At 36.8% G+C, this 57671-nt stretch carries 51 protein-coding genes and 1 pseudogene (1 of these 52 only partly in view); 9 read left to right on the top strand and 43 right to left on the bottom strand.

The genetic code is table 11. The annotated features are described in order from the left end of the window. From ACZ11_RS19695 to ACZ11_RS19675, 5 genes are all read right to left on the bottom strand, one after another. A protein-coding gene (locus ACZ11_RS19695; RefSeq protein WP_049668232.1) for a Ppx/GppA phosphatase family protein crosses the window boundary here: on the bottom strand, positions 1-168 show its 5' end (the start). It extends 1386 nt beyond the left edge of the window; the window shows 168 of its 1554 coding nt (coding positions 1-168); the start codon lies at positions 166-168; the stop codon falls past the left edge of the window. Positions 169-490: 322 nt separating this feature from the next. Further along, a complete protein-coding gene (locus tag ACZ11_RS19690; RefSeq protein WP_049668231.1) occupies positions 491-1393 on the bottom strand; it encodes a chemotaxis protein in 903 nt (300 codons plus the stop codon). A 107-nt stretch (positions 1394-1500) separates the two neighbouring features. Then, positions 1501-1707: a hypothetical protein gene (locus ACZ11_RS26005; RefSeq protein WP_152911536.1), complete on the bottom strand. Its 207-nt coding sequence runs from the start codon at positions 1705-1707 to the stop codon at positions 1501-1503. A 162-nt stretch (positions 1708-1869) separates the two neighbouring features. Beyond that, complete coding sequence (locus tag ACZ11_RS19680) at positions 1870-3195, bottom strand: MFS transporter (protein ID WP_049668229.1); 1326 nt, start codon at positions 3193-3195, stop codon at positions 1870-1872. A 135-nt stretch (positions 3196-3330) separates the two neighbouring features. Further along, entirely contained in the window at positions 3331-3648 is a 318-nt protein-coding gene (locus ACZ11_RS19675; protein WP_049668228.1) for a winged helix-turn-helix transcriptional regulator, read from the bottom strand. Positions 3649-3819: 171 nt separating this feature from the next. On the opposite strand from ACZ11_RS19675, the gene ACZ11_RS19670 reads away from it, so the two are divergent. Beyond that, a complete protein-coding gene (locus ACZ11_RS19670) occupies positions 3820-4212 on the top strand; it encodes a DoxX family protein (protein ID WP_049668227.1) in 393 nt (130 codons plus the stop codon). A 430-nt stretch (positions 4213-4642) separates the two neighbouring features. Here ACZ11_RS19670 and ACZ11_RS19665 read toward each other — a convergent pair whose 3' ends face one another. From ACZ11_RS19665 to ACZ11_RS19660, 3 genes are all read right to left on the bottom strand, one after another. Beyond that, positions 4643-5509 carry an NAD(P)-dependent oxidoreductase gene (locus ACZ11_RS19665; protein ID WP_049668226.1) on the bottom strand — a complete coding sequence of 289 codons (867 nt, stop codon included), beginning with the start codon at positions 5507-5509 and terminating at the stop codon, positions 4643-4645. 318 nt (positions 5510-5827) lie between these two features. After that, positions 5828-6004 (bottom strand): aspartyl-phosphate phosphatase Spo0E family protein, encoded by a 177-nt coding sequence (locus ACZ11_RS25365; protein WP_082172849.1) that lies wholly within the window; start codon positions 6002-6004, stop codon positions 5828-5830. A 92-nt stretch (positions 6005-6096) separates the two neighbouring features. Further along, positions 6097-6285, bottom strand: coding sequence for a hypothetical protein (locus tag ACZ11_RS19660; RefSeq protein ID WP_049668225.1), 189 nt, complete (start codon positions 6283-6285; stop codon positions 6097-6099). 122 nt (positions 6286-6407) lie between these two features. Here ACZ11_RS19660 and ACZ11_RS19655 point away from each other — a divergent pair, with 122 nt between their 5' ends. From ACZ11_RS19655 to ACZ11_RS19645, 3 genes are all read left to right on the top strand, one after another. Then, a complete protein-coding gene (locus ACZ11_RS19655; protein ID WP_049668224.1) occupies positions 6408-6593 on the top strand; it encodes a YkvS family protein in 186 nt (61 codons plus the stop codon). A gap of 78 nt (positions 6594-6671) precedes the next feature. Further along, positions 6672-7286 (top strand): CPBP family intramembrane glutamic endopeptidase, encoded by a 615-nt coding sequence (locus tag ACZ11_RS19650; protein ID WP_049668223.1) that lies wholly within the window; start codon positions 6672-6674, stop codon positions 7284-7286. A gap of 64 nt (positions 7287-7350) precedes the next feature. Beyond that, a complete protein-coding gene (locus tag ACZ11_RS19645; protein ID WP_049668222.1) occupies positions 7351-8049 on the top strand; it encodes a hypothetical protein in 699 nt (232 codons plus the stop codon). A gap of 622 nt (positions 8050-8671) precedes the next feature. Here the strand turns inward: ACZ11_RS19645 and ACZ11_RS19635 are convergent. Then, positions 8672-9118 carry a MarR family winged helix-turn-helix transcriptional regulator gene (locus ACZ11_RS19635; protein ID WP_049668220.1) on the bottom strand — a complete coding sequence of 149 codons (447 nt, stop codon included), beginning with the start codon at positions 9116-9118 and terminating at the stop codon, positions 8672-8674. A gap of 122 nt (positions 9119-9240) precedes the next feature. Next, complete coding sequence (locus ACZ11_RS19630; RefSeq protein WP_236690927.1) at positions 9241-10602, bottom strand: ATP-binding protein; 1362 nt, start codon at positions 10600-10602, stop codon at positions 9241-9243. A 316-nt stretch (positions 10603-10918) separates the two neighbouring features. Between ACZ11_RS19630 and ACZ11_RS19625 the strand changes: the two genes are divergently transcribed. Then, a complete protein-coding gene (locus ACZ11_RS19625; protein WP_049668218.1) occupies positions 10919-12658 on the top strand; it encodes a B12-binding domain-containing radical SAM protein in 1740 nt (579 codons plus the stop codon). A gap of 453 nt (positions 12659-13111) precedes the next feature. On the opposite strand, the gene ACZ11_RS19620 is transcribed toward ACZ11_RS19625, so the two are convergent. From ACZ11_RS19620 to ACZ11_RS19580, 8 genes are all read right to left on the bottom strand, one after another. Continuing rightward, complete coding sequence (locus ACZ11_RS19620; protein WP_049668217.1) at positions 13112-14467, bottom strand: TrkH family potassium uptake protein; 1356 nt, start codon at positions 14465-14467, stop codon at positions 13112-13114. Positions 14468-14601: 134 nt separating this feature from the next. After that, a complete protein-coding gene (locus ACZ11_RS19615) occupies positions 14602-15366 on the bottom strand; it encodes a TerC family protein (RefSeq protein ID WP_049668216.1) in 765 nt (254 codons plus the stop codon). 561 nt (positions 15367-15927) lie between these two features. Then, on the bottom strand, positions 15928-17013 hold the full coding sequence (locus ACZ11_RS19610; protein WP_049668215.1) for an SDR family oxidoreductase: 1086 nt from the start codon (positions 17011-17013) through the stop codon (positions 15928-15930). An 18-nt stretch (positions 17014-17031) separates the two neighbouring features. After that, positions 17032-20085 carry an efflux RND transporter permease subunit gene (locus ACZ11_RS19605; RefSeq protein WP_049668214.1) on the bottom strand — a complete coding sequence of 1018 codons (3054 nt, stop codon included), beginning with the start codon at positions 20083-20085 and terminating at the stop codon, positions 17032-17034. 219 nt (positions 20086-20304) lie between these two features. Next, on the bottom strand, positions 20305-20487 hold the full coding sequence (locus ACZ11_RS19600) for a hypothetical protein (protein WP_049668213.1): 183 nt from the start codon (positions 20485-20487) through the stop codon (positions 20305-20307). 340 nt (positions 20488-20827) lie between these two features. Further along, positions 20828-22405, bottom strand: coding sequence for a peptide chain release factor 3 (locus ACZ11_RS19590; RefSeq protein WP_049668211.1), 1578 nt, complete (start codon positions 22403-22405; stop codon positions 20828-20830). Between the two features lie 309 nt (positions 22406-22714). Beyond that, the gene (locus ACZ11_RS19585; protein WP_049668210.1) at positions 22715-24181 is read right to left on the bottom strand and encodes a UDP-N-acetylmuramoyl-L-alanyl-D-glutamate--2,6-diaminopimelate ligase; all 1467 of its coding nucleotides are present in this window, start codon (positions 24179-24181) and stop codon (positions 22715-22717) included. 305 nt (positions 24182-24486) lie between these two features. Continuing rightward, positions 24487-25875 carry an aldehyde dehydrogenase gene (locus ACZ11_RS19580; protein ID WP_049668209.1) on the bottom strand — a complete coding sequence of 463 codons (1389 nt, stop codon included), beginning with the start codon at positions 25873-25875 and terminating at the stop codon, positions 24487-24489. 190 nt (positions 25876-26065) lie between these two features. On the opposite strand from ACZ11_RS19580, the gene ACZ11_RS26715 reads away from it, so the two are divergent. Together ACZ11_RS26715 and ACZ11_RS26000 are read left to right on the top strand one after the other, a co-directional pair. Continuing rightward, positions 26066-26221: a hypothetical protein gene (locus tag ACZ11_RS26715; RefSeq protein WP_169776092.1), complete on the top strand. Its 156-nt coding sequence runs from the start codon at positions 26066-26068 to the stop codon at positions 26219-26221. Positions 26222-26307: 86 nt separating this feature from the next. Beyond that, complete coding sequence (locus tag ACZ11_RS26000) at positions 26308-26550, top strand: hypothetical protein (RefSeq protein WP_152911535.1); 243 nt, start codon at positions 26308-26310, stop codon at positions 26548-26550. Here ACZ11_RS26000 and ssuE read toward each other — a convergent pair. The 5 genes from ssuE to ACZ11_RS19555 form a co-directional block, all read right to left on the bottom strand. Next, entirely contained in the window at positions 26515-27048 is a 534-nt protein-coding gene (gene ssuE, locus ACZ11_RS19575; protein WP_049668208.1) for an NADPH-dependent FMN reductase, read from the bottom strand. The two genes, ACZ11_RS26000 and ssuE, sit on opposite strands and share 36 nt — an antisense overlap. Positions 27049-27082: 34 nt before the next feature. Then, entirely contained in the window at positions 27083-28042 is a 960-nt protein-coding gene (locus ACZ11_RS19570; RefSeq protein WP_049668207.1) for an ATP-grasp domain-containing protein, read from the bottom strand. Between the two features lie 11 nt (positions 28043-28053). After that, on the bottom strand, positions 28054-29100 hold the full coding sequence (locus tag ACZ11_RS19565; RefSeq protein WP_049668206.1) for an LLM class flavin-dependent oxidoreductase: 1047 nt from the start codon (positions 29098-29100) through the stop codon (positions 28054-28056). Between the two features lie 507 nt (positions 29101-29607). After that, on the bottom strand, positions 29608-30945 hold the full coding sequence (gene lpdA / locus ACZ11_RS19560; protein WP_049668205.1) for a dihydrolipoyl dehydrogenase: 1338 nt from the start codon (positions 30943-30945) through the stop codon (positions 29608-29610). Between the two features lie 849 nt (positions 30946-31794). Further along, complete coding sequence (locus ACZ11_RS19555) at positions 31795-33876, bottom strand: catalase (protein ID WP_049668204.1); 2082 nt, start codon at positions 33874-33876, stop codon at positions 31795-31797. Positions 33877-34379: 503 nt separating this feature from the next. Between ACZ11_RS19555 and ACZ11_RS19550 the strand changes: the two genes are divergently transcribed. Further along, positions 34380-34943, top strand: a complete 564-nt coding sequence (locus ACZ11_RS19550) for a GNAT family N-acetyltransferase (RefSeq protein WP_049668203.1) — start codon at positions 34380-34382, stop codon at positions 34941-34943. Between the two features lie 188 nt (positions 34944-35131). Here ACZ11_RS19550 and glpK read toward each other — a convergent pair whose 3' ends face one another. The 9 genes from glpK to ACZ11_RS19505 form a co-directional block, all read right to left on the bottom strand. Then, on the bottom strand, positions 35132-36628 hold the full coding sequence (gene glpK / locus ACZ11_RS19545; RefSeq protein ID WP_049668202.1) for a glycerol kinase GlpK: 1497 nt from the start codon (positions 36626-36628) through the stop codon (positions 35132-35134). A 179-nt stretch (positions 36629-36807) separates the two neighbouring features. Beyond that, entirely contained in the window at positions 36808-37611 is an 804-nt protein-coding gene (locus ACZ11_RS19540; RefSeq protein WP_049668201.1) for an MIP/aquaporin family protein, read from the bottom strand. Between the two features lie 156 nt (positions 37612-37767). Continuing rightward, positions 37768-38331 carry a glycerol-3-phosphate responsive antiterminator gene (locus tag ACZ11_RS19535; protein WP_049668200.1) on the bottom strand — a complete coding sequence of 188 codons (564 nt, stop codon included), beginning with the start codon at positions 38329-38331 and terminating at the stop codon, positions 37768-37770. A gap of 394 nt (positions 38332-38725) precedes the next feature. Beyond that, positions 38726-40369: a glycerol-3-phosphate dehydrogenase/oxidase gene (locus tag ACZ11_RS19530; protein ID WP_049668199.1), complete on the bottom strand. Its 1644-nt coding sequence runs from the start codon at positions 40367-40369 to the stop codon at positions 38726-38728. Between the two features lie 391 nt (positions 40370-40760). After that, positions 40761-41336 (bottom strand): RloB family protein, encoded by a 576-nt coding sequence (locus ACZ11_RS19525; protein ID WP_049668198.1) that lies wholly within the window; start codon positions 41334-41336, stop codon positions 40761-40763. A 316-nt stretch (positions 41337-41652) separates the two neighbouring features. Continuing rightward, the gene (locus ACZ11_RS19520) at positions 41653-42936 is read right to left on the bottom strand and encodes an AAA family ATPase (RefSeq protein WP_049668197.1); all 1284 of its coding nucleotides are present in this window, start codon (positions 42934-42936) and stop codon (positions 41653-41655) included. A 360-nt stretch (positions 42937-43296) separates the two neighbouring features. After that, positions 43297-44469 carry an MFS transporter gene (locus ACZ11_RS19515; RefSeq protein WP_049668196.1) on the bottom strand — a complete coding sequence of 391 codons (1173 nt, stop codon included), beginning with the start codon at positions 44467-44469 and terminating at the stop codon, positions 43297-43299. Positions 44470-44622: 153 nt separating this feature from the next. Further along, entirely contained in the window at positions 44623-44934 is a 312-nt protein-coding gene (locus ACZ11_RS19510) for an ArsR/SmtB family transcription factor (protein ID WP_049668737.1), read from the bottom strand. Between the two features lie 123 nt (positions 44935-45057). After that, the gene (locus ACZ11_RS19505) at positions 45058-45984 is read right to left on the bottom strand and encodes an NAD-dependent epimerase/dehydratase family protein (RefSeq protein WP_049668195.1); all 927 of its coding nucleotides are present in this window, start codon (positions 45982-45984) and stop codon (positions 45058-45060) included. Between the two features lie 429 nt (positions 45985-46413). On the opposite strand from ACZ11_RS19505, the gene ACZ11_RS19500 reads away from it, so the two are divergent. After that, entirely contained in the window at positions 46414-47874 is a 1461-nt protein-coding gene (locus tag ACZ11_RS19500; RefSeq protein WP_049665626.1) for an IS1182 family transposase, read from the top strand. A gap of 135 nt (positions 47875-48009) precedes the next feature. Here ACZ11_RS19500 and ACZ11_RS19495 read toward each other — a convergent pair whose 3' ends face one another. From ACZ11_RS19495 to ACZ11_RS19450, 11 genes and pseudogenes are all read right to left on the bottom strand, one after another. Continuing rightward, positions 48010-48537, bottom strand: a complete 528-nt coding sequence (locus ACZ11_RS19495; RefSeq protein WP_049668194.1) for a YceI family protein — start codon at positions 48535-48537, stop codon at positions 48010-48012. Positions 48538-48833: 296 nt separating this feature from the next. After that, positions 48834-49595, bottom strand: coding sequence for a class B sortase (gene srtB / locus ACZ11_RS19490; RefSeq protein WP_236690910.1), 762 nt, complete (start codon positions 49593-49595; stop codon positions 48834-48836). Between the two features lie 9 nt (positions 49596-49604). After that, positions 49605-50375, bottom strand: a complete 771-nt coding sequence (locus tag ACZ11_RS19485; RefSeq protein ID WP_049668192.1) for an ABC transporter ATP-binding protein — start codon at positions 50373-50375, stop codon at positions 49605-49607. Further along, positions 50344-51347: pseudogene (locus tag ACZ11_RS19480) on the bottom strand (FecCD family ABC transporter permease). Before ACZ11_RS19480 ends, ACZ11_RS19485 begins: the two are co-directional and overlap by 32 nt. A gap of 134 nt (positions 51348-51481) precedes the next feature. After that, a complete protein-coding gene (isdE, locus tag ACZ11_RS19475) occupies positions 51482-52396 on the bottom strand; it encodes a heme ABC transporter substrate-binding protein IsdE (protein WP_049668190.1) in 915 nt (304 codons plus the stop codon). Positions 52397-52411: 15 nt separating this feature from the next. Next, complete coding sequence (locus ACZ11_RS19470; protein ID WP_049668189.1) at positions 52412-53692, bottom strand: NEAT domain-containing protein; 1281 nt, start codon at positions 53690-53692, stop codon at positions 52412-52414. A gap of 205 nt (positions 53693-53897) precedes the next feature. Continuing rightward, positions 53898-54035 (bottom strand): hypothetical protein, encoded by a 138-nt coding sequence (locus ACZ11_RS26440; RefSeq protein WP_161804482.1) that lies wholly within the window; start codon positions 54033-54035, stop codon positions 53898-53900. A gap of 307 nt (positions 54036-54342) precedes the next feature. Further along, a complete protein-coding gene (locus tag ACZ11_RS19465) occupies positions 54343-55803 on the bottom strand; it encodes an NEAT domain-containing protein (RefSeq protein WP_049668188.1) in 1461 nt (486 codons plus the stop codon). Then, positions 55803-56408: a heme uptake protein IsdC gene (isdC, locus tag ACZ11_RS19460; protein WP_049668187.1), complete on the bottom strand. Its 606-nt coding sequence runs from the start codon at positions 56406-56408 to the stop codon at positions 55803-55805. Before isdC ends, ACZ11_RS19465 begins: the two co-directional genes overlap by 1 nt. A 247-nt stretch (positions 56409-56655) precedes the next feature. Continuing rightward, positions 56656-57225, bottom strand: a complete 570-nt coding sequence (locus tag ACZ11_RS19455; RefSeq protein WP_049668186.1) for a manganese efflux pump — start codon at positions 57223-57225, stop codon at positions 56656-56658. Between the two features lie 202 nt (positions 57226-57427). Beyond that, the gene (locus ACZ11_RS19450) at positions 57428-57607 is read right to left on the bottom strand and encodes a hypothetical protein (RefSeq protein WP_134008738.1); all 180 of its coding nucleotides are present in this window, start codon (positions 57605-57607) and stop codon (positions 57428-57430) included. Positions 57608-57671 lie beyond the last annotated feature (64 nt).

The raw sequence follows: 57671 nt of genomic DNA, 5'->3' as shown, positions 1-57671 counted from the left end.
TATACCTTCTTCAGACATTTCACCAGAGGGCTGTAAATATGTACGTAAACGTGCAACCGTTTTAATATTTCCAATCTCACGAAGCCCCTCTTCCTTATCGTATTGATACAATACTAATCGAATGGTGTTTGAGCCTATATCGATGATAGCAGTTTTTAATTCATTCAAATTATCACTTCCTTAACGCGTACATTCATAGTATTTACTGATTGTTTTGTCTTACAAACCTGCGGTCTCTTAGCGCTTCCCATTTTTTCGGATAGACGTGTTAGAATACTCACTTTCAAGTCAAAGTTGAATACATACCCCAACAAATTGGCCCTTATTATTTTGTTCCTAGCATCATTTATCTATACAAAAAAGCCGGAGCCTAAAAGAGGCATCCGACTTTCTTTAAACTATTAATATACTTTCAGGATACCCATTATTAATATTGTGAAGTACCTTTTCCAACTATATTTCTATTGTTCAACCCCGATAAAACTAAATTTTATAAGATAAGTTGGTCTATTCGTAAAATAAGCTCCGCAATTTCAGGCTTACTAATTTGATCCTCTGCACCTACTTGGTCACCTTTATGACGAAGATCATCCGTAATTAAGCTTGAGAAAATAATGACAGGAAGCTTTTGGAGGTCTGGGTGCTCCTTTATTTTACGTGTCAAATGATGCCCATCCATTTGTGGCATTTCAATGTCCGTCACAACTAATTGAATATGCTCGGCTACTTCGCTACCACCCTTGATGATAGTTTCGAGGTATTCATAAGCATCACGGCCGTTTTCAAAGAATTCAACATTCTCATAACCTGCTTCTTTCATAGTATCGAATAAGAGCTTACGTAGTAATGGTGAATCTTCAGCAATTAAAATTCGTTTCTCAGAGCGATCACGTTTACCGAGCTTTTTAACGGATTCTACACTAATACCCGAATCCGGATTTATATCCACCATAATTCTTTCGAAATCGAGCAATAAAATCATCTGTTCATTTTGCTTAATAACACCTATTACTTGTGATGTTCCCCCTTGATACATATCAGAAGGTTTCTCGATTTGATTCCATGAAATACGGTGGATCTGCGTTACATTATCTACATGGAATACTACGCGCTGTTTATTAAACTCAGCTACAATATATTTTTGCTGAGGACTACGCTCTGCATTTTGAATACCTAATACTCGGAGCATATCAACTACTGGTAAAACCTCACCTCGTAATTGAATAATCCCTTCTACATGCGGGTGCGCGTGTGGAATAAATGTTACTGGAATCGGTTGAATAATTTCCTTTACTTTAATAACGTTAATACCAAATTTATTGTTCGCTACTTCAAATTCAACAATTTCTAGCTCATTTGTGCCACTTTCTAATAATATACCTTTATGTTCCAAAGCTACCCCGCTCCTTTCTTTTCAACTTCTATTTATAATTCAATTGTATCATAGGCAATACATTTCTCCTACTTGCTTTTTCCAAATTTATCATGAACTTGGCTCTATCATAACGTGTTGTTGATTTCCGTTCCGACTGGGCGCTTTGTAGCTGTCGCTTTGCTTTCGCTACAGTAAACATTTGTTGCTGTCGCTTTGCTTTCGCTACAGAAAACATTTGTAGCTGCCGCTTCGCTTTCGCACAGATAGAACATTTGTTGCTGCCGCGTCGCTTTCGCGCAGAGCAGAGCTTCCTGGGGGCGTCCAGTCTCCACTCCAATCAACTCTTATCAATTTCGCCTTGGCATTGCGTTCAGATGCTTAATTTCATTCAGTAGGTGTTTAGATATTTATTGAAAGAGAACCACATCCGCATTCATTTCACCACCTTCAGAGGTGGGAGTCTTAACTGAACGAAAATATAGGCATACGTTTTTTCAAATGGCATCTCTAACTTTTGAGCTATTAACTTTTAGATGCACCAATAGGCCAATAATCGTCATCACAATTAATGTAGATAAAGCAACACGACTTGCTAGCGTTCCGTAATCTTTCATCCATAATGTGACCGTTCCGTAGACTGCTGGCCCAATAATTGAGGACACTTTACCCGAAAATGCAAATAGGCCAAAGAACTGACCCCGTTTTTCTTCTGGAGACAATTCAATAATATATGTTCTCGATGTTACCCACATGGATCCTAGTGATACGCCAAACATACTACCTGCAAGCCAGAACATCCATTGCTCTGTCGCAAAGACGGCAAATGTTAAAGCAACAATCATTAATAGCGCCACCACGGTAATCGCACGTTTAGCTCCAATTGCTTTTGTAATATAACCAAATGCAAAAGAGCCAATAATAGTTGAAACGGTAGACACTAAATAAAGCACGATAAATTGTCCCGACGTAAAGCCGACAATCGTTGTTGCATATACGGCCATCATTGCAATGGTTGTAGCAATGGCATCATTTAAAAAGAAATAAGCAATCATAAAGGTGAAAATAGTTTTATATTGCTTCATGTCTTTAAAGGTTTGAACAATTTCCTTATAGCCATCTAGAAATTTAACAGGCTTGCGCTGAGACCTTGGAATTGGTGTATCTTTATTAATAAAAAATAAGGGCAAAGAAAATAAAAAATATAAAATTGCAGTTGGAATAAATGCTCGATGGAATCCACTGTTTCCTACATACAAATAAACAAGTAGTCCAAGAATTGTACCAAGATAACCAATCGCTACCCCATAGCCAGAAATAAGGGGCATTTCTTCTTTTGTCCCTAAATCACTCATCATTGAATCATAGAACACTAGACTTGAATTAAAGAAAAATTTTGCGACGATAAAACTAACTACAACTAAAAATAAACTAAGTGGCACACCTGAATAATTTGTTGACGTTTGTAAATTCGCAAAAACACCCATCATAAAAGTGAAGAAGATGGAAATAGATGCAAACCACACTATAAATCTCTTTTTATAGCCCGTATTATCAATCCATACACCAAAGAGTGGCGAAAAAACGACAAGAAAGAAGCTAGCAATGGCATTCGCATAGGAAATAAACGTGCTTGCCACCTGCTGCATTACCTCATTCGTCCCTAAAACTTCGTCCATATAAAACGGGAAAAATATAGTATTAATATTTGAAGAAAATATTGTATTCGCAAAATCATAAAATGCCCACGATAAAATTGGCAGTGATAAATAAAGAGCTAATTGACTTCGATGCTGTCCGTCTATTACTGAATTTCTCTTCATAAAACCCTCCTCCCCATTCTCTATAATATTAATTAAATTCCCCCATGTAATAAAAAATACCTTTTATTTAAAGAAAATTAACACTATTTACAATAAAAAAGATATCCAAGCCCCCTCGCTTGGATATCTTTTTTACTATTCTTCTATATTCACCCACATAGAAGACCATTGTTCAATTGCTTTTAGGATCGGCGCAAGTGCATGTCCTTTTTCTGTTAGCTCGTATTCAATCACTACTGGTGTCGATGGAATAACAGTGCGTTTCACAATGTTCTCAATCTCTAATTCTTTTAATCTCTCCGTTAACACGCGACTGCTGATACCCACCTGATTTTTAATTGTTGAGTATCGTTGAGAACCTTCTAATAACTGATATATAAGCAGGGTGTTCCAGCTATGATTTAATATTTTTAACGCCTTTTCAAATCGTGGACAAATTTTTTTTTGATCCAACTTTAACTGCCTCCTAAGTACTTCGTTCTTATATAAGAGTATATCATTTTTTTCGAGAATCATTTTCTAAAATAAAATTTAGTTACTTGACAAAAGTTGTTTTTAAAAATAAACTAAGTTACGAAATGTAAGTACAAAAAAAAAAAAAACACAAAAGGAGTTTATTAAACTATGCAAAATATTGGTTCAACTATTTTACGTGCAGTGCTTGGCTTTATCTTTGCAGCTCACGGATATCAAAAATTTCAAGGTGGTATTGGCTTAACAGCTGATTATTTTGATGCCATTGGTATTCCAGGCTTTATGGCTTATATTGTTGCCATTATAGAACTAGTCGGTGGTATAGCAATTATTCTAGGGTTAGGCACAAGACTTATTGGCGCATTATTGACAGTGACAATGATTGTTGCCATTTTTACGGCGAAGCTTAGTGTTGGCTTTATCGGCGAAAACGGCTTAGCTGGATATGAATTAGATTTAGCTTTAGCTGCAATAGCTTTATACTTTGCACTTGCAGGGGCATCTAGTTTTTCTTTAGACGCAAAACTTTTCGATAAAGAGTAATGCTTCCGTAGTTTTTCTCAAGTGTGTTGATTAAATATTTCTTCCACTTGAGTTAATTAGAAAAGACTGATTTCCGCTACGGGCTACTCACTTTCCTGCGGGCGAGCGTCGACCCCCTTCGTGTAGGGTCTCGTATGTCTCGCTTTTCCCGGGGGAAGCTTTTCTCTGCGACAGGAGCACTCGAGTAACCTTCCGCTACAATCAGTTAGGGTTTACGCTAGCAAATATCAACATATCAGCTAATAATAAGCCTTTATTTTTCTAATCAACAAGCATGCTATTTTCTGTGTGTTAATGAGCTGCTATATATATGAAAACCCAAAGTATCATCCTTCTAAAAGATGATGCTTCGGGTTTTCTAAAATTAAAATTCTTCGGTTTTCTATAGTCAGAGTTTTTCTATGATGAAATCTCACAATTAAATAGAAATTTATTGATAAGCCTTTAAAAGTGCTTGTGTACCGTTTTCACCGTAGCCCTCTTCTATTAGCTTCTCATACATATCATAAGCAAGTGCTAGACCTGGTAATGTAATCCCCATTTTTTTAGATTCGTCTAATGCAATTTTCATATCTTTTACAAAATGCTTTATATAAAAACCTGGTGCGAAATCTTCTTTGATCATACGGGGCGCTAAGTTACTTAACGACCAAGAGCCAGCTGCACCAGACGAAATGGATTGCAATACTGTTGATAAATCAAGTCCAGCCTTTAATCCGTAAGCAAGTGACTCACACACACCAATCATTCCAGAAGCAATGACTATCTGATTACACATTTTAGCATGCTGTCCTGCACCAGCTTCACCTTGATAAACAATATTTTCACCAAAATGTTTCATGACTGATAAAACTTTATTAAATGTAGCTTGGCTACCTCCAACCATAATTGATAATGTCCCATTTTGGGCACCGATATCTCCCCCAGAAACAGGTGCATCTAGCGCTTCTACTCCAAGCTTTTGGGCATGCTCAAAAATTTGCTTTGCCAATGTTGGCTCGGAAGTGGTCATATCAATGACGATATTGCCGGATTCAGCTGTTTGAAATAAACCGTTATCTCCAAAATAAACTTCCTCTACATCTGCAGGGTATCCAACCATTGTAAAGGCAATTTCCTTATTTTTAAATGCTTCTGCTGGCGTACTTGCCCAAGTTGCACCTAACGCCAAAAGCGGCCCCGCTTTCTCCTGTGTGCGTGTATAAACTGTTACCTCATGACCATTTTTTAATAAATGCTTTACAATACTAGCGCCCATAACGCCAGTGCCGATAAACGCAATACTCTCTTTTCCCATATGTACATACTCCTTTGTATCAAGGCTATCTATCCATTATTATTTACCAATAGCACCTATTTTATCTTTCAGTGTAGTTGAATAAGTACGATAATTCAAACTCTTCTTATTAACTTGTACTAAAAGCCTTATGTGCTGCATATATACGAGTAAATCAATTTAGCCTTAATAAAGATAAAAAAAGAGAGCAGGTGATGGGGTATCACTGCTCTAAAGGGGGAAATGAGAATGTTGCTATGTTCATAATAAGTATTCCCCAACAAATGCTTTTTAAACATTTTATTTAAAAAGTTTCACTTTGAATACTGGAACATTCTTTCATTCTTCTTGATCTTCTTCTTCTTCAAATGCCGTCTGTCTATAATAAGTATTCATTAACTGATCTAATCTGCGACTCAGTTGAATGGTTTTCGCATTTTGTAATCCGTTCTCTACACCAGAGCGTATCATCATCTCACGAGTTTGCTCCATTTGTTCCAAGAGTAGATTGACCATTCATACAACCCTCCACACACAAATAATCATACCATTATTATACATTTATATTTCATTTCTTACAGCATTAACTTACGACAATGTTCGACAAATTAGCTTCTTGCAACTTCTTGATAAGTATAGATTACGCGCCCATTTTGTTTGGCCTCACCTCTAAAATGTTTAAATAAAGGATGTTTTACAAGTACTTCTCGAAACTCATAAAATTGTTCCTTCTCTATCTCTATATTTTTCAATTCCCCATTTTGTAATTGTTTAAGCATATTTTCGTATTTTTCCATTTTTTATTCCTCACTTCTTAGTATTTTGTGTAATAAATTATGAATTATTCAAAAAGGGCTTTACGTTTTCCATTTTTTCATGCAAACTGTATATTATTAGTCGATGAAGGAGCTGACTGTCTGTGAAAATAGCTGAAGTTGGAAATATTATCGAGTTTAAAGATGGCTTACAAGGTATAGTAGAAAAAGTAAATGAAAATTCGGTGATCGTTGATTTAACATACATGGAGAATTTCGATTCCCTAGAAATTGAAGAAAAAACGGTCGTCAACCATAAACGTTACAAAATTTTAAACGAGGCTCAATAGTCTGAATAGTCCCTATTTGTCTTTATAGATGATAAGGGACTTTTTTTTTGATAAAATTAAAAGCATGGAGGTCGAATAATGCTTACAAATTCGAAACAAACAATAATATTGCTCCTTTCTTTATTATTCGTTTATGGCATGCTTGCTTTTACCTTTGCTAACCAAGCTGTATTTTGGTACCTATATGCATTTACTTTACTTGTATGTATTGCCATTTCAATTTTGGCTGGTAAAATTGAAGATCAGTTACCTACCTGGAAATTTTTACTTTTCGGTATTGGATACGGTACAATAACATACGGTATTGTACGCTTTGGCTATTGGTTTGCACCATACATTAATGATTCATTAGTACAATCAGTACACAAATTTTTAGCGAATTATGGACCACAAAATATTTGGCACTATATTTTACTCGTATTCATTGTTGCAATTGGTGAAGAGATTTTTTGGCGTGGCTATGTTCAACAACAGCTGAAGCGCTTTATGCGTCCTACTTTTGCAGTTATTGTAACTGCGATTTTATGCGCAATCTCCATAGCACTAAGCGGCTTTATGCTTGGTATGATCGCCGCACTTGTAACCGGCATTATTTGGGGCTTGTTATATGAATGGCGTAAAAGTATGCCACTTGTTATTGTAACCCATGTAGTTTTTGTACTACTATTATTTTTAGTGTTACCTTTAACATGATAGCATTAAAAATTGGAAACATTTTATTTTTTCCAACGTTTAATTAAGAAAGGGAGGGCTTTTCATGCAAAAAAAATTATTTTCTGTACCCGCATTATTACTAACAGCAGTTTTAGTCGTAGGATGTAATACTTCTGATAAAACAGAGGATTCAGATGCTCAAAAAAATGAGCCATCAAATACATCGACTGAACAGCAGCAACCATCATCTAAGGATAATAATGTAGACGATGCGCAAGAAACGCCTACATCAAATGAAACAAATAAAGACAATACAGACACTGAAACTAAAAAAGAACAAGAAGTTAAATATGTACAAAAAGGTGTAGACAAAACTGAAAAAGCAACGGAATCTAAAAGTGCTGATCAAGACTATAAAGTGCAACAACTTCCTGGATTTACACTTTCTCAAGAAGAACCAGGTAAAGACATGCTAGTTTCTAATGACAACGCTGAAGTATTTATGCGTATCGAAACTATTGATGCATCACAATCAAGCTATGATGAAGTAAAAAAATCTATGCAAGATTATATGAATGCTGTTGGTGACACATCATCTTTATCTTCTGAAGAACTAGCTGTATTCAAAGATGTTAAAAACATTGAAGGTTATGTTGTACATTTTGTTGAAGATAAAGAAAAAGTAATCGGCGTTGTTTTTGAAAAAGACGGTTTAATTACAAAACTAACAATTCACGATAACGACGAATTAGATTTAACAGATGCAATGCTTAAAATGGCAGCAACTATTTCTAAAAAATAATTATTCAAAAAAGACTGTAGACAAACTTGTTTGCTCTATAGTCTTTTTTTATTATCAATTATGTCCCGTATTATTGTAGCTGTCGCTCTGCTTTCGACAGAAAAACAATGCCGCTGTCGCACAGATATACAATACGTCCGGAGTCGAGCTTTATGCTTAGGCCTGCGTGAGGGCTGACACAATATCAGTCATCTCAGTAATGCCACAGGACATGGCGTTTTTAGACTGAGTTCCTCTATTTCAGCGTCTGTTTTTTGTCCCGAAAGCGTAGCGACTGGTACAGATGTCTTTTGCGCGAAAGCGTAGCGTCAGCAGCAGATGTTTGGAGACCCGCTGAAAGAAGTTAAATAGGGTTTATAGCATTATGTGAGGTTGATTTCCTTTATGGCTGGGAAATTGTCCGATGAGCGTCTAGGAGCGGTCACAAGGCCGTTAAAACAGGACAGGATACTTAGTCCTTCGACTTTGCTCTCTCCTGCCTTATCTATGACGATAATGATTCAAGGGGGGCGTTCTAGAATTAGGAGCACAATTGATGAAAAAGATGGATCCTACAATAAGAATCACCTTGTCCTTGCGTTCCATAAAAAAAGTTGCCTCAAACTCATTGAGACAACTCTTATTAATAAGACAAATCTTTTATAGACAAGCCTAATTTTTTTAATAAAGCGATTGCTTGGTCTTTTTCTTCAACAGATAACACACTCATCAGTTCATGTAAATGCTGTTCATGTTTTGGAAATAGTTCTCCCATAAATGCTTCACCTTTGTCCGTAATTTCTGCATAGGTAACACGGCGATCTGATGGACAAGAGACACGCAATAAATACCCTCTTTTTTCAAGTTTGTCAATGACATACGTAATAGACCCACTAGCTAGCAAAATTTTATTGCCAATTTGCTGTAATGGCTGTCTTCCTTTATGATAAAGAAGCTCTAATACAGCAAATTCAGTAGGGTTTAATCCATTCTCTTGAAAAAATTGATGGGTCGTCTCATTAATCGCTTTATGTGCACGTGATAATACAATATATAATTTTAAAGATTGCTTTATATCTTCTGACGTCATATCCTTTTCCTCTCAATTCGCTTTTTATACATGCCATTATAGCGATATTAGAAAAGCATTGTCAAAAGCAAGATTTTATTTTAAGCCTTTCATGGTGGTTTAAGTTACCATTTCGACTCTTTTTATGTTACTAAATAAGCAGAATCTTTCGTAGAAACATCCATTGTATCCATCTGATTAAATGTGTAAACCGGGAATTGTAAGTGGAAGCATGTCCCCTTCTGTAATTCACTATTCACACCTATTACACCTTCATGCTCTTCAATCACCTTTTTCACGAAAGCAAGGCCTAGTCCTGTCCCTGTTGATTTCGTCGTGTAAAAAGGTTGGAATAAGTTTTGAAGGGTAGCACTGTCCATACCGACACCTTCGTCTTTAATCAGTAATTCTACAATCGCACAGTCAATAACATTCATTTCTACTGTAATCGTTCCACCATTATTCATGGATTCCATCGCATTTTTAATAAGATTCATGAATACTTGCTTTAAACGATTCTCATTGCCACCAATGTAGACTTGTGAAGAAGGAGAAATGTATTGAATCATTATATTTTTCATAAGTGCATCCGGAAGCATAAACTCAATCACTTGCTTCACAATGTGATCTAGTTCTAATAATTCCACTTTCATACTTGTTGGCTTGGACAATACTAAAAGCTCGGATAAAATTTGTTCCATCCGTTGGAGTTCACTATCAATGACAGATAAATACATGCGTGACTCTTCATCAGCGTTTAGCTTTAACAATTCAGTAAAGCCCTTTAAAGAAGTTAATGGATTACGAATTTCATGGGCAATACTTGCGGCCATTTGTCCGACAACATTTAAAGCTTGCTGATGTTCAACTTTATGTTGAAGTTGCTTCTTTTCTGTTTCATCATTAATAACTGTGACAATAATATTGTTATATTCATCAAAGATACTCGAAATCTCATAATAGCAAGGGCTAGTAACTATAGTTTCATCAACTACATGAATACTTGCATGCTTTTCACCCATCAGTTTAGAAAGGTATGTTGTAATTTGACCTTTCTTCAATGTAAATGCATCGAATATGTGCTGATGTGCCTTATGAAGAAGCAGCGATTTTTCAATTCTTAAAAACATTTCAGCATACTTATTTAGCCCAAGAATTATCCCGCTAGCGTCACTTACAATAACAGCGTACGGTAAGTGATCATAAGCATTGAAAGATTGTGATCTCTCCTGCTCTTGACTAACATATAATTCATGAGCTATGTCATTATTTAATGTTGAAATTTGCGCAACAATTTCTTCTGTGCTCGGATCATAAAAACATTTGAAGGACATCATTTCATATTCATTACCAGTTGTTTGAATATTGAAGATTTCTTCTGATCTTAAATCACATTCTAATTGTTTAACGAATTTCGCCCAATTTAAATTAGATGGCTCGTCCATAGTTAAATAGCCAATATACGTTGTATCGAGGTTAAAAAGTTTAATAGCAGCCTCATTCACGTTCAAAATTTTTCCTGCTTTATTAAGAATAAGTGTTGGTGACGAAGTACTTGTCATAAGATTTCCAAAACATTGATTAATATCATTTTGCTTCAACTTTCTCACCGAACCTTTCAAAAGAGTAAATAACCCCTTATTCGAATTTTGAGCCTTTACTATAATCTATGATTGCACGATTCTATTATTACAAAATTTAGTAAATTTAAGTATTTAAAATTATTTCACGAACTGTTCACAAAATAAATAGGTAAAAAGGATTATATTGTATGACAGCTACTTGACTGTTACAATTAGAAATTGAAAGGAAGATTATTGCATGAATACTATTTTAACTACTTTAAACGCAAAGTATATTCACACAAATTTAGCACTACGTTATTTAAAAGGTGCTGCTTTACCAGAATTTGATCCTATCATTGCAGAATATACAATTAAAGATCCTGCTTTTAATATTGTATCAGATTTGTTTCAAAAAAAACCTGATATTGTAGGATTTAGTTGCTATATTTGGAATATCGAAGAAACCATTCACGTCATCAAGATGTTAAAAACTGTCTGTCCAAATGTTAAAATTTTGCTCGGAGGACCTGAAGTTTCTTACGATGCCCACCATTGGTTACGTAGAATCGAAGAGGTTGATTTCATTGTTATGGGTGAAGGAGAAACTTCCTTTAAACAGTTATTACGCTATTTACATGGTGAAATTGCATTGGAGGATGTTCCAGGGATTTGTTACTTAGAGGATGGTAAAGTACGGATTCACGCACAAGCATCAAAAATAGATTTACGTGAATTGCCAAGTCCATTTCGTTTTGAGGAGGACCTCCCTCATCTAAGCAAACGAATTCAATATATTGAAACAAGTCGAGGCTGTCCATTTAGCTGTCAATTTTGTTTATCTTCTATTGAAGTAGGGGTTCGTTATTTCAATCGAGAAAAAATAAAAGAAGATATTCGATTCTTGATGGACAATGGTGCGCGTACTATTAAGTTTGTTGACCGTACATTTAATATAAGTCGAAGCTATGCCATGGAAATGTTCCAGTTTTTAATCGATGAACATAAGCCAGGGGTTGTATTCCAATTTGAAATTACCGCAGATATTATGCGTCCTGAGGTTATCCAGTTTTTAAATGATAACGCACCAAAAGGTCTTTTCCGTTTTGAAATAGGTGTTCAATCAACGAATGATTTAACAAATACTCTTGTACAGCGCCGTCAAAACTTTGAAAAACTTACGCGTACAGTGACGATGGTCAAAGAAGGTGGAAAGATTGATCAGCATTTAGATTTAATCGCTGGTTTACCAGAGGAAGATTATGCAAGCTTCCGTCAAACCTTTAATGATGTTTTCGCAATGCGACCAGAGGAATTACAGCTTGGATTCCTAAAACTTCTGCGTGGTACAGGCCTTCGTCTAGAGGCTGAAAAATTCGGCTATACGTATGTGGACCAATCTCCTTACGAGATTTTCTCAAACAATGTCTTAACATTTGATGATATAGTACGTATTAAACATGCAGAGGATGTACTTGAGAAATATTGGAACGATCACCGTATGGATCATACGATTGAATACTTAGTAACTGAAGTGTTTGAAACACCATTTGATTTCTTCCAAAATTTCGGTACTTATTGGGAAACAAAAGGTTGGTCGCGTATCGGTCATCAGCTCGAGGATTTATTCCGTCGTTTATTAATGTTTTTAGAAACTGTAGAGGGTGTTAATTTAACTATCATTGAAAGCCTAATGCAACTAGATTATTTAATGGCACAGCAGTTCCAGCCACGTAAATTATGGTGGAAAGAGCGCCCTACAGAGGAGCAACAAAAAGCACTTTACAATGCTTTACGTGAAAACCCTGCAATTGCAGGTGAGGAATTTGCCGGCTTCAATCTATCTGAAAAAGAGTTGTTTAAACATACGCTCATTATTCCGCATCATATAGATTACCTAAATTTCTCAAAAGGCAAAATTGTACCAAAAAACGGCTATCTATTAACTTACTTCCGTCATGGTCAAACACCATACTTTGCAACAATCCACTCTATATAATAAAAAACGCTAGTCCTTTAATAAAATTTAGGACTAGCGTTTTTTTCATCCACCAAAAACCTTAAATTGTTAATGTGACCCAAAACAAAAACAAATAATTACATTTTTAATTTAGCACATTGTCAGTAAAAACCATATCTTTATTACGATCAACCGATGTTCTATAAGGCATTACAATTATCCTAAAAAAGTTTAGTACGATATTCTCAACCCACCGACACCCTAATATTGTAAATATTACCTACCAATCGACCGCAATAACCAGGAAAAACAATTTAAAATTTTTCGACAATTTTGTGGCGAAACCAATTTTTTAGACAAATAAACAATCCAGACACTTTTTTATGGATAGATTTTCTACTAAGGTAATCTCTAATTTCCTCATTTTTTACCGGAAAATTTTAAGGAGATTAAAAAAGAGCTCAATTAGCTCTTTTTTAATCTCCTAGTAATTTACCCTATAATTACTCGTTCTTTAGGATAGTGATAACTAGATTTTTTGCCTCTACCTCCACCACCTAAAGTGTAAAGGAATGAAATTAAACCGACACGACCAACAAACATTAAAATCATAATGATAATTTTGCCAACAACTGATAGGTCGGAGGTTATTCCTAAAGACATCCCACACGTTCCGAACGCTGATGTAATTTCAAAAATTATTTGAATCAGTGATGCATGTGGCTCAGTAATGAGTAAAATAATTGTCGCAACTAACACCATAAAGAATGCCAATAAAATAACAACAAATGAGCGGAATACATCAATTAAATGTATTTCACGTCCGAATACTTGAATATCCTCTCTTCCTCGCGCAAAGGTAATTAGGAATAGAATTGCCATGGCGAATGTTGTTGTACGTATCCCACCACCAACTGAGCTCGGTGAAGCACCAATAAACATTAAAAAGCTCATAAAAATATCTGTCGCTTCACTAAAGGTTGTTACATCATACGTCGTAAGTCCAGCTGATCGTGTTGAAACAGAATGGAACATTGCAGAAAACAAAGCCTCATGCCAAGACATTCCCTTAAAGGAATGGAATGATTCAAGCAATAAAATAACAATAGCCCCTACCACAAATAAAATTGCATATGTGGAGGTTGTTATTTTTGTAAATAAACTAAAACGGAAATTTGCATGGCGATTTAATAAAAAGGATTTCACTTCAATTAATACCGGGAAGCCTATCGCACCCAGCACAATTAATACCATCGTTATCAATTGAACAAAGTAATCTTTATGAAACGGAAGTAAACTCATGCCTGTTATATCAAAGCCACCATTTGTAGTAGCTGAAACGGAGGCAAAAACACCATGAATCAAGGCTTCTTGGAAAGTGTCGAAATAGTTAGTGAAATGCAAAGTTAAAATAAACGCACCCATCACTTCAATGCCGATTAAGATTTTCAATATTTCCCGAATTAATTGAACAACCCCTGACAAATTGTATTGATTATGGTCGATCATAATTAATTGACGCTCACGCATACCGATTTTTTTCCCAACAAGTAACCACACAAAGGTACCAAGTGACATAATACCAATTGCGCCAAGCTGTAAAATAACAAGAACCATCACGAGCCCGAATGTTGTATAGCTTTCAGATATATTGAATGTTGTTAAACCTGTTACACTAACTGCACTTACTGCAGTAAACAAGCTATCTAATAATGAAACTTTAACACCTTCTTGATGAACGCCTGGTAGCCGTAGTAACAGGAAGGAAATCGCTATAGCTATAAAATAATAAGAGACAAGTACCTGAAAAGGTGTTACAAGTCTATTTTTTGATCTTTTCCAGAGCACTTTGACAACCCCTTCTTTATATGATGCCAAACTTGATAGATATTAGTATAGAAAAAATACATAAAAAAAGAAAGAGGAATAGATACGACTATTCCTCTTATTCAGCGGATGTTGCTTGCTGAAGAAGTTAAAGATTATTGATCTTTATGTTTATGACGAACTCCTACTAAATAACCTACTAGTGCGATGGCCACTAATACAATCCAGAAAGTTAACTCCCACACAGTAGAATGAGGAAATTCCGCAGGTAATATACCCACCTTCTCATGTGACAAAGTCAACACAACAAGCTTCACGCCTACCCAACCTACCATTAAAAACGCAGCGGTCTCAAGTGAAGGATAGTCATTTAATATTTTCACAAACCATTGTGCCGCAAATCGCATCATTATAACTCCGATAAATCCTCCAAGTAACATGACAATAAATTGTCCACCATTGATGCCACCTATATCAAAGTTCCCTAAATGCGGTAAAGTTACTGCAATGGCAACTGCAGCAAGCATAGAATCAATAGCAAATGCAATATCCGCTGCCTCTACCTTAAGCACTGTCATCCAAAAACCAGAGCCCTTTTTCTTCGCTTTATCATTAGATTCTTCGTTTGAGTCATCTTTATAACGCAAATCATATATATTTTTGGCGGACATGAATAATAAATAAGCTGCTCCCAACGCTTGAATTTGCCAATAATTTACTAATACTGTAATGACAAAAAGTGCTGAGAATCGGAAAATTAATGCGCCGAATAATCCATAAAACAATGCCTTTTTTTGCTGTTCTCGTGGTAAGTGCTTCACCATCACAGCCATCACAACTGCATTATCTGCTGCTAATAATCCTTCTAATACTACAAGTACAATAAGTACCCAACCGTATTGTAATAAAATTGATTCCATTCATGTGCCTCCTCTAAAACTCTTTATACCCAAAATAGTTATTACTATCCGAGTACAAAAGAAAAGACCTCTGCCCCTATAAAAAGGCAAAGGTCTCGCTGAGCAAATAAATACCTGACATTTTTTATCAGTACCTCTCTATTACTAGTAAATCAATTATGCCTCGACATAATTGCGTCCGGAGGTTAACTTCTTTCAGCAGATGTTTTATGTAGCGAAAGCGAAGCGTCAGCTACAGATGTTTTTTGTAGCGAAAGCGAAGCGTCAGCTACAGATGTTTGGACATTTGCTAAAAGAAGTTGAATACCGCTAGCATAGAGTTATTCGCCTATCACACCCGATGGTAAAAACCACGTCATGACGAATGTGAATCCAGATACTTCGCTCGTACCTGTTAGCTACTCCCCTTTGACAAAACGTCGAAGGTTTTTTCTTCTGAAAACTTATTATAGCACTATCATAAACGAGTGGCAAAATTATCTACACCACTTTTAACCTACAATATCTCTGTGTTTTGAATAGTGACAACTTGTTTATTAGCTCGTACCACTAATTGAAGCATCACTTTATTTGAATTTGATAGCGTTTATCTTCTTTATTCGCTAAATAAAAATCAATCATTCTAGGCATAGTCTGTATAAAATCAGGGCATGCAATACTACCTTTTTTCAAAATAGAAACTGCTTCGGATGTATCGAACTTAGCATTCCAAGTTAAGTAGTCTAAAGATTCTTGCTCAACACCTAGATATTTTCGAATAAGTAGCACTTGTAAAGATATTCTTGCTAGTATTAACGGTAATCGCCCCTTAGGATAATGGTTAGTTAATAATTTTACCATCGTACGATACACTTCCTGCACAGGATGCGGATTCGGGTCCGTTAGATGCAAGGTTTTCCCTTCAGCACTTTTTTCATCAACGAGATAAGTCGAGGCGTTTATAATATAATCCACTGGCACCACATTTATTGTTGATGTCGATCGGCCAATATACGGGATACAAGGAAGGTATTTTAATTTATCCACCATATTTAAAAAGAAATAAGGCCCATCAAATTTAATAGTTTCTCCTGTCTCTGAATGTCCCCGTACTATGCCAGGTCGAATAATTGTCAGTGGTATTTCTGATTTCAAATCCTCTACTCGATGCTCAGCTTCATATTTTGTTTCCTCATAATAGTTTTTAAATGCATGCGGGCGAATAAGTTCATTTTCTCGCAAAACACCTTCACGTGTTCCTGCTACATACGCTGTACTAAAATACATATAGCGTCTTAAGTTCGGAAGTGTTCGAACAAAATCATTGACCATAGTCGTACCATGTACATTTACCTTCCATGCTATATCACGTGGTACTGCTAAATCATAAATTGCAGCTAAATGCCAGAGCACCTCAATTTGAGGTACAATTACCTGTATAACTTGATTTTCTAAACCGAGATTCGGTAATGTAATATCTCCCTCTACAATATGAATAGAACAGTTAGGAAACTCCGCTACTATATTTTCTCTTTCTAAATTTGCTTTTACTAATTCACCTGCTAGTACAATAGCGATGACTTCATGTGAATGATTTTTTCGGAATAACTCTCGTATTAATTGGCTTGAAATAAAACCCGGAAAACCTGTAAAAAAATGAACCCCCATCTCTCATCCCCCCTGAACTTACCGCATCTTCCTAGTTTCTTTATCCATTAGACTGTAAATAATCGGTACAATATATAATGTCAGCAAAGTTGATGTCACAAGTCCCCCGATTACTACAATTCCCATCGGTTGATTCATCTCTGTTCCTTCACCAATACCAAGAGCAAGTGGAAGCAATCCTAAGATTGTTGTTAGTGCGGTCATTAAAATTGGTCGAAGTCGATCTTGTGTAGCAAGTAAAATCGCATCATACGTCGCCATTCCCATAGCTTTTTGTTGATTAATGTAATCTACAAGTACAATCCCGTTATTCACAACAATTCCAACTAGCACTAAGACCCCAATAACAGATGTCACACCAATTAGCGTGTTCGTAGCAAACATTGCAATTGCAACGCCAATAATCATTAATGGTACTGTGAACATGATAACGAATGGATATTTGAATGATTCAAATTGTGCAGCCATTACGATATATACAAGCACTATTGCTAATGCAACGGCTAAAAGCATATCATTAATCGCACTATCATAAAGTTCACGATCTCCACTAAAGACAACTTGAGTTTCAGATGGTAAATCTGCTTTTTCCAATGCTTTGTCCACTTTTGCTGAAATGCCCCCTAGCGATTCCTTCGTTTCATACTCGACAAAAAATGCAACCGCAGCCGCCTGATCAGAACGTCGTATCGATACTGGCCCTTCCTGTACAGAAACAGTCGCAATGTCCTCTAGCTTTACAAACAGACCAGCAGATGAACGAAGCTGCATCGATTTTAATGACTCGATACTATCATTAAATACTTGACCAAAGCCTGTATAAACAGGCAATACAGCACCATCCCCTGCCATTATTTGCGTAGTGAGCTGACCCTTCGTCATTTGATTGACCGTTTGAGCAATTTGAGCAGGTACAAATCCGTAGTCCTTCGCCTTTTCTCGGTCGACTTCTACTTGAACTTCTTTAACAGTGATATCTAAATCCGTAGATACCTTTGTGATGACCTGTTCTTTTGATAGCTCCTGCTGCACTTTATCAACAGAGCTATGAAGTCTTTGCTCATCAGAGTCTGTTAATCTAAACGTTAATGTATTTGGTGACGAACCAGTTGTCGTTGAGACATTGAAGTTAATTTCAACTTGCTCCCCTAGCTCTTTATGCAAATCTCGCTCAACCTCTTCTACAAATTCAAAAATCGAACGATCCCTATCCGCTAAAGGGACAAGTTTTACATATAGCTCTGCTTGGTTTGCACTTGTTTGTCCTCGTGCTTGTGCCTGCTGTGTACCACCGATTAAGCTTACATATACGTCGACATCCTTCTCTTGTTTTAAACGTTTTTCAATTTTCGCAACAACTTTTTCTGTTTCTGACACTGCTACCCCTTTTTCAAGATTTACACTAACGGATGCAAATCCTTCATCGGTTGGCGGTAAAAACTCTGTACCCATTTTCATAAGTCCAAACAAAGAAAGTCCAAAACAGACAACCGCTAAGATTAGTACAAGCATACGATGACGCAATACCCAAATAATTGATGTTTTGTAGATCTTGTAAAAGGATGACTCATTACGCTTTTCGTAAATATTCGTTGATTTCATTTTTAAAAGACGACTTGCAAGCATTGGAACAACTGTTAACGCAACGACTAAAGAAGCGATTAAGCTAAAGGAAATAGTTAATGCAAACTCTGTGAAAATTTGTCCTATTAAACCTTCAATAAACATAACAGGAATGAATACTGCAATCGTTGTAAGAGTGGAAGCAGTAATCGCAAGTGACACTTCCTTTGTCCCTTCCTTAGCGGCTATTATCGGGTCCTTACCAAGTCCTAAATGTCTTTCAATGTTTTCAATAACAACGATAGCATTATCAACAAGCATACCGATACCAAGTGCTAACGCCCCTAATGTCATAATATTGAGCGAGAAATTAGCAAAAAACATTAAAACAAATGTAACAATAACTGAATATGGAATCGCAATACCAATGATAATAGGGCTTTTCACACTACGTAGAAAGACGAATAATATGAACATTGCGAATAATCCACCTAAAAGTAAAGAAGATCCGATATTACTAATCGCTAAATCCACATAGTTTCCTTGGTCCACTAGCACGTCTGCAACGATTCCTTGATATTGCTTCTTCGTCAATAATTCATTTAAAGCTTCTTTAAAAGCTTTTGATACCTCTGCCGTATTAGCACCCGATTCCTGTAATACAGACATTAATACCGCAGAATGCTCATTTGCTCGTGTTGTAGTTATAGATTTTTGCTCCACACGTTCAACAGTCGCAACTTCGCCTACTGTTAAAGCTTTACCATCTAGTGGATTTACTGAAATGATTAAATCAGCAATGCTTTCTGGTGAACTTAAAGTACTTAAAATACGTGTAGTTAACATCTTCCCATCTGCTGTTAACACCGGTTCACCAGGAAGAGAAATATTGTTCGATTGAATAATTTGAATAATATCTGCTTGGGTTAGTCCTTTTTCAACTAGCTTCGAGTCATCTAAAGTTATTTGAACTTCTTCTACCAGCTTACCGGAAATATTTACACTTGCGACACCTGCTGTTCGACGAAGTTCTTTTTCCAAGGCTTCCGCCAGTAAACGCACATCTACATTGTCATTTTCCGCCCGTAGCGAAAGTTGTATTATAGGAAATTGTGATGGATCAAATTTTAAAAAGCTAGGTTTCTCAGCATCATTCGGTAAAGGGGTCATATCGATGCGTTGTAAAATATCGAGCTGAGCATCTTCAATATTGGTTGACCAATCAAACTCGAGAATAATTAAATTGGATCCTTCTTGAGAGGTAGACTGTAGTTTTTTTATCCCTGGTAAGGTGGCGAGTGTTGTTTCTAAGGGCTTTGTTATTTTCTCATTAACCTCTGTTGGACTTGCACCAGGATAATTGGTAACAACGATGCCTATTGGTGGACGTAATTCTGGAATAAGCGTAATAGGTATTTTTAATAATGAAACGCCACCTAATATAATGACAAGTAGCATCGTAACTATTGTAAAGACGGGCCTTTTAATAGAAAAATTACTAATGTTCATTTTTTGCAAGCTCCTTTTCTATCTCTTCCTTTCTATGATACCCGAAAAGGAGAATATTTTATAAATTTGGCAACTTCTCCATGTGATATAAGTTTAAAATATAGCTCAATACCAAAATTAGGAGATGCAATTTGATCAATTATGCATCGGTATAATTGCGTCCAGAGGATGTAGGCCAATAAATGTTTTTTGCGCGAAAGCTTAGGCAGCAACACGATGTTAGTCACTCAGTCGTGTGTTGTTGTTGCTGTCGCTACGCTTTCGCACAGAAACAAAACCTGTTGCTGTCGCTTCGCTTTCGCACAGATAAATTTCCACAGGACGTGGCGCTCTTAGACTAAGTTCCTCTATTTCAGCAGATGTTTGAACACCCACTGAAAAGCAACTTAAATTCGCATTCATCTCACCACCTATAGAGGTGGTAGACTTCTGTACCAATCGCTACGCTTTCGGTACAGAAAATAATTGCTGAAAGATGTTAAAGCCTATGCCATATGTAAGTTGATTGGAGTGGAGACTGGGCGACTCCTTGGGGATTAGCGTCACAGATGAGACCCTGGAGCGAGCAACGCGAGTGAAGCGGCTCATCGGATGCCCCCAGGAAAGCGCCCAGCGGAACGGAAATCAACCCCACGTTATTGCGATGAGACTTATATTTCCTAATACTGTATATATTCTACATATGACTCCAATTTTCCTTGAAAAAAAACACGAATCGCAACATGTCGATTCGTGTTTTTTATTATAAAAGGCTATACAATTTAATGTTTTCGTTTTTATCAGCGAACCAGCGCATAGCAAACTCATTTTCAAATAGGAAAACAAGATTGTCAAAACGGTCTTTTACAAGCATTGAACGACCTGAAGACATCGATTCTTTAACATCTTCTTCGTTTTCAATCCATCTTGCAATTTTCGAACCAATTGGCTCCATCTTCACTTCAACATTATATTCGTTTTTCATACGATGCTCAAAAACTTCAAATTGTAATTGACCAACTGCTCCAAGAATAACTTCTTCTGTATGCAACGTTTTATAATATTGAATAGCGCCTTCTTGCACTAATTGTAAAATCCCTTTATGGAATTGCTTAGATTTCATAACATTTTTCGCAGTTACACGAACAAATAACTCTGGCGTGAACTGTGGCAATTTTTCAAATTGGAATGTCTTTTTACCACCAACAACTGTGTCACCAATCTGATAAGTACCTGTGTCGTATAAACCGATAATATCACCAGCAACTGCTTCATCTACGGTTTCACGATCATCCGCTAAGAATTGTGTAGATTGTGTCACTTTGAATGATTTACCTGTACGAGATAATGTCATGTTCATGCCACGTTCAAATTTACCCGATACGATACGCACAAAGGCAATACGGTCACGGTGAGCAGGATTCATATTCGCTTGAATTTTGAAAATGAAGCCAGAAAACTCTCCATGCTCAACTGGATCAATAAATTGTTCATCCTCAGTAATTCGAGGCTGTGGTGTCGGTGCAAATTGTAAATATGTTTCAAGGAATGTTTGTACACCAAAATTCGTTAAGGCAGAACCAAAGAAAACAGGCGTTAATTCACCACGTCGAATTTTTTCTTTAGAATACTGATTACCCGCTTCATCAAGCAACATTATGTCGTCCATTGCTTGTGAATAATATGAAGTCACCTTCATCGGATGCTCGACTGCAAGTTCCCCATTATCATCAATTGGTAAGAAACGTTCATCTTCTTCAGTACGGAATTGCTCGATACGTTTATTATAACGATCATAAATACCTAGAAACTCTTTACCCATACCGATAGGCCAGTTCATTGGGTAAGCGTTAATGCCAAGTACCTCCTCAAGCTCTTCAATTAGCTCAAGTGGCTCCTTCCCTTGACGGTCTAGTTTGTTGATAAAAGTAAAAATCGGAATACCACGCATTTTACAAACTTTGAATAGCTTTAAAGTTTGTGCTTCGATACCTTTGGCAGCATCTACAACCATGACAGCACTATCCACCGCCATTAATGTACGATACGTATCCTCCGAGAAATCTTGGTGACCTGGAGTATCTAAAATATTGACACGTGAACCGTTATAATCGAATTGCATAACTGAAGAAGTTACAGAAATCCCACGTTGCTTTTCAATTTCCATCCAGTCAGATGTTGCAAACTTACCTGATTTCTTTCCTTTTACCGTACCGGCATCACGAATCGCACCACCAAATAGTAAAAGCTTTTCTGTAATCGTCGTTTTACCAGCATCAGGGTGACTGATAATGGCAAAAGTTCGACGTGATAATATATCTTTTTCTAAATCTAAATTCATCTCGTCATTCTCCTTTTTTCATACTTAATAATAATAAAAGAAGACTTGCCTCTCTTACAACCTTTTTACATGAATTCCCCAAAAAAGAGGTTTTGATCTTAGCGAGGCATGTCTAGCTTCCTCAAAAATCTCGATGGCTGCACTCGATTGTAAACATCGTGACATTCACCAAAAGTGCCCAAAAAGAAAACCCTTTAGTACTAACTAAAAGGGTTCCCTAAGTATGGTGAACTTGCCCCATTATTGCATGCATTGCGTTCACACTATCAAGTACGCTCTAATATCCTTATCCTCATTGGAGATCATATATTATACAAATTTTAAGTGGCCAGCTTCTATTGCAATATCTGCATCACTATGCGGATATTTAGTATTCTCAATAATTTGATAATCTTCATGACCTTTACCAGCAAAAATAATCATATCCCCTGGTTCAGCAACCTCAATCGCATGACGCACCGCCTCAGCACGGTCACCTATACATGCATAATTTTCATGAAGCATCCCTTTGGCAAGATCGCCTGTAATACTATCGTAGTCTTCATAGCGAGGATCATCTGTCGTTAAAATAACGTAATCAGCAGCCGAAGCCTTTTCTGCCATTGCTGGACGTTTCGATTTATCACGATTGCCTCCTGTACCAACTAAGAAAATAAGCTTACCTTTTTTATATGGTTGAGCTGAAGAAACCGCCTTTTCAATGGCATCAGGTGTATGTGCATAATCAATAAAAATCTGCACAGGTAAATCTGAGCAAACTTTCTCCATACGTCCCTTTACAGGTGGTAATTGCTCAATTTGCTCAATGATTGTTTCCATTGAATAACCACGGCCATAAAAAGCAACCATAGCTGCAAGCACATTGTATATATTAAACTCCCCGAGCAAATGCATTTTCACATGGTATATTCCCTCTGGCATTTCAACGTCAAAAGATGTCATGAAATCATGATACTCACAGTTAATAGCTCGGAAATCAGCAGTTTCATTTTCTAAACCATATGTCCATACTGGGAATGGTGTCATCGCTGCATAACGCTCTGACCAAGCATCATCAGCATTTAACACTACAAATTTATTCTTTTCTAAGTCTTGTCCAAGTTGGGAGAATAATAAGCCCTTTGCATGTCCGTATTCTTCCATCGTACCATGGAAATCAAGATGATCATGCGAAAGATTTGTGAAAATTGCTACATCATAATCTACACCAGCTAGACGTCCAAGTGCTAAACCGTGTGAAGATACCTCCATAGTCATTAATCGGCAGCCTTCCATTTTTGCACGGAATATCATTTGTTGAGTCGATAATGCATCGCTCGTAGTATTTGCAGATTCATATAAAATACCATTTAAATTAAAGCCGATTGTTCCTGATAGTGCAGATTTCTCGCCCATACCATGCATTATATTTTGAATAATACCCGTTACTGATGTTTTTCCATTTGTCCCTGTTACGCCAATCATTGCCATATCTTTCGACGGATAGTCAAAAAACTTTGCAGCTAACAAGCCAACTGCACGATCCGTATCTTTCACAATGACCTGTGCAATATTTTCACCTAATGGTAATTTTCGTTCTGTTACAACAATTGTTGCGCCACCTTCAACAGCTTTCTGTGCATAGTTATGACCGTCTACTGTATAACCTTTTATACAAACAAACATACTATTTGGTTGCACACTTCGTGAATCAATTACAATATCACTTACTTGGTCAGGTAGCACTCCAATTATTTTTTTCAAAGGTAATGCATTTAACAATTCCTCTGCATACATTTCATAGTCCTCCAATCAATCTCTACATTCATTCCGTCATTCATTGTTTATTCGACAAGAAATGACAAAAAGAATTCCCCCACATTCTATTGAATTTATTTTACTACTTATTCGCTCATAAATAAAATGTCTCTTAAGACGTTTTTTTAATGAAAACGCTAACATTTTAATATATCTTCAATCTTTCAATGAAATTTGGCTCATCAATCAACATTTATCGACAACCTAAATCCATGTATGGTGAAAATATACTTTGGAGAACTGGTAAAAAAGTGAGGTGTCAGATCACTGACACCTCACTTTAACTATTTCATAATAGTTCTTACAAGCTTAACTTTTTGTTTATATGGCGGAAAGAGAACATTCGTCTCTAACTTCGATGATTTTTTTAAGATAGATTTGGGATGAGTAAAGTTTTCAAAGCTTGCCTTCCCGTGGTATGCTTTCACCCCTGATGGTCCGACACCGCCAAATGGCAAATGTAAATTTCCTACATGTGTAATCGTATCATTTATACAACCTCCACCAAATGGTAATTCCTCTAAAAAGTACTGAGTAGCTTTTTCATGCTCTGAGAAAAAATAAGCCGCTAAAGGCTTTGGCAACTGACGAATCTGGTGAATGGCCAGCGGTAAATCATCGTACATCATCACAGGTAAAATCGGACCAAATAGTTCATCCTGCATCGAAGGACTTGACCATTTCACATATCCAATAACTGTAGGCTCAATATACAAGTCATCACGATCTGTTCTACCACCAAATGTAATTGCATCACGTTCTTCCACGATAATTTGCTGTAAGCGATCAAATTGTCTTAAATTCACAATACGGCCGTAGTCAGGGCTTTTTAATGCATTTTTTCCATAGAAGGAACGGATTGTTGCTTTCAATATTTTCATAAATCGGTCATAAACATCTTTATGGACAAGGACATAATCGGGTGCCACACAGGTTTGACCAGTATTTGTGAATTTACCCCAAGCGATTCTTTTCGCTGCTACTTCTAAATTGGCTGTTTGATCAACAATTGCAGGACTTTTCCCACCAAGTTCTAGGGCAATTGGTGTTAAGCGTTCCGCCGCTGCCTTTGCAACAACTTTTCCGACTGCCACACTCCCTGTAAAAAATATATAGTCAAAGGATGCATGAATAAGTGCCGTCACTTCTTCTTTTTCTCCCTCTACAACCCGAACGTAGGAAGGATTAAACGTTTCTTCAATTATTTTTTTTACGATTGCTGCTGTATGCACAGATGTTTCTGATGGTTTTACAATAGCCGTATTACCACCAACAATTGCACCAATTAAAGGCTCCATTACAAGTTGGAATGGATAATTGAATGGACCAATGATTAATGTTACTCCATATGGCTCTCTTACAATAAAGCTTTTTCCCATCTGGTATTGAATCGGTGTTTTTACAGCTTCAGGTTTCACCCATTCTTCAACATGCTTTACCATATATGAAATACTATCTAAAACAATGCCAACTTCTGTTGCGTATGCCTCAAACTCACTCTTTCGTAAATCTAAATATAGAGCATTCAAAATTTCTTTTTCATATTTTAAAATCGTTTTCTTCAGTTTTATTAATTGCTCTTTTCGAAATTTTATACTCTTCGTCGCACGTGAAAAATAAAATTGACGCTGTTCTGTAATCATATTTTCTACATCTTGTGGCGTAAAATTCATAATAAAAGCACCCCTTTTTTTAAAATGGCATACATAGTTTTTTCATTTCGAAACAAACTATCTTTGTCTATACGATACAACATTGACAACCAAAATTCCTCTTTCTTGAATGGATGGAATGTGTAGATGATTTTGTGATTTTGAGAAATTTACAACTACATATCGAAAATTGAAACGGGGGCGTAGATGAATGACAACAACAACAGGAACTTGGTGGGAGTCTATTTTTTCTGGACCATTGGCACACGGTATTTGTGAAGAAAAATTATTGCTATTGCAAGACGAGGCTTTCTTATATCTCTCTACAATACCGGATGAGAAAAAAGAAGAACCTGAAGTTAATTAAAAATAGCGCGTTATAGGAGGTTATTTCCTATAATGCGCTATTTTTTGAACTTCATGGCTCAGCACTCCAAAAGTTGTGGATAACATTTGTTATTGCCATTGTTAATTCTCATTGGATGCCTCCTAGGAAGCTTTGCTCTGTGCGAAAGCGAAGCGTCAGCAACAATGTTTTATCTGTGCGAAAGCGAAGCGTCAGCAACAATGTTTCATCTGTGCGAAAGCGAAGCGTCAGCAACAAAGCACCTAGTCGGAACGGAAATCAACCACACGTTATGGAACGTAGTTCTGGATTTTTCAGTTTACTACCACAATTTGTTGCAATTGTTTTAATTCCCCTTCAAGACGATTAATAGCTTCTTCCTCAATAGCAAAGCTTCCATCTTCTAATCGAATAATTTGTTTATCAACAATATATACAGAATGTGCAATAGTTGTAGCTCCTAATACAGCTAAAACTGGTTTTAATGCATATTCTAATGCGAGTAAATGTCCAATAGAGCCACCTACAGCAATTGGTAGGATGATTTTTCCAAGCAATGCTTTTTGCGGTAGCAAATCTAAATAAGTTTTCAATATTCCTGTATACGAAGCTTTATAAATGGGTGTCAAAAGTACGATAATATCTGCTTCTTCAACTTGTTTATTTTCTGAAATGATGGCCTCACTTGCAAAATTAGCCGTAATTAAGTCCTCAGCCGGCAGTTCATGTACATAGTTTGTGTGTACTGCTATACCCTGTGTCTTTAAGTAGTTTTCCACCTTTTCATGAATCGCCGTCACGCGTGAACTTCTCGAATTACTGCCATTAATAATAACTGCCTTTGCCATATTAGCCACTCCTTATTAATATAGATTAATGTCCTTACACCAAATGCAATGTCTTTTCATATTGACGTAATGTAGCACCTAAGTAATTAGCAACAGCTAACATGCCATATCTCCCTACTGCTTTTTCGGCTTCAGCATTATAATTTGTATTGGTATTCACGTCATATGTAAAAATATTACCTTCTTTATCGATAATCGACTCAATCCCTGCGACACTTACCTTATTTTGCGCTAAAAATTCTTCATAACGCTCAATAAGCTCCTCTGAAAAACTGTCTAAAATTTGAAATTTAGATTTATTAGTTGCTGCTTCACCTACTGGGCAAAATTTATTCTCTATTTGACAGCTATCAGCAGGACATAGTTCAAAGCCCTCAGACGTATCAACTCGCACTGCATATAAAAATTTGCCACCTACAAATTCACATCGCGTTATATATGAATCAGGTGATTTTATATATTGCTGAACAAGCGTAATACCATCTATAGGTGACTCAAAAGTATCACTATTTGCATATACTTCTAGTGCTTCAACTGAATGAAATAGTTGTACGCCAAGCCCTTTTCCTGCTCGATTATGCTTCGTAATAAACGGTGTTGTACCAATTGTTCTTGCTGCTTCTATTAGCTGCGATTTACCAACTGTCGCTATCGTTTTAGGTGTTTGAATACCTACAGCTTCTAGTGCAAAATATTGATTGACCTTACTTACTTCTAATCGTAAGGCACGGCTGCCATTAATAACAGTACGGCCATGATACTCTAGCCATGAGAGCACTGCCTCTGTAAGCTCAGGTGCAAATACATGCCCCCGCGTATGTGATGAAGCACTCATACGACTATAAAATATTCCTTGTGGTGGCTCTTTTGATAAGTCAATCAATCCCTCTGCCAAATGCCAAACCTCATATGGTAGGTTTTGTTCCTCTAAACGATTTGTTAAATGAATTGTCCATTCATCATTTTCATGAATAATATAAATTTTCGCAGTCATGTAGTCGCTCCTTATTGTATGATGGCTGATTTTATTTTCACTAAAGGCATAACCTCTCTTGCAAAACGTTCCATTTCCTCTAGATGTGGGGAGAATTGAAGAAGTAAGAGATTTACGCCAACCGCTTCATAAGCTAAAATGCGCTCTGCCACTTGTTGAGGTGTACCGACTAAATTTGGTCGTAGCCCTCTGTTTGAAACTGAATAATCCTGTAGTGTAATTTGTTGTTCTAGCTTTGATTTACTAGTGAAGTCATTAAAGCCTACATACCCTGCTGTATCCTGTACATTGTTAATTCGGGCTAGTTCAGCAAGTGCTTCTTCTTCTGAATCACGCACAATGACATATGCAGCCATCCCAAAAGTTTCGAATGGGCCTTTTCCAATTGCTTTTCGACGGGCGAGCATATCCTTGATTTTATCCCCGACTTCCTCTACTGTTCCTCCATGCATCACATAAGCGTCACATGACTTTGCAATTGTCTCTTTACCGCGCTCACTTTCTCCACCTGCGTATAGTGTTGGGTATGGTTTTCTGACTGGCTTGGGAGATAAATATGCATTTTCTATTTTGTAATATTTCCCATGATAGCTGAACGTTTCTTCTGTCCATAAACCTTTTAAAATATCAATGAATTCCTCCGTGCGATCATAACGCTCTCCATGCTCTGTAAAATAACCACCGTATTGCTTTGCTTCTTCTTCCCACCAAGCTGAAACTACATTTAAAGTAAAACGACCATTAGCAATTTGATCGATGTTTGCAGCTACTTTTGCCATCACCGCCGGATTATGATAACCAGGTCGAACTGCAGCCAATATTTCAATCTTTTCAGTAACTGCTGCTAAAGCTGCTGCGGTTGACCACGCCTCAAGTGCGTCAGCATCAATGCCTTTAATATCATTTAAATATAGCTCGGCGATAAGCGTCACATCAAAGCCAAGTTTTTCTCCCGTTTGAATAACCTGCTTTACATAATCAAATGTTGAAGGCATATTTTCATTTTCTACGTTACGTAACCACCCTCCAAAAATCGGTAGCCAAAATCCTAATTTCATATTTCATCCTCCTCAAGTTCAATAGAAAATCACAATATAAAGATAAAAAAAGGCTTCTATATTTACGGTCGGAGGATATCCGTTACGTAAAATAGAAGCCTCTAGATGTCTAGTCAACTCAATTTCTAAATACCTAGTATTCTTATAAACTTAATTTAACATAATAACATACAAAGTCAATAGGTTTTTTATTTTTCCATCAAAGGTAAATATGAGTGTTTGAAGCCCATATAAATACTTATTTTAATCAGTAAGTATTCGAGGGGTATCGAGGTGAACAAAGCGTTTAGCAACTTGTTCATAAGTATCCACATACAAAAAAGAACAAGTATATCAACGGGCTAAACGCCATGCTGAACCTTCATCCTCTGTTGGTGAGTAGTGAAATGAGAGAAACCCGCTTCAAAGAAGGCTAAGAAGTTAATTTCGATCCCTATTTAAAAGAAAAAACTACATTCCATCAACGAGAAGGATGCCTTCCGCTGAAGAATGTAGTTTTTGAGACTATTATTGGTGAATGGCTTTGTCAAAAATAGCTTTTGCAGCATCTCCAATATGCTCTGACACTGTAGGATGTGGGAAAATCATATTTGCAAGAGCGTGGGCAGTGCCACCAGCATTTTTAGTAGCTAAAATAGCATTTAACATTTCTGTTGCCCCATCAGCAACAACACAAGCTCCTAAAATACGTCCTTCTTTTTCCGTCGCAATAAGCTTTATAAAGCCCACTGTATTTCCTTCCATCAATGCCTTAGGGTTTGTATGTAAAGGCATTTGAGTCACCGTATAAGGTTCATTAATCTGCTCTTCCAGCAAACCAAAAGTCGCAATTTCAGGATGTGTATAAACACAGCGAGGAATCGATGTTTGATCAATAAGTGCCGGCTTATTCCCCAAAATATGCTCCATAACATGAATTCCCTCTGCACTCGCTGAATGAGCTAGCTGGTAACCACCAACTAAGTCACCTATAGCATAAATATGTGGATGACTTGTTTCAAGATGCTCATTGACGGCAATCAATCGACCATCGAAGGCTAGACCAAGCTGCTGAGCTATTTCTGTATTTGGGCGTCGACCCGTTGCAAACAAAAGATTTTCATATGTATAAATACCTTTAGAAGTATGAATTTCATTGCCATTAAAATGCTCAAATTGGAAATCTGTCACAAGTTCAATTCCAAGCTTTTTCATCTTTTCACGAATAAGTGGTCGTGCATCTGGCTCTTCTGTCTGTAAAATATCTTCACTATGATTCAGCATCGTCACCTTTGTTCCAAGTGGTGCTAAACTAAATGCCATCTCAACTGCAATAACGCCTCCGCCTATAATTGTTAACTGCTTTGGCAGCTCTTTCATATCAAAAAAGGTATCCGTTGTATAATAGGAAGACGTCTCTATACCTTTAAAAGGTGGCACAAATGGTTTACTTCCTGTTGCTAAAATAATATCCGTTGCCGTAAAGATCTCACTACCAACTGTTACAGTTAAATCATTAGATACTGCCGCTTCTCCTCGATAAAAGGTGATTTGATTGCTCAAAACATAGCCCTCAATATTCGTTAAAAGCTCCTCAATAATAGCATCCTTACGTTTCATCAATCGTGGAAAATTCACATTTACTTTAGGGGTTTCAATGCCCCAGTCATTCCCACGTTGTATTTCTTGAATGAGCTTACTATGCTCCAACAAAATTTTCGAAGGAATACAGCCGACATTATAGCAGGCCCCTCCTACTTTATCGCGCTCTACTAAAGCGACCTTCTTGCCACTTTTTGCTGCATGAATGGCTGCTACATAACCCCCAGGACCTGCACCAATAATTGCAATATCAAGTTTTTCCACGAAAAATCACCTCATTTATCACCATAGCATTTACAAAATTTGAATGCAATGTCATAAATGTTACAGGAAATTCAGTAACATATTGTCTGACCTAACGGCAAATACCGTATAGGAGGATTGTATGCCTAAAAAATTTTTACTGCTACTCTCTATGCTATTCCTAGTTGCCCGCCTGTCAGGAAAAAGAAGCATTAAAGCCCCTACCAAGTAAGAACTATTCACAAACAGCTTCTACGCAACAGGAAGACTTTCTTTATGAACTCTCTATTTCAAAACCCACCTTCACAGAAGGAGAATCCATAAAGATAAAAACTAAACTCACATATGTAGGGCAGGCTCAAAACGTAACTATTTACCATGGAGGCTCCCCATTTTTATTCAATTTGCAGGAAGCGACACGGAATTTTGAAATATCTAGTGTAATGGATACTCCACTAATTACACGTATTCTTGAACGAAATGTGCCCTCCGAAGAGGTCTACACGAGCGGAGGCGTGTACGACGATTTTCAGAACCTAAACTCGTTGAATTTATGAAACAAACAATGAAAGGTCATTTTCCAAAAGGACATTATATGGTAAAAGAGAGCACTGACTTTTACACAGAAGACTCGAATAAACAAAAAACAGAGTACAAACCATCAGCAACAATTGAATTTAAGATTCAATAGGCAAAAAATACTCTCATTATTCTTAATAGAACAATGAGAGTATTTAATTATACGTATTTCCATCACGGTATTCCCTCTGCTTCCGCGAGTATTCGCCCTACTTTCGCGGGTATTCTTCAAGCTTCCGCAGGTGTTCCTCGCTAAGCAGATATTCTGCTCCTCGTGGAAACAACATAAAGTTAATAAATATTCCGTTCCCAGAAGCGTTGTTGCGCTATGGCATTGACAAATTTTTTAGCGAAATCTTTGTCCCCAGTTGCCAATACAATTCCTGGCCCTACATTGGCATTAGACATATTAAAAAATGTCGTTCCTGATGTTGCTATACCAATTGGTTTGTAATGTCTATACGCTTCATTTATATAATTTACAATATATGAATTAAACTTTGCCTGATTTTTTGCTCTTACTCCTACAACATATAACGAGTCAAATAGTACCGCATCGGTAGTAATAAATGTGTCACTTGCTGTTAATTGTACACCATCACTACTAGTAACAACGCCTAATCTGTCGGAAATAATACTGTATCGAACACCCTGTCTTGTTAAATATTTCAGTATTTCTCCAACTTCATTTGCGTCAAATCCATCACCTATTAGCACGCCTACTTTAAGTGTTTGTGGCATTTTTATAGTATTAGCTTGACTAAGTGCAGGTGATGATAACGTGACATTTATTTGCTCACCTTTTGGACGATTAACACCAACATTATCGGCCACAGTCGTTGCCATTGCTTTATCAACACGGACAAACATATCGACAACCTGTTGGCGAACGGACTTACTTTTCACCTTCCCTACTTCAAAACTAAAGGCATCAATAATATGCTGCTTTTCAGGGGGTGACATACTATTCCAAAACAGCCTTGCCTGTGAAAAATGATCATCAAACGCTTTACTACGTGCTCGTGTGATGCGTCCTTCAACCTTTTCTTCATAATGGACAAAGCCACCTTCCTTTGCCGTTGATGTTGATGGAGTATTATTGGCCAAGGAATTTTTATGATAGCTCACTTTTCCTACATTAATAGTTTGACGACTAAAGCCATTGCGCTGATTGTTATGAAATGGACAGATGGGTCGGTTAATCGGTATTTCAGAAAAGTTTGGTCCCCCTAGACGTATTAGCTGTGTATCTAAATAAGAAAATAGCCGCCCCTGCAAAAGTGGATCATTTGTAAAATCTATGCCTGGTACAACATTGCCAGGGTGGAAGGCGACTTGCTCTGTTTCAGCAAAAACATTATCCACATTACGATTCAAGGTCATTTTTCCAATCTTTTTAACTGGCACCATCTCTTCAGGCCACAGCTTTGTTGCATCCAAAATATCAAAATCAAATTTAAATTCGTCCTCTGGCTCAAGCATTTGTACACCGAGCTCATATTCTGGATAATCACCTATCTCAATTGATTCCCATAAATCACGTCGCTGAAAATCTGGATCCTTTCCAGCAATAATTTGTGCTTCATCCCAAATGAGTGAATGAACCCCTAACACAGGCTTCCAATGAAATTTTACAAACCTCGATTTTCCTTTATCATTAACGAAACGAAAAGCATGAACACCGAAGCCTTCCATCATTCGAAAACTTCTAGGTATTGCACGATCAGACATATGCCACATAATCATATGCGCAATTTCTTGATTGTTCGCTACAAAATCCCAAAACGTATCGTGAGCTGAGGCTGCTTGTGGCATTTCATTGTGAGGTTCAGGCTTTACCGCGTGAATTAAATCAGGAAACTTAATGGCATCCTGAATAAAAAAAACAGGTATATTATTACCAACTAAATCATAATTGCCTTCATCCGTGTAAAATTTCGTCGCAAAGCCACGAACATCACGTGCAGTATCCATCGAACCTAAACTTCCAACTACAGTTGAAAATCTGACAAATACAGGTGTTTTCTTATTAGGATCCTGTAAAAAGCTTGCTTTAGTATATTCCCCCATCGATTCATACAATTCAAATTCTCCATGTGCTGCAAAACCTCGCGCATGTACAACACGCTCAGGAATCCGTTCATGATCAAAATGCGTTATTTTCTCTCGAAAGTGAAAATCCTCCATAATAGTTGGCCCACGAACTCCAGCCTTCAACGAATTCTCATCATTCGAAACTTTTAACCCCTGATTCGTCGTCATCTTTTTTCCTTCATTATCGACACGGAACGGCTCTAGCTGCTGATTCTTCGCATTCTCGTCTAAATTTTTGCGCTGATTCGACTTAGAGTTATCCACACAATCCCCTTTCATTCCAATACTCATAATTCTCAATATATACTATATGTTTGTCTGGAATAAACATGTCTTAAGGTTTTGATACAGAAATGAGTTTTATCCTCCTATTATTCAAGGGAGACAGAACCTAAAATTTCACCTTTTAACCCTTCTGCTCCGTTAGAAAAAAAGCATTAGATGTACCTTATTGAACTGATGTTGCTTTGTTACACATTTTAAAGGATATCTAGTAGTTCTAATAGAAATATTGTAAGTGGAAACATGTGGCTTGGATTTATTACAAAGAAAGGGAGCCTGTTAGAAAGCTAAAAAAAGACTATGTTCAGACGATTGAAAGTTTCCTCATCATGTTTATGTTGAGGATTCCTGCCACCATGCATTCGATTCTAGAGAAACAGCCAGTTTAATTGATGAACAAAAGTACGCCCAAGCGTACATAAAAAACTATATAATGAATACTCCATTTTGTTCGAAATGATCGACTCTGTAAAAATTGATTAAATCGGAGGGAGAAACCAATGAAAATAGAAATACAATTAACTGATAAAAATAATGGGTATGTTATTAAAAACTTATACCCTTTATATTTATATGACCTATCAGGACATTATGGTAATCTACCGAATGTACACGGAATATACGAGGATAGTGATGATTTCCGAACATTAATAGACCAGTATGAAGTTCAGAATATTTGGTGGGAAAAGCCAGATATTTTATTCCCCTACTCAATTTTAGTGGATGGGATACCAGCGGGGTTTATCCTTATAGCGTCTCCTCCACATTGTAATAAAGGAATTGATTATTTTTTAAATGAATTCTTTTTAGTTCAATCATTAAGAGGTAGAGGTATTGCTGAACATGCTGCAAATATGATATTTGAACAATTTAAAGGAAATTGGGAGTTGTTTACTAATCCATTAGAAAAAAACATTGTTGGACAAAAATTTTGGAGGAATACAATTTCTAATTATACTAGTGGAGTTTACAGTGAGGAATATGGTGAAACTTTTAATGGATATCAACTTATTTTTCGATTTAACAATTCTGAAAATACTGCATATCCAAACGACTCAGTCTAATATAGTGATATGGGGTACCGTCAGGAAAATGGGCTTACCGTTTTATATCCGCATGTATCAATGAGATACTTTAAACACTTACCTAAAACAAAACCTTGATCGGCAAGTGAAGTGACCCCGTTAGATTTTTGTCTAACAACAGGATCCGCTTCAAAATTGCCTATCAAGGTTTTTTCATCACTATCTTTTTATTTAAACGCTTGAGCAGCTGCTACAGCTTTTTTCCAGCCTGCATAGATTTCTTCACGATGTGAGTCATCCATATTAGGTGTGAATTGACGATCTAAATTCCAATACTCACTAATTTCATCTGGTGAATTCCAGAAGCCAACTGCTAAACCTGCTAAATACGCAGCACCTAAAGCTGTTGTTTCGTTAATGACCGGACGATCAACAGGAACGTTTAATAAATCTGATTGGAATTGCATTAAGAAATTGTTTGCAACTGCACCACCATCTACACGTAATTTCGTTAGTGGAATATTGGCATCTGCTTCCATTGCACCAAGTACGTCTTTTGTTTGATACGCTAACGATTCTAATGTTGCACGTACAAAATGTTCTTTAGAAGTACCGCGAGTTAAACCGAATACTGCACCTCGTACATCTGAATCCCAATAAGGTGTCCCTAGACCAACGAATGCAGGAACTACATAAACGCCGTCAGACGACTCTACACGTGCAGCATATTGTTCAGATTCAGAAGCAGAACGGAACATTCGTAAGCCGTCGCGTAACCATTGAATAGCAGAGCCAGCTACGAAAATACTTCCTTCTAAAGCGTAAGTAACCTTACCATTTAAGCCCCATGCAAGAGTAGTTAATAAGCCATTTTCTGATTTTACTGCCTTTTCACCAGTATTCATCAACATAAAGCAGCCCGTACCGTAAGTGTTTTTAACCATACCTTCTTCGAAGCATGCCTGACCGAATAAAGCAGCTTGTTGATCACCTGCAGCCCCTGCAATTGGAACAGCAGAACCAAAGAACAGAGCTTCTTCAGTATATCCATACACTTCTGAAGAAGGACGAACCTCAGGAAGCATAGAAGCAGGAACTCCTAAAATGTCTAATATTTCTTCATCCCATTTTAAATCATATATGTTGTACATTAATGTACGAGAAGCATTTGAATAATCCGTAACATGGACTTTACCACCTGTTAACTTCCATATTAACCACGTATCAATTGTACCGAATAATAAATCGCCTGCTTCTGCTTTTTCACGAGCACCTTCAACATTGTCTAAAATCCATTTTACTTTTGTACCGGAGAAGTATGCATCGATTAATAAACCAGTTTTATCACGGAATAAATCATTGTAACCGTTTTCTTTCAATTCCTCACAAATAGCGTTCGTTTGGCGTGATTGCCATACAATCGCATTATAAATTGGTTTCCCTGAATGTTTATCCCAAACAACAGTTGTTTCGCGTTGGTTTGTAATACCGATCCCAGCAATTTGATTTGATTCAATATTTTTTGCAGATAGCACTGTAGCGATACAAGAAAGAATAGAAGACCAAATTTCTTCTGCGTGATGTTCAACCCATCCTGAGTGTGGGAAATATTGTGGGAATTCTTGTTGTGCAACATGGAGAATGCTCCCTTTTTCATCAAACAAAATAGCACGTGAGCTTGTTGTACCTTGGTCCAAAGCTAAAATATATTTTTTTTCTGACATCGGTCATACCTCCAAATAATTTTTTAATTTCTTTCAGCAAGTGTTTTGGTAGCGAAAGCGAAGCGCCAGCTACAAGTGTTTTGGTAGCGAAAGCGAAGCGTCAGCTACAATTATTTTCTGTAGCGTAAGTGAAACGTCAAAGCCGATTCCGAACACAATTTTGCCGAAGCATAATTGATTTACTCTTCACTTTTAATATTTTTCACTGTCATTTGAGCACTGATAAAAATAATAACTACAATAATAGCAAACACCCAAAATGTGATACTATTATTTCCTTCAAAAATTTGTTGGAAAAATAGGGCACCAAATGTACCACCGATAATTGGACCTACAACTGGAATCCATGCATATGACCATCCTGAATCACGTTTACCTGGGATTGGTAAGAAAAAGTGAGCTATACGTGGACCTAAGTCACGTGCAGGGTTAATTGCATAACCAGTAGGGCCCCCTAATGCCATCCCGATGACTACAATTAGCATACCAACTAGAAATGGATTCATGCCATCCGTAATTGTATTTGTTCCTAATGCTAGGATACCTAAAACAAGTATAAATGTACCAATCATTTCTGAAATTAAATTTGATAATGGATGTTTAATAGCAGGCATTGTAGAAAATACAGCCAGTTTCGCTTCCGGATCTTTCGTACCTTTCCAATGTGGTAAATACATAAAATAAACGAGTACCCCACCTAAAAATGCACCAATCAATTGTGCAGCAATGTAAGTAGGTACGTCTTCCCATGGGAAATTACCGATTGTAGCAAGCGCGATCGTTAAAGCAGGATTTAAATGAGCCCCACTAATACCACCAACAGCATATGCAGCCATAGCCACACCTAGACCCCAAGCGAATGTAATCACTACCCATCCACCGCCAAAACCTTTCGATTTGTGCAGTGATACACCTGCAACAACGCCACCACCGAATAAAATAAGAATCATCGTGCCGACAAGTTCAGCTGTAAATGTTGACATACATAAAGCCCCCCTTTGTAATAGTGCACTTAGTAAAAAAATAAACCCACACTTAAACAAACTGCACGTTGTAATGCAGATGAATAAATGTGGGTTCCTTTTCCTAACCACGCGCTTTTTAACTTATGTACATTGTAGAGAAAATAATATACATAGTCAACAATATTTTTGGAAATTTTCCCACAATTCCTTATTTGATGTTGTAATAGCTACTGCTCCAGATGATAACGCTTCCTCAATGCTTTCAACAGTGCGAACTAGTCCACCTGTAATAACAGGAATTTTTGTTCGCTGGTGTACTTCTGAAATCATTGAAGGAATGATGCCTGGTAATAATTCAATATAATCAGGCTTCGCTGATTCAATCATTGAAAAGCTTTTTTCTAGTGCAATCGTATCAATTAAAAAGACGCGCTGAATTGCAATAATCCCACGAGATTTTGCTTTTATTAACATATTAGATCGAGTGGAAATTATACCTGCTGGACGGATATCATTACATAAAAAATCTGCTGCAAAATTATCCGTTTTTAAGCCATGAATTAAATCTGCATGAATAATTAATTTTTTACCGTTTCGATCTGCTTCTCGTTTTATTGACATGAGCGAACTAATATGGACTTCTAATAGAACAATGTATTCGAATCGACTATTTAATATTTCATCAAATTGCTTAATTGTACGTGCAGCGGGAATAATTTGTTGATCATTGAAATTCATTTGATTTCCCCTTTATATCAATTATGCCTCGGCATAATTGTGTCTAGAATCGGACTTTGTGCTTCGGCCTGTATGAGGGCCGACACGATGTCGGTCATTTCGGTAATGCCACAGGACTTGGCATTTTTACCGATGCAGGTCAGTTAACCGTTATCGCGTGGGTGCAATGATTTTAGGCTAACATCCTTTAAGCACTCCTTTTCGATTTCCATAACATCCGCCGGAGGCTTTAGGCCAACGTGATGTTGGTCACTCAGTCGTGTGTTGTTGTTGCTGTCGCTACGCTTTCGCACAGAAAGAAAACCGTGTTGCTGTCGCTACGCTTTCGGTACAAAAAACATCCACTGAAAGAAGTTAAAAAGTGAGGTCGCCTTTAAGACGACCTTCCTTTTTATTATAATGCAGTGGTAGCTCTTGTTATTTCTAAATTTAAATCTTTTTCATATTGCGTACGTTGTTCAACAGACCAATGTAATTGTTTTGCCATTTCATCTAATATCGCGTCTTTATATTGCTTCACAAGAGCGATATTAAAGAACATATACGCTGTACGACGAATCATAAAGTCGTTTGGATGAACAACCATTTCCTGATGAATACCATACAGTAGCTGAGCATATAGCCCTTGTGGTAAAACAGGATGTTTTTCTTTAGCATATTCAAAAACAGTATCCACATTAGAACCATAATGATGTGCTAAATGTTTCGCTTCCTCTTCTGATAATCCAATATTAACACCCATTTTTGTTCGTTTTGACACGAAAGCATGTAAGTTTTGGGAGCCCCCAACATCTCCACCAGATATATGAATATTCTTTGTATGACATGGTTTTGATGTAATGCCAAATCGTTGTTCTAAATCTTGCGTAATCATATTTAAAACCGTTTCAGCCATTTTACGGTAACCTGTTAATTTACCGCCAGCGATTGTTACAAGTCCTGAAGCAGATTCCCATACTTCGTCCTTACGAGAAATTTCAGATGGATCTTTACCTTCCTCATGAATTAATGGACGAACACCTGCCCAGCTTGATTCGATATCTGCATCAGTGACGTTAACTTTTGGGAACATGTAATGAATTGCTTTCATAATATAATCACGATCTTCTTGATGGATATTCATTTCTCGGGCATCGCCTTCGTAAAATGTATCTGTCGTTCCAACATACGTTTTCCCATTTCGAGGAATCGCAAACACCATACGACCATCAGGTGTATCAAAATAGACAGCTTGACGTAATGGGAATTTAGATTCATCAAAAACGATGTGCACACCTTTTGATAAAATTAAGTGCTTACCATTTTGTTTCCCTTCGATATTCCGAACCTCATCTACCCATGGACCAGCAGCATTTACGACTTTTTTCGCACGAATATTAAACGTATTATGGGCAATCAAATCTTGCGCTACAATTCCATTAATTTTCTTTTGGTCATTGTATAAAAAGTTTTCTGCCTTTGTATAATTAATGAGTGTTGCGCCTTTTTCGATGGCAGCTTTGGCAACTTCGACTGTCAGACGTGCATCATCTGTACGATATTCTACATATACACCACCGCCGCGTAAGTCCTCACCTTTGACCAAAGGTTCTTTTTCCATTGTTTTTGCAGCATTTAACATATATCGACGCTCAGAACGTTTAACCCCTGCTAAAAAATCATAGACACGTAAGCCAATATTCGTTGAGAATTTACCGAATGTGCCACCTGTATGGAATGGCAGTAGCATCCATACAGGAGTTGTTACATGCGGTCCATTTTCATAAACGATTGCACGCTCTTTTCCTAAATCTGCAACCTCTTTTATTTCAAATTGTTTTAAATAACGAAGTCCACCGTGCACTAATTTTGTCGAACGACTAGAAGTACCGGCCGCGAAGTCTTGCATTTCAACTAACGCTACAGATAGTCCACGAGCAATTGCATCCAGTGCGATACCACAACCTGTAATCCCACCACCGATAACCAATAAATCGTATTCTTTACTTTCTAATTCTACAATCGTTTGTTGACGTTGTATTGCTGAAGCTGTGCTCATAATGAAATTCCTCCTTATTTAAAGCGAAAAAAAGAGACCATTAAAAGCACATGTACAAAAGTACATATGTTTTTAATGGTCTCTCAATCGCTCAAACCTAGTATATTAACTTAATTTCATTGTAATGTGTTTAGAAAGAAAAGGCAAGGTAGATAGTCAAAAAAATACAACATACACTTTTCTATCATTTATTGGTTTAAGGACGTGTCATATGTACAGTTCAATTGTCATGGCTTTTAAGGTTATTTATTCCCCAATACAAAAAATTTATTTATCTATATTCTTGAGTGGAAGATAAATAAATCTTAGTAATCGTCGCATTGAAAAAGTTCCACTCCGATCAACTTAATATATGTCGTACTTTTAATAATTGTTATATTGCTGAAAGAAGTTAAAATATGTATTGTATCATTTCATGTATGTTGCAATAGGGATTGTCACGGCTTTCCGTCTTACGAAGTGCCATCATATCTGTGCAATTTTTAATAGCGACCTCATGTCGAAGTGCGATAGGTGCAATAACTGACTCATCCGCTTTATGACGAAAATAACGTGTTACCCCAAGATGCTGCTCCATCTTGTCATTTAATACAGCTCGAGGATACTTTTCAGATAGATCGACTTCTTCAAAATGCAACAATAGCCATAATTCGAATGCTTCATTTGAATAGGCAATATGAATATTATTCTCCTCACAAAAGTCATTAACTTCCTCTAATTGCTTTTCAGTTAAATCATCCTTATCAAAAACAATCCAAACTTCATCAAAATATTGGTAGCTTGAATCTCGATAGGCATGCTGAGCTAGCTTAATAGCCGAACGCTTGACGTTTTTTATTTTGACGCTTACCATTTTTGAGCGCTTTAAAATACGCATTTGCTCAAAATAAATGCGTTCGGTTTCACCTTCACAATAAATTAAAACTGTTTTACGCAGTGTTCGATTCCCTTGTTGACGCACTCTCACTGCTCAAACACCCCCCACTTCCTATCAAATATATCTCTGCTTAATGGCTGCTGTCGCTTCGCTTTCGCACAGATAAATTGCCACAGGACGTGGCGTTCTTAGACTGAGTTCCTCAATTTCAGCGGGTGTTTGGATTCCCGCTGAAAGCAGAAGATCAATTATGCCTCGGCATAATTGCGTCCGGAATCGGCTTTGTGCCTGCACAAAGAATTCCTTTCCGATTCCGTGACATCCGCCGGAGGCTTTAGGCCAACACGAAGTTGGTCACTCAGTCGTTGCCACAGGACGTGGCGTTCCTAGACTGAGTTCCTCTATTTCAGCGGGTGTTTGAATTCCCGCTGAAAGAAGTTAAATATTGATCTGATAAATATTCATTAATAACCGGTGTAGCCCCAAATTCTCCTTTTAAGTAACGCTTGGCATAGGAAATATCCCCACGTTTCTTCTGTAAATCCGCAAAATCAAATAAGGAGTATAACTCGGATTCATTTTTAAAGCTTTTATTTACAAACCATATTTGATCGGAACGTAGTGGCTGATCTAATAAATCAATTGCATGACTTGTAACAACAAATTGATTCGTAACGTTACGCTTGCTGTTCATAATGGCCATTAAAAATTCGCAGATGGACACATGAAATGCTGTATCAAATTCATCTATAAAAATCGTCTTCCCTTTATTGTATGCATCGACCATAACACATGCTAAATGTAGCATACGGACTGTCCCCTTTGAATCCATCGTCCAATTGATCGTTTCTGTCCCGGTCGGCGCACCTGCTTCATCGAACGATAAATAGTGCAAATCGATATCTACCTCTTGAATAACCTCTGGAGTGTCAAAATCATAGCCAATAGTATTTTTCGCTCTTCGCTCAACGCGTCTTGCCGTCACATCTTGAATAGAAAAGTCTGCAATCTTTAGTAACTTTATAACCTCTTTTTTAAAGGGCTCCTCTTCAAGTTTACGAATAAGTGGATGACTTGATAACCGATTTGCTTCATCTAAAAACAGTATTTTATGTAAAAACCAATCAAATATTTTCGTAGCATCTGGGTCATTAAAGACATTTAATACTGATAAGAAAGCTGTATTATTACGCGTATATTTTGTCAATTCTAGCGCTGTGCTTTGGGCAGTTTCATACAAATATTCTGTCCCATCCCATTGTCTAGTAAAGATTTGAACTTTCATGGACTTTGTCGTTTTAGTTAGGCCTTCGTAAAGAACCTGAGATGCATTATACTGTACCTCATAATCGTACAGCACCCCATCTAATAATAACGAAATCATAAATTCTGTCGGTTGTTCTTGCCGACCCCCTAGTTTAAACGGTTGGTAGGGCAATCGTAGTTGTTTAACATTATTAAGATTTTCAAAGTTAAACAATAAAGAACGTAAAATTTTAATAGCAGTGAATAAGTTCGATTTTCCACTTCCATTTGGTCCGAAAATAAAAGCACTTTTTACAAGGCGAAACGAGTCAAATTTCATCGTATGTGTGTCCTTTAATTTTCGAATTCGGCTTCCCGCCACCATCGAAAATAGCGTTTCATCTTTATAACTTAAGCAATTTTTCACTCTGAAATCTACCAGCATTTGTAAGCCTCCGTTCAATTCCGCAGCATTCCTTTAAACAATTATTATACTATAGTCGCAAAAAAAGACATATTACTCAGAATAATACTAATTAAATTCAGAGTGAATCTATAAATTTCGCCTTGGCGTAATTGCTCCGAAGGCTTTGGGCCAACAGATGTTTTTTGCGCGAAAGCGTAGTGCTAACGTAGCGTCAGCAGCAAATGTTTTTTGCGCGAAAGCGTAGCGTCAGCAACGTGTTTTGTCTGAGTTCCTCTATTTCGGTCATAAGACATTTGTAACTGCCGTTTCACTTACGCTATAAAAGACATTTGCTGAAAGAAGTTAAAGTTTCTCGTTTTTCTGGAACAGACAACACATTTAATTTGATGGCGATGGAATACTAGAGTTGAAAAGTTTTATTTTTATTAATATCAATACTAAAGAAAGTAGTGAAAAAATAAAGCCACTCCAAATAAGTTGTTGAATTCCTAATTGAGAAATAAACCAACCCCCAAAGGATGTTCCTAAAGTAATTCCAAGATTTGAAAATGAAACAAATAAGCTATTACCAAATTCAGGGGCTTCTTTAGCTTCACTTATTAACCATGCCTGACTAACGATTAAACCGCCAGAATGTACGATTCCCCAAATGAATACCATAAAAATCATTGGAACGAAATAAGAACCTAAATAATAAACGAATAAGTAAACGAATAAATATAATACCGGAAATAAAATTACAGTTTTCAACATGTTTTTTTGCAAAAGAAATCCAAATAAAAAATTACCTAAAATCATAATTACACCAAATATTAGCAACATAATACTAATCGATGAGCCATTCATGTGAGTGACTTTTGCAAGGTATTCAGCAAAATAACTGTATACCGAAAACATAGCTGCAAAAATAAATATAACAGTTCCTATATTTAACCATAACTCAGTTTTTCGTAATATACCGACTTGCTTGCCAAAAGACATTTTTTCTTTAACAGGCATAGAAGGAAGCAAAATTAATATTCCTATAAAGGCTACAGCATTTACAATCGCTCCAAACAAGAAAGCAATTTCTAATGAAAACTGTTCTGCAAGATAAGAAGTTAATGGTACACCTAAAGCAAAGCCAACCGTAACTCCCAAGAAAACTTTAGAAACTGCTCGACCGCTTTTTTCTGGAGGGACAAGATTAGCTGCAGTTACAAGAGCTATTGAAAAGAATAGAGGGTGAAGTGCAGCAGGTATAATACGAAAAATAAGCATAACTTCAAAATGTGTCGTATAAGCATAAAAAATATTAGAAATAGCAAATATAAATATTGTTGTTAATAAAAGTAGCTTACGATTAATCCCAGACACAAGTAATATTAAAAATGGCCCAGAGATAGCAACAACTAGAGCAAAAATACTTACTAATAAACCTGATTGTGCGGTTGAAATCTCAAATTTCCGAGCGATTTGTGGTAATACTCCGACAATACTCATCTCTGTTGTAATAATTCCAAATACACCTATTGCTAGTATAAAAATAAGTAAAGGATTTACTTTTCGCATTAATAAAAATCTCCAATCTTAAATTGATTTAATTGTTGAGCATTGTGACAAATATTGATAGATGCGAAATCATAACTATTCAGAATATATATAATTCTATATATCTGTATAATTAGATGTATTGAACCAAAAAAAAGAAATCCTCCTTTCTATTTATAATTCTTTTTGAACGTACTCTCGAAATTCTTGTATTGTTTTCTCATTCCGACGATAATAAGTCCACTTTCCAATACGTTCGGATTGTAATAATCCAGCTTGTTGCATAGTTAATAAATAATTTGAGATAACCGATTGAGCTAGTCCTGCTTTCGATTGAATATCTCTTACACATACTCCAACTTGAAAACTAATTCCTTGTTGTAAATAAAGTTTTTCATCAAAAAATTCCTCTGGATTCTTTAACCATAATAATATTTGACGTCTTGTATCGTTTGATAATGCTTTATAGATTTGTGAAGGTTCCATAAAATTCATTATATCTATTTTTATAGATTTGTAAACGGGGCTTTCAAGAAATTTCAAATAAAGAATCCGATATGTAATTAAAAATTCAACGCCAAGGTTCCTAATCTCCTTGGCGTTGTTAAGTTAAATCTCCACTATCTTTTCATTTTGTAATGCTTGCAATGTACGCTCTATGCCTTCCGCAAAAGTAGTTTTTGGTCTCCATCCTATTGCTTTCGCCAACTTTTCATTATTTAAAAATGAATGTTCAATATCCCCTTCTCTAGCAGGGGCATATTGAATTTCTAAAGGATGATTTAAATGCTGTAATAATAAAATGACTTGATGAATCGACCATGCCTCATTTGTTGATACGTTATAAATGCCCTGTAATCTAGCCTGTACACCAGCATAAATAGCATCTGCAATGTCATCTACATATATGAAATCTCTTGTTTGCTCTCCATCTCCATAAATTGTAAATGCCTTTCCTTCAATACTGCTTCTTAGCATGCTAGGAATAACCGCAGCTTCCCCCCGCATACATTGCCTTGGACCGAATACATTAGCAAACCTGTAAATTAATGTTGGTAAATGATAATCCCTTTGCCATTTTTCACAGTATGTCTCACCAATACTCTTGTTTAATCCATACATCGAAATCGGTTCACTAACATCTGTTTCTTCTAATGGAGGATAGTGACTATCTCCATAAACAGCTGCTGACGAGGCAAAAACGAAATGCTTTACCTTATATTTTGACGATAAGAAGAGCATCTGACTAAGCCCTACAATATTAGTTAAAACATCTTTCACTGGCTCTTGCACCGATTTTTGAACACTCGTTTGCGCTGCACAATGGATTACTACATCAAATGATGTTTCTTTAAAGAGATGCTCACAAACTTCATCTTCTACATTCAAAAGATAAGATTTATGCTCAAAGTCGACATTGCGTAAATGACCGGTACTTAAATTATCAATAATATAAACATTTGCACCCTCTTTAAAAAAACGCCTCGCCACTGCACTACCAATAAAACCATAGCCGCCTGTCACTAATACATTCATCCCATCGCCCCCAAAAACAATATGATGTTTTATATGCAGTAATTACTAAAATTATGCAAGCAACCTATTTGTTATGTTTTTTGGGGCAACGTTTTTTTTATTTATAAAAAAAAGTGCCCGATATAATTGAGGTCACTGAAAAAGTCCATATCTTCTTACATTGCGAGGTATTCAACGATTAAATCGTTGAATACCTCGCTTTTTTCATTTGGCACTGTGACTCTACTGTTGTTTTCCGAAGCATTCCGCTCGCTTTCCGCGGGCGAGCGCCGAGCCTCCTCCTACGCTTCGCTTCGTGCGGGGTCTCGTCTGTCTCGCTTTCCCGCAGGAGTCAAGCGATGCTTCTCCAAACAACGCAATGTATCACACTATTATTTTAGTCTCGCTTTCCTTTATAATGAAAGAATTAATGTGCAGGTGGTGCCCCCGATGATTTCAAATCAAGAAACCCTTAATTTAAGTCCATATATGGCGATCTACGATATTGTTGTACCAAAAGATAATATACTTCGCCAAATCAATGAACTTGTTGATTTTTCATTCATTTTAGAAGAGTTAAAAACAAAATATTGTTTAGACAATGGACGTAATGCCATTCCTCCAATTCGCATGTTTAAGTACTTATTATTAAAAGCGATTTATGATGTATCAGACGTCGATCTTGTAGAGCGTTCAAAGTACGATATGTCATTCAAATATTTCTTGGATATGGCGCCAGAAGATCCAGTCATTGATTCAAGTTCGCTTACAAAATTTCGTCGGCTTCGTCTCCAAGACGTAAGCTTATTAGACATGCTCATTGGGAAAACAGTTGAGATCGCATTGGAGAAAAAAATCATCAACAGTCAAACGATTATTGTGGATGCCACACATACAAAAGCACGTTACAACCAAAAAACACCTAAAGAATTTTTACAAGAGAAATCAAAACACGCTCGAAAAGCTGTCTACAAAATTGACGAATCGATGAAAGACAAATTCCCCGCAAAGACCACTTCTAACGAAGTAAAGGATGAATTAGCTTACTGTAAGGAAGTTATTTCAGTCATTGAAAAGGAACCACAAATTGCACAAATGCCAGCTGTCAAGGAAAAGCTGAATGTTTTAAAAGAAGTCGCAGAAGATTTTCAAGAACATCTAAATTACTCTTCTGATGCGGATGCGCGAAAAGGGCATAAGACGTCGGAATCTTCTTTCTTCGGGTACAAGACACATATCGCGTTGAGTGATGAACGTATTATTACAGCGGCTGTCATTACAACAGGTGAAAAAAACGATGGGAAATATCTTCAAGAGTTAATTGAAAAAAGCACACAAGCAGGTATGAAAATTAATACAGTTATTGGAGACGCAGCTTACTCTGAAAAGGCAAACATCGAATATACTAAAGAAGAGAAAATCGCACTTGTGGCAAAGTTGAACCCTATTCTTACACAAGGACCACGAAAAGAAGAAGACAAGTTTGAGTTTAATAAAGATGCTGGAATGTTTGTTTGTAAGGCCGGTCATCTCGCGACAAGAAAAGCACGTACGGGTAAAAAAGGAACGAGTATGAGTCAAAGTCAGACATATTATTTTGATATTGAAAAATGTAAAGTATGTCCAATGAGAGAGGGCTGTTATAAAGAAGGCGCAAAAAGTAAAACGTATTCTGTCACAATTAAGTCGGATGCACATGCCGAACAAGAGGCATTTCAAAATACGGAAGCTTTTAAGCAATTAGCCGCAAATCGCTACAAAGTAGAAGCGAAGAATAGTGAATTAAAAAACGGACACGGGTACGATACGGCATCGACTGCGGGTCTATTTGGCATGGAAATTCAAGGTGCTACAACGATATTCGCCGTCAATTTGAAACGGATATTAAAGCTACTAAACGAAAATGAATAAGGAATAGAGACAGAAATAAGGCACTTCCTGTTCAAAACTGAACAAGAAGTGCCTTATTTTTATCTGAAAAAGGTTCGCTTTTATGAAAACGTAAGTTTTTCAGTGCCCGATATAATTCGAGCACTTTTTACAAAATTAAGCTGGGTTTACTTCCAGTTCAACTGTAATTTTGATGTCTTTCCCAACTAGAACACCGCCAGTTTCCAATGCAGCATTCCAAGTTAAGCCAAAATCTTCACGATTGATTGATGTTGTAGATTCAAAGCCATAAACTTCTTGGCCCCATGGATTCGTACCTTTACCATTAAATTCAGTATCAAATGTTACTGATTTTGTTACGTCTTTAATTGTTAAATCACCTGTAATCGCATATTCATCATCTGATTTTTTTGCAATGTTTGTTGACTTGAATGTAATTGTCGGATATTTTTCAGCATCGAAGAAATCTGCTGCTTTTAAGTGATTATCACGATCTTCACTACGTGTATTAATGCTAGCTGGATCAATTGTAAGGCTAATGTTTGCTGTTGTTAAATCTGCAAGATCTGCCGCTTCAATATCTGCTGAATAAGTATCGAATACACCTTTTACTTTTGAAACCATCATGTGTTTTACTTGAAAGTTAATTGCTGAGTGTCCTAAATCAATGTTCCATTTTGCCATTATAAATTCCTCCAATGAAGTTGATTTTATCTCGATTTCGAGATATATTTTATAATATGAAGCAACTACATAAATTATGTCCCCAATATTTTAAGGGTTACACATTTGTAGTTACTTCTTTTGTACATCCTAGTTAAACGTAGTTACGAAAAGTAATCAATTACTTTCTGTAACCTACTATATATTAATAATTTACTTACGTCAAGTTATTTATAAAAAGATTTTTAACTTCTTCCTGCTAAGCATTTTGCTAATAAAAAAGCAGCTCCCCATTGAAATGGGAAACCACTTATCTATTAGCGTTTCACTAATTTACCTTGCACTACAAAACGATGGTCGTCACTCATGACAGAATCCTTACAAGTGGATAGTGTAAGAATTTTGTCTTCTGGCCCAATCTCTACATTCATTTCGATTGCAGAGTGTGCTTGAATCTCGTCCAAAAATTTCAGGAAAGTATCGTTGCTCTTAAATTCTGTTTCAATATAATAAAAATCAATTGTAGTTTCATAAGCAGCAAAGACTTCAACGTCATAGCTTTCATACAGTGTGTCTAAATAAATGATAGGATGTTCGTCTACATATTGCTGATTTAAGTAATTTTTTAGACTCCCAAACATCGTATTATTCTTCATGGCATGGCCGTACAAAATAGTATTTCGGTTTATATCCTGCACATCATTACGATAATCCATAAATACACTACCTGCACGGCTTTCTCGGTCTTTAAAATTATGATTTAAATAAAAATCATTATTTTCAGCTTGTAGGATTGGATTATTGAGCTTTGTCCCGTCTGTAGAAATCCATCCAACAATATTGTTATTGACAGATAGTAAATCATTGAATTGTGGACGGATCGTAAAAGGCGTTGATGAGGTTTCCACCGCTTCATCTTCTAGAGTAGTCAAAGTTGATTGATAAATCGTTTGTACTTCTTCCAGCGATTTTGAAGTCTCATAGTACGTGTATAAGTACTTGGCTAATGAAAAGCCTGAGTATAAGAATATAGCTAAATATACAAATGTTAAAAACTTAGATGTCCATTTTTTCATCATATCACCTATTTATATTCCAAGAGGGACCATGTAAAATCCAAGCAACTCGTCCTCATTGAAAACGGCTTCAACTCCATAGACTTCTTTAATTACTTCCCTTGTAATGACGTTGCGGGGTGCTCCCTCAGCTATTATTTGTCCTGCTTTCATCAAAATAATTTGATCGCTATAGCGAATCGCCTGATTTATATCGTGAAGCACCATAACGATTGTTAAGCCATGCCCCTCATTTAATGATTTTACAAGCTCCAATAACTCAATTTGATAATAAATATCCAAATATGTTGTCGGCTCATCCAAACATAAAATTTCAGATTGCTGGGCTAACGCCATAGCAATCCACACACGCTGACGTTCTCCACCTGATAAAGCCTCTAAATCGGTATTTCGTTTTTCTAGTAAGTTCGTACAAGCAAGTGCCCATTCAATAGCTTTGGTATCTTCATCATCATTTCTTTTTAGCATTGTATGATACGGTAAACGTCCAAAGCTCACCAATTTTTCTATTGTTAAATCCTTTGGTACATCATTTTGTTGATAGACAACTGCTAATTTTTTTGCAAACTCTTTTGGCTTGTAGTGCATCAAATCCTTATTTTCTAATGATATATTCCCCGATATCGGTCTATTATTGCGGGACATAACACTTAATAATGTTGATTTTCCGCAGCCGTTTGGACCGATAATCGTTGTGATTTTTCCCTTCTTAATTATCGTCGATACACCGTCTAAATGATTTCGAGTATTATCATGTGATACGATAATATCTTGTATTTCCATGTCTTCTCACTCTTTTCGTAATAGGAATATTAAGAATGGTCCACCGATAATCGCCATAATGGTTGAAGCTGGTATTTCAAGCGGTGTAGCAATTGTGCGACCAATAGTATCTGCCACTAATATTAATAATGCTCCAGCTAAAGCTGTAAAAGGTATGAGCACCTTATGATCGTGCCCAACTAAACGACGAGAAATATGTGGCACTAACAGACCAACGAACGAGATAACTCCCGCTACGACAACAGAAACAGCCGATAATAATACCGCAACAGCAGCTATTAATAGACGAGCACGAGCTACTTGAAAACCTAGACTTTTCGCTGTTTTGTCTTGTAATACTAGGAGATTACACCAGCTATATAACGCAAAGGCAGCTATTAATCCGACAGAACCATAAGTAACAATTGTTGATACATCCTTCCATGTACGCATCGTTAAGTTTGAATCTACAACGCCAGTAGCTGAAGTACTCAATGAGCCGCCTAAACTAATGAAAGCCTCTGTTAACCCAGTGAACATTGCATTAATAGCAATTCCGACTAAAATTAGCTTCAAAGGACTTAAGCCCGACTTCCATGACAATGCAAAGACGAGGGCGCAGGCAGATGCCCCACCAATAAATGCTAATACAGGTGTCAAAAAAAATAATGTTGGAAAGAAAGAAATAATAAAGAGCTGTACAAATGCCGCTCCTGAAGATATACCAATAACACCTGCATCAGCTAACGGGTTACGCATCACAGATTGTAATAGGACCCCTGAAACAGAAAGTGCTGCACCAGCAAATAGCGCAACAATGATTCTTGGAAATCTCAAGTCGCGGATAGCATCCATTTGACTATTTCCTTTATCAAATAATGCACCAATAAATTCAAAGAACCCCATTTTAATGCTACCTGTAGTTGCTGCATAAACTGCTGAAACTAGTAATAATACAATTACAATAGAAAAGCTTACAATTTTGTTTGTCATCTTAGACTTCCTTTTTCTTTTCAGATTCCATCATGTTATTTGTACATTTCACACCCCACGTGATTCCCTACTAAATAGAAGATCGCTCTATAGCAAGACAATGCTTGCGATATGAGCGACATTTCTACTGACTATTAACGATAAAAGATTTCCATTAGCCGTCCTAAAGCTTGCGGCACTTTTAAGGACGCTGTAGTACCGAACAATTCTTCCTCTAAATCATACACTTTACCATTTTTTACTGCGTCAAAATGTTTCCAAATATCATTCGTTTTAAATTCCTCGTCAAACATTTTTACAACTTCGTCTGGCATACCATGCGATAAACGTAAAATTATATCAGGGTTACTGTTGTGCAGATACTCAGTATTAGAAGACAAATATTCAGCATCCTGCCCTTCCATTACATTAATACCGCCTGCCCGTTTCACAAGATCACCTGCATAAGAGTTTTCAGTTGCAACTAAATAACTACCTGGAATGCCAAGTAAAATTAGTACACGAGGTCCCTTCTTGTTACCAGCTACTGTTTGTACAGCATCAATATTTTTTTGCAAGCCATTCACTAACTCATCGGCTTGTGCTACGCGATCATAACGCTCACCGAGGGTTCTAATTTCGGAAAGCATGGCATCCACACTTTGAAAGTTTAAAAAATCAACTGGAATTTTCAACTGCTCAAATTTGTCCTGTAAGTCATATTCTAACGTTGACACTGATAACACATCTGTTGGATTTAATGATTTAACAATCTCCATATCCGGCTCCATTGCATTGCCAATAGTAGGGAGACCATCAAAGCGTTTTGCTAATGTTTTTTCTGTTTCAGGTACTGCTATAGCATCTATATCAAGCTTATCTAAAATTTCTGCAATAACAACTGTACCTGCAATAATACGTTGTTCATTCTCTTCAGCAGTTTTACTTAATTGCTCTTCAGCAGATGTCTCTTTTTCTTCTCGCTTATCACCATCGTTACAGCCAGCAACTACTAAAAGTAATGACATAAGCGCCATCATAAGCAGCCAACATTTCCAGTTCTTTTGCATAAAGTCATCTCCTACTTATTTTTGTTCAGTCACATCTTTTTTGGAATTTCTGATACGACGAACGAGCAACCAGCCCGACAAAAGACAGATTACTACAAGCAATACTATCTTTATGACATTCAGCTGAAAAAGCTGCTGATCGACTTTAGAATTCTTTACTACTTTTTCAGTAGATTCCTCTTTAACATCAGATTCTTTGGCTTCATCTTTAACAGCATCCTCAACAGGTGCGTCAAGTGTACGATCAAATGCTAACTGCTCCTCCTCTGGCACAGTTAACGTTGTTCGAAATGATGGTAATGGCCGTGACATCTGATTGGGTTTTACCACCGTTTGATGCTGTGCTACCACCGGCGCCTTTTTCACTTCTTCTTTAACAATTACAGGTGGCTTTTCATTCGCTACTTGCTTAGAGGGTGCCGTTACGGCAGGCTTATTTAAAAACTTTGCTACCTGCTGTTGATCAAATTTTAGATTTACGAAATATTCATGATGATAAGAAATCTCAGGAATATCTACCTTCACCCACATTCGTATTGGCTGTTCAAAATTCTGAATTTCAAATTCGATAATTCGAACATTGTCTACAAGTGAAATGAGTTTTGGCTCTACCTGTTTACCTTGTTGATCTATAGTTAAGCTTGTTATCCAAATAGATTTTAAAATTGTCATATGGGCATAATATTTGCCGTTTTTTTCTTTTATTTTTGCAACAGGATTTACATATGTATTCATAATGGATTGTTCGTTTTTTCCATCTACTAACAATATGTAATTCATTGACCATTCCTTATCATAGATTTCTTCTGAAGTAGATTCTTTGATTTCGTTTTCTGGAATAGCTTCCTCATCCTTTGGCACAATTGTTGAAATGGTTGTTAACTGTAATTGAAGCTCCTGTGAAAAAAAGAAATATTCCTGGGAGGATGAAAGTGCCATCTCGCCTTTTATGATAATAGGCTGATGTAAATCCTTGACATCAAATTGAACTAAATTTTCAGTCTGATCGCTTAACGAAAGCTCATTTTTCAACTGTTCGATATGTATATCTCTTATACTCAATGGCTTATTTATAGCTAAATTTAATCTATACTGACCGTTCTTTACATCAATTGTCGCCAATTCGCTAAAAATGTTGTCTTTTACTCCATCTAGAGATGAAAAACTTAGTTCAACTTGATAGCTCCCATTTTTTAATACAGACTCTTCAGCTTTTGCCTTAAACGTAGCAAATGGAGAAAAAGACATCAGTAAGATAATACTAAAAATGAATACTCGACATATTTTTCTATTCACTGTGTAAATCCCTCCAATATCTATCAATTATGCCTCGGCATAATTGCGTCCGGAATCGGCTTTGTGCTAAGGCCTGCGTGATGCGGGTTAGTTAGCCTGTATTAACTCCTTTCCGATTCCATGACATCCGCCGGAGGCTTTGGGCCAACAGATGTTTTTTGCGCGAAAGCGTAGTGCTAACGCAGCGGCAGCAACACGATGTTGGTCACTCAGTCGTTGTTGTTGCTGCCGCTACGCTTTCGCACAGATAAATTGCCACAGGACGTGGCGTTCTTAGACTGAGTTCCTCTATTTCAGCGAATGTTTGGACACCCGCTGAAAAGTCACTTGAAACCGCATTCATCACACCATCATAGAGGTGTGACTACTGTACCTGTCACTTCGCTTTCGCACCAAAACACTTGTAACTGCCGTTTCACTTTCGTTACATAAAACACTTGTAACTGCCGTTTCACTTTCGTTACATAAAACACTTGTAACTGCCGTTTCACTTTCGTTACATAAACACTTGTAACTGCCGTTTCACTTTCGTTACATAAACACTTGTAACTGCCGTTTCACTTTCGTTACATAAAACACTTGCTGAAAGAAGTTAAGAGCACAGAACTTCCTTCCTCTAATAGGCGAGAAAGGAAGTTGCTGTAACCGTACTATTTATTCATGTATTGTAATGAGCCGTTTAAAATTTTTGCCATTTGTGTGCGTTTCAATGGGCTGCTTGCATTAATAACAGTTTTACCTTTAACATCTACAGATCCAGTCATGATTTTACCAGCATATAGAAACGCAAAGGCTTTTCTTGCTTCTTCACTTGTGACAGTTGCTCCATCAGCATAATAAGGTAGACTTGGATCACCATAGTTCATTTCTTTTCCTGCAACATGCGCTATTGTACGGTAAATCATCACTGCACCTTGTTGTCGAGTAAGTGTTCCATTTGGATTAAAGTTCTCAGCTTTCATCACAATCCCAGCATCAGCTAAAGCATTGATTGCTTGGACACTTTCTGCGTCAAGTTTCGCTGTATCTTTAAACCCAACATCTTTTGTAGAAGATAAATTTAATGAACGAGCAATCATTAACGCAAATTGAGAACGTGTAATATTGTCATTTGGTTTAAAATTATCTTGCCCTTTAACAATTCCCTTACTGTATAATGCTAAGATTGCTTCTTTATTAGCATCATTACTAATATCTTTAAATGGATTCACAACTGGTTTCACTGTGCCTTCCACAGCAAAGCTAAATTGCACTTGGTGATTCGAGTCATAGTTTACGCCTTTGTCTGGCTCATTCACAACAATATGCAACTGAGCATTCACTAGTTTTTTTAAGTCTGCTACTTCAAATGAGTACTTACTAGTATTGGTTTTATCGTCTTTACTTACTAAAGTTGCTTCTTTTCCCTCCACTGTGAATCCTTTAACATATTGACCTTGAGGGAATGTCATAGTAACTATGTTTTTACCATCTACTACTGATACGTCTACTTTTGGTTTAATATATTGCTTCATAATAGATTCTTCAGAAGTACCGTTTTTGTATACAGTGACAGCCACTTCATTTACTTTAACTTCTTCAGATTTCCCTTTTTCTTCTGTAGTAGTTGCTTCCTTATTTTCTACTGCTTTTAAATCAAAATCATACCACTTGTCCATATTAGCTGAAGCTACGACAACGTGAATTTTTGCTTGTAATACTTCACCAGCTACCACTGGGAAACTGTATGTAATTGTTCCATCTGCATTTTTCACTTCAGTAGCATTTACAAACTTATCACCTTGCTTTGTTTGTAAACCTGCAATCATTGGGGCAGATTTTGCTGCTATCGTTAATTTCGCCTCAAATTTCCCATCCTTTTCAACGATTGTGCCTTGTGTTACAAGATGAGAGCTAATTGCAGGTTGGGGTTCTGTTGTACCAGGCTTAAAGATTTGGAAATCAACAATAGTGCTAGTATTCTCTGATTTCGTGACCTCTGCTTTTACTTCAGTATTTGTAGTCGTTACTTCAGTTACCTTTGCAGATGCAAATGATGGTGCTGAAAGTGATGCTGCTAGCAATGAAGCTAGTACTATTTTTGTTGCGCGTGATTGTTGTTTTTTAGCCATTATTGACCCTCCGTTTTTGTTTGTAGTTTTTTTCTATAAAGTAAAAATGCTGATCCCACTAATGCCACAATGAATAAATATGGTGTTACATCACTTGTTTGTGGATTCGGCACATGACTTTCAGAAGAGTTTGTTGGAGCATTAGTAGTTTTCGAATCTGATGTTTTTGTTATTGCTGTGCTTCCTTCAGATGCTGCATCAAATACTAGTGAGACGCTGTATTCATGATGATAATTAATATCGTCAATATCAATTTTCATAGAAGTCACAACTGGATTCGTTAAATCTTTAACAGTAAATTGTACAGTACGAGTATCTGTTGCTTTATCTTCACTTACTACAGTTGCTCCACCAGGTGGTTGGAACTTTGTGATCCATGCACTATTTTTTAATGTGATTTGAACAGTAGCTGTTCCATTTTTCAATGTGACCTTTGCTGGTTTTATAAAATAATCATTTGCAATGGATGCAGAGTTGCTCTCAGGTTTATTGACCTGATATTTTATCGAATGTGTGCCGTCAGCTAGTTGAGCAGATGCTTGTGGTAACGCAAAGTTACATACAAACAAAGTTACAAGCATGACGAACATTATTATTTTCTTCATGTGTTGCACGCCTCCTCTGAAAAAATATTGAAAGTATTTTATTGAAAACGAAAATCATTCTCAATTATACTTCTATTACCAAGAATAATCGTTAATGCCAGTGTATGTCAACAACAAAACCAAATTCGTCCTCAATATGTCAAAATTACCATAAGAAAAAGAAATACCACGTAAATAACATGTGATATTTCCTATATTTTTAAAAGACTCTTTCTATTTATTCATCTTAACTAGACATCTAGTGTTTTTAAGAAACTATTTCAATGATCGCTATTAGAATAAGTAACCACCCTGAAATAGCAGTTGAGTGTTTTCCGATAAAAGTCTTGGTAAGCAAGGCTCCAAAATGAACGCCAGCACCTACTGTTATAAACGAAAAAATACCGATAGAAATAACTGTCCAGATCGCAGAAATACCATTGGCTCCAAGTGCTATTCCTCCAGCTAAACAGTTGGCAGATAAGACAAAGCCGAGCGTCATTGCTTCTCGAATTGAAATTATATAATTTTTATCCTCGTCAAATACTTCGGGATTCCCCAATATTCCTTGTTTAGAAAAGCGACTAGATAATAAAGTCCATATCCCAATAGCACACAGTAAAAGACTTCCTATTAAATTTGCGAAATCTGGAGAGATAAAATTAATAACTACGCTTCCAGCTGTTACTGCAGCGTATGTGACGATCATTGAAATTAGAGCTATAACCGCATTGGATAATACGGGTATTTTCACTCGCTTAATACCATAGGCGAGACCAATCCCTAAATTATCTAAGTTGGCAGCTATCCCAATAAGAATGATGGCTATCCAATGCATTCTTTTCCTCCTCAATAACGTAAAATCCATTCTCACATAGGATATGAAGGGAAAAAATTTTTGTTCATCTATGTTTTGAACGGAGTTAATCGTAGAGAAATTGAAGTTGCCCTTGATTCAATGACTATTTCACATACTTAAACCCGCGGAAGACTCAAAATTTCTAACGTTTTTTCGTCTTTTACCCGCGGGCACTGTTATCTTATAGCTTGAACTTATTCAATTGTTTGGAAATCTTTTCAGCAATATTTGCAGTTTCCACGGATGACTCTGCGACATGCTGTATAGCTTGCAATGTTTCTGAAATACTCTTCGCCATATCATTTGACTGATCAGATGACTCTATAGCAACATTTGATACATTTTCAATTGTCCTACTCATATAATTTTTTAAGCTCATCACCATAACATGGGGGTTAATTTCTGTTCCGACTGTGCGCTTTCCC

This window comes from Lysinibacillus xylanilyticus, assembly GCF_001183605.1.
GTDB classification, from domain to species: Bacteria; Bacillota; Bacilli; order Bacillales_A; family Planococcaceae; genus Lysinibacillus; species Lysinibacillus xylanilyticus.
This window is presented reverse-complemented; position numbering and strand designations above follow the sequence as displayed.

Bases quoted from the DNA above. Each gene is read 5' to 3' on its own strand.
- ACZ11_RS19680 (WP_049668229.1), bottom strand. From the start codon at position 3,195: ATGAAGAGAAATTCAGTAATAGACGGACAGCATCGAAGTCAATTAGCT.
- ACZ11_RS19670 (WP_049668227.1), top strand. From the start codon at position 3,820: ATGCAAAATATTGGTTCAACTATTTTACGTGCAGTGCTTGGCTTTATC.
- ACZ11_RS19665 (WP_049668226.1), bottom strand. From the start codon at position 5,509: ATGGGAAAAGAGAGTATTGCGTTTATCGGCACTGGCGTTATGGGCGCT.
- ACZ11_RS25365 (WP_082172849.1), bottom strand. From the start codon at position 6,004: ATGGTCAATCTACTCTTGGAACAAATGGAGCAAACTCGTGAGATGATG.
- ACZ11_RS19660 (WP_049668225.1), bottom strand. From the start codon at position 6,285: ATGGAAAAATACGAAAATATGCTTAAACAATTACAAAATGGGGAATTG.
- ACZ11_RS19650 (WP_049668223.1), top strand. From the start codon at position 6,672: ATGCTTACAAATTCGAAACAAACAATAATATTGCTCCTTTCTTTATTA.
- ACZ11_RS19645 (WP_049668222.1), top strand. From the start codon at position 7,351: ATGCAAAAAAAATTATTTTCTGTACCCGCATTATTACTAACAGCAGTT.
- ACZ11_RS19635 (WP_049668220.1), bottom strand. From the start codon at position 9,118: ATGACGTCAGAAGATATAAAGCAATCTTTAAAATTATATATTGTATTA.
- ACZ11_RS19625 (WP_049668218.1), top strand. From the start codon at position 10,919: ATGAATACTATTTTAACTACTTTAAACGCAAAGTATATTCACACAAAT.
- ACZ11_RS19615 (WP_049668216.1), bottom strand. From the start codon at position 15,366: ATGGAATCAATTTTATTACAATACGGTTGGGTACTTATTGTACTTGTA.
- ACZ11_RS19610 (WP_049668215.1), bottom strand. From the start codon at position 17,013: ATGGGGGTTCATTTTTTTACAGGTTTTCCGGGTTTTATTTCAAGCCAA.
- ACZ11_RS19605 (WP_049668214.1), bottom strand. From the start codon at position 20,085: ATGAACATTAGTAATTTTTCTATTAAAAGGCCCGTCTTTACAATAGTT.
- ACZ11_RS19600 (WP_049668213.1), bottom strand. From the start codon at position 20,487: ATGAATGCGAATTTAAGTTGCTTTTCAGTGGGTGTTCAAACATCTGCT.
- ACZ11_RS19590 (WP_049668211.1), bottom strand. From the start codon at position 22,405: ATGAATTTAGATTTAGAAAAAGATATATTATCACGTCGAACTTTTGCC.
- ACZ11_RS19585 (WP_049668210.1), bottom strand. From the start codon at position 24,181: ATGTATGCAGAGGAATTGTTAAATGCATTACCTTTGAAAAAAATAATT.
- ACZ11_RS19580 (WP_049668209.1), bottom strand. From the start codon at position 25,875: ATGAATTTTACGCCACAAGATGTAGAAAATATGATTACAGAACAGCGT.
- ACZ11_RS26715 (WP_169776092.1), top strand. From the start codon at position 26,066: ATGACAACAACAACAGGAACTTGGTGGGAGTCTATTTTTTCTGGACCA.
- ssuE (WP_049668208.1), bottom strand. From the start codon at position 27,048: ATGGCAAAGGCAGTTATTATTAATGGCAGTAATTCGAGAAGTTCACGC.
- ACZ11_RS19570 (WP_049668207.1), bottom strand. From the start codon at position 28,042: ATGACTGCGAAAATTTATATTATTCATGAAAATGATGAATGGACAATT.
- ACZ11_RS19565 (WP_049668206.1), bottom strand. From the start codon at position 29,100: ATGAAATTAGGATTTTGGCTACCGATTTTTGGAGGGTGGTTACGTAAC.
- ACZ11_RS19555 (WP_049668204.1), bottom strand. From the start codon at position 33,876: ATGAAAGGGGATTGTGTGGATAACTCTAAGTCGAATCAGCGCAAAAAT.
- ACZ11_RS19550 (WP_049668203.1), top strand. From the start codon at position 34,380: ATGAAAATAGAAATACAATTAACTGATAAAAATAATGGGTATGTTATT.
- glpK (WP_049668202.1), bottom strand. From the start codon at position 36,628: ATGTCAGAAAAAAAATATATTTTAGCTTTGGACCAAGGTACAACAAGC.
- ACZ11_RS19540 (WP_049668201.1), bottom strand. From the start codon at position 37,611: ATGTCAACATTTACAGCTGAACTTGTCGGCACGATGATTCTTATTTTA.
- ACZ11_RS19535 (WP_049668200.1), bottom strand. From the start codon at position 38,331: ATGAATTTCAATGATCAACAAATTATTCCCGCTGCACGTACAATTAAG.
- ACZ11_RS19530 (WP_049668199.1), bottom strand. From the start codon at position 40,369: ATGAGCACAGCTTCAGCAATACAACGTCAACAAACGATTGTAGAATTA.
- ACZ11_RS19520 (WP_049668197.1), bottom strand. From the start codon at position 42,936: ATGCTGGTAGATTTCAGAGTGAAAAATTGCTTAAGTTATAAAGATGAA.
- ACZ11_RS19515 (WP_049668196.1), bottom strand. From the start codon at position 44,469: ATGCGAAAAGTAAATCCTTTACTTATTTTTATACTAGCAATAGGTGTA.
- ACZ11_RS19510 (WP_049668737.1), bottom strand. From the start codon at position 44,934: ATGGAACCTTCACAAATCTATAAAGCATTATCAAACGATACAAGACGT.
- ACZ11_RS19505 (WP_049668195.1), bottom strand. From the start codon at position 45,984: ATGAATGTATTAGTGACAGGCGGCTATGGTTTTATTGGTAGTGCAGTG.
- ACZ11_RS19500 (WP_049665626.1), top strand. From the start codon at position 46,414: ATGATTTCAAATCAAGAAACCCTTAATTTAAGTCCATATATGGCGATC.
- ACZ11_RS19495 (WP_049668194.1), bottom strand. From the start codon at position 48,537: ATGGCAAAATGGAACATTGATTTAGGACACTCAGCAATTAACTTTCAA.
- srtB (WP_236690910.1), bottom strand. From the start codon at position 49,595: ATGATGAAAAAATGGACATCTAAGTTTTTAACATTTGTATATTTAGCT.
- ACZ11_RS19485 (WP_049668192.1), bottom strand. From the start codon at position 50,375: ATGGAAATACAAGATATTATCGTATCACATGATAATACTCGAAATCAT.
- isdE (WP_049668190.1), bottom strand. From the start codon at position 52,396: ATGCAAAAGAACTGGAAATGTTGGCTGCTTATGATGGCGCTTATGTCA.
- ACZ11_RS26440 (WP_161804482.1), bottom strand. From the start codon at position 54,035: ATGAATGCGGTTTCAAGTGACTTTTCAGCGGGTGTCCAAACATTCGCT.
- ACZ11_RS19465 (WP_049668188.1), bottom strand. From the start codon at position 55,803: ATGGCTAAAAAACAACAATCACGCGCAACAAAAATAGTACTAGCTTCA.
- isdC (WP_049668187.1), bottom strand. From the start codon at position 56,408: ATGAAGAAAATAATAATGTTCGTCATGCTTGTAACTTTGTTTGTATGT.
- ACZ11_RS19455 (WP_049668186.1), bottom strand. From the start codon at position 57,225: ATGCATTGGATAGCCATCATTCTTATTGGGATAGCTGCCAACTTAGAT.
- ACZ11_RS19450 (WP_134008738.1), bottom strand. From the start codon at position 57,607: ATGAGTAGGACAATTGAAAATGTATCAAATGTTGCTATAGAGTCATCT.